The sequence below is a fragment of the Marinobacter sp. MMG032 genome, from assembly GCF_040112695.1.
Classification (GTDB): Bacteria; Pseudomonadota; Gammaproteobacteria; order Pseudomonadales; family Oleiphilaceae; genus Marinobacter; species Marinobacter salsuginis.
The window spans coordinates 4,007,437-4,065,107 of sequence record NZ_CP157802.1 but is presented as its reverse complement, the minus strand read 5'-3'; the positions used below and the strand labels follow the sequence as shown (position 1 = coordinate 4,065,107).

Sequence of the window (57,671 nt, the reverse complement as noted above, 5' to 3'; positions counted from 1 at the left end):
CCACCATGTCGAGGAAGAAATCGACCACATGGATGCCGCGATCAGCCGCCAGTTCAGCGAAGTTGCGACCAACCACGCTTTTATCCGGGCAGTCGAGAATCACGGCATCACCGAAATCCCTCTGCCACACCCGGGGCGACAGCTTTTCCTTGTAGAATTTCCTGAACTTCCGTCGGTACTGTTCGTCTTTCAGGAGCTCGTTGCGCTCGAGTTGATCGCGAATATCTAGGGCCATCTCACCGGCACCGAATTCCTCGAACAACACGATATCCATACCGTCGGCATAAACGGTGAACGGCGTGGGCAACAGCTGCCAGCGAAAGTTGCCGCCAAAGCTGTTGGCCAGCCACCCCACCAGGCTTGCCATCGGTTTTACCGTGGGATTGCCTTTCAAATCAATCATGGCAATCAGGGTGGTTTTCAGGGGCTTTCTCAACCAACCCAGGGTCTCTTTCAAATACTGGGTAACCTGAAGAGGATTCGCCGCATTGGGTGCGCCCTGGTGCACCCGCCCGTAACGGCGCAGAAGGGCATTCAGACGGCTGACCTCCCGCCATCGGGCATAAGTGCTCGGCAGGCTCTTGGACCACTCACGGTCACCATCTACCTTGTCCCATTTCAGGCACATGGTGGAAAGCCCAAGAAAGCCTTCCTGCAGGGCTTCCTCAAGCAGACGTTCCATTTTTCGCTGCTCCTCTGCTGTCGGAGTCACGCCTCGGTCGGTAGCCCGATGCAGCCCCATGACTGCCGTCCGCAGATCACTGTGACCGAGAAAGCTGATGACATTGGGCCCCAGTGGGTGCTGGTCCATGAACTCCACCCACTCTTTGGGTGTCTTCCAGGACTTGTGCTGTCGCAGTATGGGCAGCACCTTTTCCCTCGGCACGGTCTCCACCCGGGTAAAAATATCCGAGGCGTCTTCCGGATCGGCACAGACCATGCTCAGCGAACAGCTGCCGATAAGCACTGTGGTGACACCGTGACGCACAGATTCAGACAGAGAGGGCGCTACCAGCAACTCAGCATCGTAGTGGGTATGGGTATCGAGAAATCCCGGCGTTACCCAGCAACCGCTGGCGTCGATCGTGCGAGTGGCCAGACCGGTGTCAGGCTGTTCATCAAATATCCGGGCAATCCGGCCTTCTTTTATGCCCACGTGGGCTATGCGGGAGGGACCGCCGGTACCATCGAAATAACGACCACCGACAATCAGAGTATCGAACTGGTTCACCTCGCCAGGCTCCTTTTTGTTGTTTTATGTCGTCAGTCTAGCCAGCAGAACGTGATATGTCCTCTCATTTTAGTGGGCGGGCCCTGCAATATGGGCCATTAACGAACCCTGATCCTGCTGCCGTCTTCAAGTTGGCGATCAGGGTGGCGCACCACTCTATCCGAGTCTGCCAGCCCCTCCTGAATCACCGTTTGAAATCCATTGGTACGCCCTACCGACACGTTGGTCAGGACCGCCCTGTCATCGACCACGCGGAACACCTGATGCTGCCCGTCACCGATGAAGATCGCGGATTCCGGAAGCTGCAGGACATTGTCTGACTGCCATAGCAGAAATTCGGCATCCACACGGTAACCGTCACCGAGGCTCTGCCAGGCTTCGGGGGAACTGGTAATGTCCGCAACCACCTGAACCCGCCTTTCCTCGACCCCCAGGGCCGACACGTCTTCAAAGCCCACCGGCTCAACCCGCCGGACTCTGGCATCAAGACTGCCCCCGCCCCACCCAGTCAATCGCACACTTACCCCAGGGCTAAGCTTGACCGCATCGAAACTGAGCACGTCCACGACCACTTCCAGTGCGCCGGGATCACCCAACTCAAGGATGGGCTCACCCGCCTGGATGACGCCTTCACTCTTGCGGGCAACGCCCAGCACAGAACCATTGACCGGCGACCGGACAGGCACTCTCTCCACGTTGCCATTGCCGGTCTCCCGGGCCGCCGATACCTCCAGACGAGTCCTTGCTGCGGCCAGCTCATGGGCCATCACCTCCTCATCAAAACGGGCCGACCGAAGGATTGCCTGGGCCCGGTCTGCGGCCGCCCGGGCCTGCTGTAACCGTTCATCGGACACGAAGTGGTCATCGCTGAGAGCCTTCAATCGCGACAGCTCGCGGATTGCCAGATCGGCTTCCGCCTCGGCTGCCGCCACTTTCTGGCGCGTTGAATTCAGAGCGGAACGAGCTGATTGCACTTTTGCTTCCGCTTCAGCCCGACTTCTGGCATCCAGGGTACTTGCCGGCATCGGATCCACTTCGGTAAGCAGCTCGCCTGGTATAACGGCATCCCCCACTTCCAGAGGTACCCGATGCAGGTAGCCCGCCACCGGGGATGACACCACGTAACGATCGCGGACCCGTGTTCTGCCCTCTTCCTTGATGGTGATTTCCAGGGGACCACGGCTCACGGACGCCAGATCGACCCACACGGGCTCCGGACGGACCGTATACACCAGTGCCGCCAGGGCGAGCAGCGCAAATACGCCCCAGAACAGCCATTTTCCAGAAAACCCTTTTACCGTCATGATATTCACTCACCCCCTGCTTCCAGATGCTTTTATTCCCGGGTTTTCAGCACAGCAACCAGATCCAGCGCTTTCAGGCGCCACCACGCAATCACTCCGGACGCCATCGCTGACATCACCACGACCAGCGCTGAAATTGCCAGCGTCTGGCTGGTGATGGTCAGAGGTACCCGGTAGAGCTCTGTCTGCATGGCCGTAACAATGGCCAATGCCAGTCCCTGCCCGATCAACCAACCCAGCGGCACACTCAGCATGATCAGCAACGCCACCTCGCCGAGCAGTATGTGCGCAACTTCGTTATGGGTGTACCCCAGCACCCGGAGACTGGCCAGTTCTCTACCCTTTTCGGCCAGGGATATCCTGATGGTATTGTAAACAACACCGAATGCGATGATGCCGCCCATCAGGCTGTTGAAGAAAGTGAACGTCAGGAAGGTCTTGGCCAGGGTGTCATAGAAGCTGTCCAGCATGGCCTGGCGAATGCTGAGCCCCAGAACACCGGGCGTTTCCCTCAGACTGTCATAGATCTCGCCGGCTCTTTCCGGATCAAGGTTAATCATGGCCTGATTGATCAGGGGGCCGTCGCCCAGAGCCCGGTTGAGAGCATCCAGGTTCATGTAGGCACCCACACCGAGAAATTCACTCGTAATGCCTGCAACAGGGACCTGGATTGTCCGTCGGTCACCCTCCAGCACTTCCAGTTGGACAATCTCCCCGGGAGTAACGCCCAGCTCTTGGGCGAGAAAATCCGTCAGCAACAAGCCTTCCTTTGGCAACTGGACCCGCGCCAGATTGCTGTCCACAACGAACTGGAGTCTTGCATCCGAGGGGATGCCGGTTACGGCGCTGCGCCACTGACGGTGACCAAACGTGAGCCGCGCCGGCACCAGTCGTTTTCCCTCGACATAGAGAATACCGGGCTGTCGCTGAAGCGTGTAAATAGCGGAGCTGTTGACCGGATCTATGAACGCCGCCGCCAGATCCTGTTGCTGCACCCGCGCAAACTGGGTGTGAACCATCAGGGACACGGAATCAAACTGAAAATTGCCCACCATCACGATGGCGGTTGCCATCGCAATGCCACTTATTGAGAGCAGGGTTCGACCGGGACGTCGATCCAGCTGACGCACAATCATTCTCGACGGCTGAGAGAAGCGAATACCGGAGAGCAGCTTCTCGGCACCGGCAATCCGGTACCTTGCCGGCCCCTCCGGTCTCATGGCCTCGGCCGGGGGCAAGGCCGCGGCTTGACGAATTGCCCGCCAGGCCCCTGCCCAGGCCACCAGTATCGTCAACAGGCCAAGCAACACCAACCAACCCGGATGAATACGGAACAACAGCCCCGGAAACCGGTAGTAATCCATGTAGAGCTCCGCCAGCCCCCGACCTAGCCAAAATCCAAGAGCGAGCCCCACGGCCAGACCAATCACCGCAATCAGTATCACCAGTTTGCTGTAGTGCCAGGCAATCTGTCGGTTGCCGTATCCAAAGGCCTTGAGCACCGCGATGATATCCCGCTGGGTACTGATTAAACGGCTGATGACGACATGCAGAAGAAACATGGCGACCGACATGAAAATCAGGGGAAACACCGTCGCCATGGTCTTCAACTGGTCCAGTTCGTCACTGAGGAACCTGTGCGAGAACTGATGCTCCCTGCCATAGGCGCCTGTCGCCCCGTACCTGGCCAGGGACCGATCCAGATGATCAATCACTGTGGCATCCGACATGTTGGATCGCAGGGTCACCACAAGGCTGTTGAAAGCCCCGACCATATCAAACCCCGCAGCCAGCGCTTCCCTGTTCATCCACAGCACGCCATAACGCTCATAGTCCGGCAGCATCCCCCCCGGAGGAATCACATAAATAAACTCAGGCGATTCGACAATACCGGTCAGGACCAGCGACTGGCGCCTGCCATTGATGATGCCCGTAAACCGGTCACCGGGGGACAGATCGTGGGCTTCGGCAAAGCTTCCGATGGCCACGACCTCCTGGTTGCGTCCCGCCATCGGCAGTCGTCCCTCACGGATGAAAAGCCGGTTGATATCAGGTTGCGTGTTCGGTGGCAGTGACACCAGGCGGGCCGACACGGGATCCGTATATCCGGGCATCTCAAGCTTGGCGATGCCCTCAACCCGGCCTTCGGCGCGGGCCACCCCGGGGATCTTCGAAATCTCCTGCAGGACATGACGCGGGGCACGTTTGACGGCTGCAAACACTTCGGCAAACCGGTGCTGCTCGTAGTACTGCGCGCGCGTCTCCATAAGAGAGGAATAGTTCAGAACGGACATGACACACACGGCTACACCACCGGCGATCACCAGAGCGATGGCCACCACCTGGCCACGCAATTGCCAGAGTTCGCGCCGCAGTTTGATGTTGAGTGCGTTTCTGCCCATCAACTTACCTGCTCAGTCTTTTCACCATGACAGGGTCCGGGGATCCTGGCGCTCAGAATTGCGGTGTTCGCCGCTGATGTTGCCATCGGAAAGGGTTATGACCCTGTCGCCCATGGCCGCGATCGAAGCGTTGTGGGTGATAATAACCGTCGTGGTACCGGTTTCCCGGTTTGCCCTCGCCAGGGCCTCAAGGACCAGCACGCCAGTGGCTGAATCGAGCGCTCCCGTGGGTTCGTCACAAAGCAGCACAGCCGGACGCTTGGCGACAGCCCGGGCAATGGCAACTCGCTGCTGCTCACCACCCGACAACTGAGCGGGAAAGTGATCAATGCGCGCTTGCAGGCCCACCAGGGCAAGAGCCTCTTCGGGCGCCATGGGGTTGGATGCAATCTCGGTAACCGCCGCCACGTTTTCACGGGCAGTCAGGCTCGGAATCAGGTTGTAGAACTGAAATACAAAACCGACGTGTTCCCGACGGTAACGGGTCAGTTCCCGATCGCCGGCCTTGCTGAGGTCTATATCCCGGTAGTGGACCTCCCCGGAGGTGGGAACGTCCAGCCCACCCAGGATATTGAGAAGCGTGGATTTACCCGAACCGGAGGCGCCAAGCATGACGACAAGCTCGCCGCCAAAAAGATCCAGATCGACGCCACGTAGCGCATGCACCTGAACCTCGCCCTGATCGTAAGTCTTGGTCAGCCCTCGTGTATGAAACACTGGCAGTTCTGAACTGCCCGCCGTCCGTGGTTCCACTGTGTCAGTCAGTCTTCGGCACAGTCGACACAGACCGTGGTATAGGGCAACACCTGCAAACGGCGCGGGTCGATGGCTTCGCCGCAGGATTCACATTCGTCGCCCACACCGTTCTCAATGCGCGCAAGTGCGTGTTCAATCTGCACCAACTCTGCACGGGTTTCCGTTTCGAGCGAGTCGACCACCTCGTCATTCTGGGTCTGGGTAGCCTGTTCCTCGAAATCCTTGTCCAGCGCACCAGCCTCCCGGTGCTGATGGGCTTCATAGCGGGAAAGTCGGGCCGTCAGGTCTGCCTTCAAGGTTTCCAGTTCGGATTTCCGGTCAGTCATGTGGTGCCTCCTGCCTTGCCGGGAAAACATTCTCTTACAATAAAGCATAAGCTGAACCCGGGATTGATGCTTGTCAAAATTGCGTCACGCCGGCTGAGGCAGAATGGAACTCCATCGATTCTTCATGCAAAGGAGTTGTGACCATGAACACTGAGCTTTTTGAAAAGGCGACCCGACTGAACGAGACCCTGGTTGAGCAGTTCGGAAAGGCCGCGGAAATGCAGATGAACGCCTTCCGCCGCTATGCCGATGTCACCATGGAGCAGGCCAAAAAGGTGTCTGAAGTGCGTGATCTGGAAGGCCTGAAAAGCCTCACTGGCGATCAGGCGGAAACTTTGAAATCCCTGAGCGAGCAGTTCACAGCAGACTGGAAAGCCTGGCAGGACTACTTCAATGAAAGCCGGGAGCAGATTCAGAAGGTGTTCGACAAAGCGCCGGAAGAAGTCACCAAGGCCAGCCCGAAAGCTGCCAAATAGGGGATACCCATGTTCGGTCTGGATACGCTCGGGAAAGCGGTTGGTCAGCTCGTCAACGTTTTTGAAACGAACGTCCGCCAGGGGCAGCAGCAATTGGAGAAATTGCTGGGAGACGCTGGCGTCCTGGATGATGCAACCCTCTCCACGATCACGGAAATGTCCGACGCTTACCGGACAATGGCCGAGGATCTTCTTCTCCATCCGCTCCGGTTCGCCGGCGCGGAGCTGGATCTGGCCCGCAAACATGCCGCGCTGGGGTATTACACCCTCGCCCGGCTGATGGGTAAGGACAAGAAGCCCGTTGTGGAACCCGAACCCGATGACCGGCGTTTCCAGGCCGAAGACTGGCACAAGCATCTGCCGTTTGATGTGCTTCACCAGGCGTACCTGATCAATTCCCGCACGTTCCTGAACTGGGTCGCCGGCATGGAAGGGTTGCCCCAGGCCGGGCGGGATCAGATGCTGTTTTACGCCCGGCAACTGACCAGCGCGCTCTCACCCTCCAATTTCCCGGCCACCAATCCGGAAGTGCTTCGGATTACCTGGGAACGCAAGGGGATGAACCTGGTCGACGGTGGGCGTCAGCTCATCGAAGATCTGCGCCAGAACCCATCCCTGTTCAATGTTGGCATGACGGATCGCTCCGCCTTCGAAGTTGGGCGTAACCTGGCAACCACGCCGGGCAAGGTGGTCTTCCAGAACGAACTGATGCAGCTGATCCAGTACTCGCCAACAACCGAAACCGTCAGCAAACGCCCCCTGCTGATTGTGCCGCCGTGGATCAACAAGTATTACATCCTGGACCTGACGGCCAGGAACTCCTTTATCCAGTGGTTAGTGAACCAGGGGAAGACTGTTTTCATTATCTCGTGGCGCAATCCTGGCCCTTCCCTTCGGGACAAAGGCTGGGAAGACTATATGGAGCTCGGGCCGCTGGCTGCCATGGAGGCTGTAACCGAAGCCACCGGCGAAGAACAGATGAACGTGATCGGTTACTGTATCGGTGGCACCCTGCTGGGCTCAACACTGGCCTGGCTGAAGAAAAAAGGCCGCAATCCGGTAGCCAGCGCCACCTATCTGACCACCCTGCTGGACTTCTCGGACCCGGGTGGAATCGGGGTGTTTATCAACGATCACTCGATCCGGGGCATTGAGAGAATGCTTGAACGCAAGGGCTACCTCGACGGCCGTGCCATGGCGTTCACATTCAATCTGCTGCGGGAAAACGAGTTGTTCTGGTCGTTCTGGACCAATAACTACCTCAAAGGCGAGAAGCCTGCGGCGTTTGACCTGCTGTACTGGAACACCGATGGCACCAATCTGCCTGCACGCATGCACAGTTACTATCTGCGCCAGATGTACCTGAATAACCGGTTGGTGCAACCGGATTCCCTGAACCTGCTCGGGGAATCCATCAACCTGTCCGAGATCGAGGTGCCCTCGTTCTTCCTGTCTGCCCGGCAGGACCACATCGCCAAATGGAAAACAACTTATAAGGGAGCCCTGGCCCACGGCGGCGATGTCCGCTTTGTGCTCTCCGGCTCAGGCCATATCGCTGGCGTGATTAACCCGCCCTACAAGGAAAAGTACGGCTACTGGACCAACGACACACTGGTGCCGGACGCAGACGCCTGGTTCGAGCAATCCGAACACCATCCGGGCTCCTGGTGGCCCCACTGGCTTGAGTGGATCGGGCGCTTTTCCGATGGAGACGTACCGGCCCGAGTACCTGGAGAAGGCAAATTGCCCGCCATTGAAAATGCTCCGGGTAGCTATGTGAAGGTCAAGGCAGCCGATGCTGCTAAACAGTAACCCAAACGCTTTACCTCTAAAGGCAAGAACAAGACGCCCGACCCAAAAACGACAAAAACCAGGAGTGACCATGGGGCGACCGCTACCGATATCCCGCATCATGCACAGCGGTCTTCTGTTGCGTTGCCCTCCGCAAACGTCAATCGCGGAGGCGGCCGCGCGTATGGCTGAAAACTCGGTCAGTTCGATTCTGATTTCTGATAATGACAAGGTTATCGGCATCTGGACCGAACGGGATGCCCTGACCGTCGATTTCTCCAGACCGGAAAGCTTTGAGCGACCGGTCAGTTCCGTTATGAGTGCCCCGGTGCTGACACTCCCCTGCGACATGGATGCTGGCGAAGCCGCACTGCGTTTCCGGGAAACCGGCAAACGCCATTTTCTGATCGTCGATGAGTCCGGCACCCCGTCCGGCATTCTTTCCCAGACTGACCTAGCCCTGAATCAGGGGCTGGAACCCTACCTGCGCTTGCGGGAAGTAAGTACTGCGATTACCCACCCCCCGCTCGTCACTGATGGCAAGCTGCCACTCTCCGAAGTGGCTGCGATCATGCACCGTCAGCAGGCAGATGCCATCGTGGTGGATTGCCACGACGGCGGTCTCGGGATCCTGACTGAGCGGGATATTGTGCGCCTGATTGCACGTAATACCGGTAACGCATTGGCTTCTGACCTCGCCACCCGGCCGCTGTTAACCGTTGGCGAGTCGGACCCGTTGATTCACGCCAGGGACCTTCTGATCAACCACCGGATTCGCCATCTGGCAGTGATCAATAGCCAGGGAGAGGTGACCGGTCTGATTGGCTACAACGATATGCTCGCTGGCGCCGAACAGATGTATCTGGACGATTTGCGAGACGCTCTTGAGCAGAGAGACCGCGCCATTGCCCAGTCCCGAAAGACTCTCCAGTTGGCAGAGCGAGTCATCGAGTCTTCTTTCGAGGGCATCATGGTGACGGACAGGAACGTGAACATTGAGTTCGTTAACCCTGCATTCACACACCTGACCGGCTACAGCCAGGACGAAGTTATCGGCAAAACACCGCAGATTCTCTCGTCAGGACGACACGACACCGAGTTCTACCAGCGGATGTGGAACTCTCTGGTTACCCATGGCTATTGGCGGGGTGAAATCTGGAACCGGCGCAAAACCGGAGAACTCTACCTCGAGCTGCTGACAATCACCGCCATTACCGACAACGAGGGTAACACCACCCACTACGCCGGCCTGTTCACCGATATCACCCAGAACAGGAAAAATGAGGATCAGATTCGCCAGCTGGCTTATTACGACGCGCTTACCGGCATTCCGAACCGACGCTTGCTTGAAGACCGACTGGAGCACGCTATTCGGCATGCCCACCGACGATCCTCACTGCTTGCCGTCATGTTTATGGACCTGGATCATTTCAAAAACGTGAACGACCAACTTGGTCACGCCGCAGGCGACGAACTGCTGCTTCAGTTCACGAGTCGGGTCCAGAGCTGTCTGCGTGAGGACGATACCCTTGCCCGATTGGGTGGGGACGAATTTATTGTCCTGCTGCCCGATCTGGAGCATGTTGAAGATGCCTATCGGGTTGCGGAACGCCTGATTGCCCAGAACCAGGAACCCTATCGCATAGATGGCACGACTCAGCGTGTAGGTTCGAGCATTGGCATCAGCCTTTACCCCCAGGATGGCTCGACGGCATCCGAGCTGCTGCAAGGTGCGGACATCGCCATGTACCGGGCCAAGCAGGACGGTCGCAATCTGTTCCGGCTGTTCACCCCCGAGGTTGCTGCGGGCGCGTGATCTCGCCCCGCCTTTGCCATTGTGGCACTATAGCCCGCTCGACGAATGGCGGAGAATCCCCCGATGTTTTATACCACCCTTGCGGCGATTGCGGTTGCCATGATCCTTTTTGCCTGGCTGGGACTCAGGGCCCGACTTGCAGACGGCGGCCTGGATGATTACGTAACAGCGCGGAACAGCCAGGGGGCCAGGGCCCTGGGACTCTCTTTTCTTGCCTCCGGCATGGGTGGCTGGATTCTATTTGCACCGCCTGAGGTAGGTGCACTGGTCGGGCCTTTGGCGCTGGCAGGCTATGCCCTGGGTGCCGCCCTGCCGTTCATTGTGTTCGCCTTCTGTGGCCCAGCCATCCGCCGATTCCTGCCCGAGGGACGCAGTATCGGCGAGTTCGCCAACGCCTGCTATGGCAATGGCGTGCGCCGCTATGTCTCAATGATCTCGGTACTCTACATGCTCTGCTTCCTGACCGCGGAGCTCACCGCCATCGGTGCCATTACCGCGCTGCTCTCCGGCATAGACGGTGGCATTGTGGTTATTGGCGTGGCGGTCACCACACTGATATACACGGCCGTCGGCGGCCTCCGGGCAAGCATCGTCACCGATCAGTGGCAGGCATTATTACTGATCGGCTTGCTCGCCATTGTCAGTTTCGTCGCCCTGGGCAAACTCCCGGACGCAACACCCGCCGCCCTGCCGGACATACCAACCTCTGCATCTCTGAGCGTGGCGCTGACGTTGGTAATCGCGGTAACCGCCGCCAACCTGTTCCACCAGGGATACTGGCAACGATTGTGGTCAGCCCGTGACACCGGTGCCCTCAGTCGTGGGGCTCTGCTAGGCGGCGCAGTCACCATCGGCGTTGTCGCCGTAGTGGGCGGGCTCGGAATCCTGGCCGCCATGAGTGGCGCCGACCTGGGCAGCCCTCCAATTCCGTTCTTTGCCTTGCTCGCTGATGCTCCGGCATGGCTTGCTTTACCGGCTCTTATTTTGGCCATCACCCTGGTCGCTTCGTCGGTGGATACCCTGCAGAACGCGCTTGCTTCCCTGGCGGTTACCGAGAAACAGGGCCTGTCCATAATCAGCGCCCGTTGGTTCACTGTGCTGCTGATGATTCCGGTCGTTCTGGTAGCGCTTCAGGGCATTTCCGTACTGCGGCTGTTTCTGATCGCCGACCTGCTGTGCGCCACGGCGGTGTTGCCGGTTCTGATGGGGCTTTGGAGAAAGATGACCACTCGGGCGGCGATTCTGGGCTGCCTGGCAGGGCTTTTCGGAGCGATTCTGCCAGGCTGGATTTCCGGTGGCAGCCTGATGGCAGGTCTGGAAGCTGCGAGTTTTCCGGGCAGCATTCCGACCCTTATGCCATTCGTTGGAGCCCTTGCAGGCTCCGGTCTGGTGAGTCTCGCGATTGCGGTTGTGACCCCGAAACGCTAGGCGGAGGTTATGCTGTCCAGTCGGTTAACTGGACAGCAATTCAATCGGGTACCTGATCTTGGTCTGGTCGACGCCCGGCCGCGCCCCGAAATCCACCAGCCTCAACCGGTTACAGATCTTGTTCTCGAGCGCCGGCTCATTCAGCGTTGATTCAACCACTGAGCAACTGGACACCGCACCGTTAGGTTCGATGACCAATTCCGGTGTGATACTCCCCTGGAGCGAAGGCTTCCGTCGCAGCTCCCGGTTGTAGATGCTGTATATTGCCGATTTGTTGGCGTCCATGGTTCGACGCAACTCTTCCTTGCTTCGGGTTCGGGCGGCGGTCTCCTGCTTTTCCTTTCGGGCAGCTTCTTTCACTGCGGCAACCCGCTCTGTCTCCGCAACCTCTGCGCGCTCGCGCTCAGCAAGCGCAACCTGACGAGCCTCCCGGTTCAGAGCCTCTTCGTTGACACCACTGCTCCGGGTATTTTCCGTAGCACGGGTTGCGAGCGTATCGCCGGTTTTCCGCGCAATTGGTTCAGCAGTCTTCGCTACCGGCCCATCAAGCTTGACCGACTCTGCCAGGGAGCTGAGTTTTGACAGCTCGTTCCCCATCGCGAGAATACCGGTGTTCTTGGCCTTTTCCCGGGCTTTGGCCACCTCTTCAGGTTTCGGTTCCGGCTTGGGCTCAGGTTCTTCTGCTACCTGTGGTTCCGGCTCAGGTTCCGGAACCACCGGTTTGGGAATGGGCTCCGGTTCGGGCTCAGGCTTCGCCTGCTCCACGGGCTTTTCCTCGGGTTTCGGTGGTTCTGGCTCAGGCTCGGGCACAACCGGTTTTGGCGGTTCCTTTTTCTCGATGATCAGTTTGGCGAGTTGGGGTGGCAAGGCCTCCTGTTCCTCACGGTCCCGCTCTGGCAGTTCTATCCAACTGACATAGCCTGCAAAAGCCAGGAACAAAGGCACCACAACAACGGCTGCGGCAAGCAGCCGCTTTCGCTCACCGCGTTCCTGATTCCAGGGCAATCCATACCGGTAATCCATAAGGCTCAGGCTCCCTGTTCCGTACGCTGATTAACCGCCAGGGAAATGCTGGCATAACCGGCGTCCACACAGGTGGACATGATTTTCTTGAGCAGCTCGTAAGGAAGTTCCCGGTCCGCAAGAATGGTAATCGGACGCCCTGCATCCGGCGCTGGCGCCGACGACCGGCTGGCCTGGTAGTCGAGCTCCTGCTTCAGGGATGGCTCAACCTGCCCGTCGAAGGTCTGGAAGGCGTCGCGTTTTACCACCAGTCGACCATTGACCAGAATATCCCTGTCGGTCACCGTTAATGCCAATACATCACCCGGGGGTTGTTGGGCAGTCGAATCGGGCAATTTGATGGTGCTGTTCTGGTTGAGTACCTGCACGTCAGACGAAGAGTTCACCATCAGGAAGAACACGAGGATGGTAAAAATATCCATCAGCGACACCAGGTTCATTTTTCCCTGGCTTTTGTTGCGGCGGTAATGACGCTTCAGACGACGGGCTTTCGCGGATTCTTTCACGAGCTCACCTCCGCGGAGCCCGAGGCCTGGGCAGGCGCATCTCCGAGGGAGATTTCGGGGAACAGTTCCGCCTCTACAACACTCCCAGCCACTACGGCTTCATAGGAGCGCACCGTATCCATCACGGAAACCAGGGACTGATAGGAGGTCTGGCGGGACGGCATGATGATCACATCCTTCTTGTCCGGCACCCGACTCTTGATCTCTTTCATGACATCCTTGAGCAGAGCAAAATCATACTCGCCCTCACGTCGGGGTATGTCTTTGATAACGCCGCCCTGGTTATCTGCAACAACCAGCCGATCTTCATAGATCACAACCTGGATCTGCAGTTCTTCGGCCTGCTCTGCCGACAGGCTCTCGCCGGTCGGGAAGTTCAGTTCCAGAACGCTGGTGTGGGCAAACACCATGTTCAGCAGCAGTACCGGCACCAGCACAATCATGAGATTCATGAAGGGCGTGATGTCGAGATCTGCCTCACTTTGTAGGCGACGATGCTTCCGTCTCATGGCCTGACATCCTTCTGGCTGGTTATCAGGCCGGGCTACCGGCCGGTGTCGCTACCTGTGCCGGCGCAGCGGCAGTCTGACCCTGAGTTTGTGCACCGGACTTATTGCCGGAGCCATCGCTGAGAAGGTTCAGAACCTTGATGCCGGCCATCTCGAAGCTATCAACAATCTCGTTGGTCTTGGTCTGCAGCAGCGAATGGATCAGGAGCATCGGAATGGCTGACATCAGGCCAAACGCCGTGGTGTTCATGGCGACCGAGATACTCTGGGACAAGAGGCTTGCTTTCTGGGCCGGATCCGCTGCGGCTACTGCGGTAAAGGCGGCAATCAGACCGATGATGGTACCAAGCAGGCCCAGCAGCGTGGCAATGTTGGCCAGCGTTGCCAAATACTGTGTGCGCTTTTCCAGCCGGGGCATAACATCCAGCAGCCCCTCTTCCATGGCGTATTCGATCTCTTCGCGACCCTGGCGGCGGGCCAGACGCTGGAGGCCGAAGCCGATCATCGTGGACATGGCACTACCGGACTCCTGAGTGTAATTCAGTGCACCCTTGAGATCGCGCTTTGCAATCATCTGGTGGAGGCGGTTGAAATCCCGACGGTTGGTCAGTTTCTGGGCGGAAAGGTAGACGTAACGTTCAATGGCAACAATGAGTCCGATGATCAGCACAACGGCGATCGGAAACATAAAAAAGCCACCTTCCTGGAAGAAGCGAACGGCGGTATCGATCATTTTCTGGGCACTCCATGGTCCGGTTTTCAGATCAGTCTATGCGCGTCCTGCCCCTGTGCGGGTAAGTTCGCGAAAGTCTGTGTGAGGGTTTGTTTAATCTTGCGCAGGTACACACACAGGATGTGACAGGCATCACATCCTATTCCCCGGTTTCTGCCTGATTCTGTTTGATAAACGCCTGGTGGTAGCTGATGAACCGCTGAAATTCATAGCGCTCCAGCGGCGTGAGGCCCTGGTCGACCATCAGGCGTTCTTCCGGCGCTCGCAACTCGTCGACTTGCGGTGGCTGCCAGGGCACCAGATACATCACAGTAGGCACTTCCTGGTCACCACGGATGCGGGTGCCTTCAATGGTTACAACACCCGGGGCGTCCTGGGCATACAGCATAGGCGCTGCAGGCAGCAGCGCGGACGCAGCCAGAGTGAGCAATACGAGACGTTTCATATCACCTTCTCCCCATCAGATTCGGTTTTTCGCATCGAAGATCCAGTCTTCCAGTCTCGGGTGCGGCTCGCTGGCAACCGATTGATAGCGCTCGTAAAGCTCAACGGCATCAGCAGGATTCCCCAGGTAGATATCGAGCAGAAAGGCGAGATTAAGGATCGCCGGGGCGTATTTCGGATCCGAGGACAGTGCGGCGCGATAAAACTGCTCCGCTTGGTCGAATTCTCCGGCATTCCGGGCAATCACGCCCAGATGATTCAGCGCCTGGACATGGTCGGGATTTACCGCCAGCGCCGCCTCAAACCATTTCGTGGCGGTCTCGGTGTCGCCTTCGTTGAAAGCAATGATTCCCAGGTTGACCATGGGCCCTGCCTTTTCCGGGTAGTCGCTGGCCAATTGCTCGAATCGGGACCGGGCTTCGGCAACGTCTCCCCGCTCCATAGCTTTTACTGCTTCGCTGAATGACGCCTCAAGAACCGCCTGCTCGGCTTGTTCGTCTGACTCCGGCTGCGGCGGGGCGGTCACACATCCAGACAGCACGGATATCACGACAAGACAGATTCCGAAGGTCTTAATCGAGCTCATAGACAATCCCCGAGGTTACTTCTTCTTTCCGGTAGCGCCCCGGCAACAGCACTTTCAAGGCCTCGTAACTGCGCCTGACCCACTCATCGAAAATGCCCTCCCGGGCCCGCCGGATATTCTGCTCGTGAATATCAATGGCGTTGTCTTCGAATGGATAGGCCTGCTCTTCCAGCAACAGCTCGTACTGGGCCAGTTCAAGCTCGCTCAATCCGGTAGGCCGCTCAGAATCCATCAGATCTGCGCCGAGGCGTCCATAGATATGGGCAATCTGATAGCCCGCCTCGGTCGAGAACGAGGAGAGTCCGTAACTGGCGGTTTTCTGATAGGCATTCACCGCCCTCTCCAGCGCATCGGTTTTCGCAGTCATGCTCTCGTTCAGAGGGAGCGTCAGGCGAATGCTGTCATACCGGGCAAGAGCCTCCCGGGCAAGGGTCGCCGAGGCTGATGCCGCAAGGTAACGCATGCGGTCGTCCGCCTCCTCAGGGGCGTCGTCCACCGTTTCCATCTGCTTGCGCAGCCAATAATCCCGTCTTTCTGTGTCCCCCTCTTCCTGATAGAGCTCGGACAGTCGATTGGCCGCTTCCATATAGACATCCGCCGGCTCGGGATGGCTGTTGGCATAGTCGCGCCAGGTGTCGATCGCCTTTTCCCGGTTGCCCGCCTGATCGTAGAGTTCTGCTGCAATCAGCAGATTTTCCCGACGCTCTTCGGGCGTTGTCGCCAGGGCTACCATTTGCTGAAGTTCGTCTGCGGCTCGCTCCCATTGCTCCGTTTCGCGATAGGCCAGCGCCAGTTTTGCCGGGACAGTGTCAATCAGTTCGTGATCCGGGAAAGCCCTCCGGAAACTGGTCAGCACACTGATAGCCTGATCCCACAGATTGGCGGTGATCAGAAGTGAGGCAGCATCGTATTCCGCATTTGCCCTCAAAACGGACTCGGGGACGGCACTACCGACTCGCAGGAATTCGCTGACTGCCGCCTCCACATTGCCGGCATCTGCCAGCTGCTCGGCCTGCCGATAGACTGCTGCGGCGAGATTCTCGCGCACACTACCTCTGCGTTCATCGTTTTCAGCCATGGTGGCGAGGGCATCACGATAGGCCTGCTCCGCCTCCGCGTATCGCGCTAGTTCAGACAGACTGTGGCCAGACAGTAACAGGGCTTCGGTGGTCAGGTCAGACGGAGGTGCCGGCTGCCAGGTAACAAGACGGGCTGCCATGTTGACCGTTTCTTCCCAGTTGTTCTGATCAAACTCCCGTTGCAGCGCAATGTAATACACGGCCGGAGCCCGGGGATCATCCGGGAACGCGTTGGCAAATCGCAGCCGATTCAATTGCTGCAACTCCTGATAGGCCCTCTGGTCCGATACGGGCTGGTTGTCCCATGTCTTTGCGTACTCCCGGAAGGCCAGCACAGAGGCATAGCCTGCTTCAGCGGCGCGCTCGGGCACCCTGTCCCCGGGGTAGTCATAAGCAACCCGCTCAAACGCTGCTATGGCTGCCGGCCAGTCTTCCAGTTCCAGATAGGTCTCTCCGAGGAGGAAAAGACGCTCAGGTGTCCGGGGGTGATCGGGGAATGTGGCTGCAAATTCTGCGTAATAACGGGCGGCATTGCGGTAGTGACCATCCGCCTGCTGATCATCTGTGGCCTCCCCTGCCAGCAGATACTGACGGTCTGCCAACTCTGGCAAGAGCTGTTCCAGTTGCTGTTCGATGAAGGCGATCGCATCGGGGTCTGCTGACTGCCAGTAATCACTGTAGATACCGTAAAGGCTGACAAAGCCGGCCTTTCTATCAGGAATAGTCCGGGTGAAGCCGGCGAGCTCCAGGGTATCGATGATCCGTATGTGGTAGCGTGGCGCCCAGGGGCTTGCCGGATGGTCTTCTATATAAGCTTCATAGACATCGATCGCGTCAGTGTACTGCTCCCTTTCCAGCAGGAGCTCACTGTAGCGGTCGTAGACCAGAATTTCGTAGGGACGCCCACCAGTCTGGCGAAACAGCGCCTGAAGGGTTTCCGCTCCGTCCAGGTACGACAGTGACAGACCCACTACCCTGAACAGGTCCTCGATCAGGGTCTGGCTCCGCTGGTCCACATCTTCAACCGGTTGCCCATCGGGCATCACCAGGTCGAGTACTTCAACGTAGCTGAACAGGGCCTCCTGATATTGCGCTTGCTTGAACAGGCTCCAGCCTTTCATGTAATGCGCGTTCACAAGAAACGAGGCATCGGCCATGCGTTCCTGGCTGGCAAGGGTAACCTCGTCGAAGGCCTGCTCAGCATCCCGGTACCGGCCATCGATGAACAGCAGATCGCCCCGACGGAACTGGGCTTCAATCCAGTATTCCGAATCCGGATAACGGCGGACCAGCGTATTCAGCGCCTCCAGCTGCTGGGGCGTCGCACCCCGAAGTTCCCAGGCCCTGGCAAGCTGATAGTAGATCTGGTCATTGCCCTCGCGTTCTGGATATTCAGACAAAAGACGCTGATAGGCATCAATCGCACCGGAGAGCTCATCGACGGCTGTATCCGCCATTTTCCGCTCCGCTCGCTGGAACTCCAGATCGGCCAATCGATGCCGTATCGTGACCTGTTTACGGGGATCGTCCAAGAGCGGCAACAGCGCGTTGTAGCTTTCCATCACCGTCTCGATGGAGACATCGCTCGCTGGCCCACTGTCAGCTTCTAGACCTTCAGGGGATTGCCGAATGTCGGTTGCCGGCAGTGCTGCCAGGGTGCCCTCACGCACCCGGGGCATTTCCTCGTTGCCGACGGGCATTATCGACTGCCACATCTGGCAGCCACTGACCATGACAAGGGCGCCGGCAATAACAAGCCCTCTAACGATGTTTCCAGGCGCCCAGTTATTCATCTGCAACACCTGCACTCTGCGATGCACGGAACAGCTGATCCGCCAGCCTCGCCTGGGCATGGCGGGAAGCCACCAAATACCCGTTCAGTTCTTCCTGCTGGGCTGCAAGCATGTTGTCTACCTGGCGCACGAGAGCTCGCCGGGCATTCCCCAGTGCATCGGCTACCTCTGCCCCAAGGTTCGCGAGTTCCCGCTCACTGGCAGCGATACGTCGAGCCAGTTCGGCATGGCGGCTGTCGTCGGCCATCAGAGCTTCAACCGGCTGCCGTTGGACCTGGAAGCGTTCCATTTCACTATCCAGCTCACGCAGCTGCTTTTGCGCCGCCCAACGGTTCACCCCGTAATCATCAGCAATCCACCAGTCGAAGTAGGCACGCATCCTCTGATAGGTCGCGCGCTGGCTGGCGGTGGTCGCGTCGTCAGGCAAGCCCGCCAGGGTTTCTTCAACCTCATCGAGCTTGTCCCTCAGTGCTTTCTGTTTTGTAGTCATGAAGAAACCGGCGTCTTCCTCGGACACCGCAGCAGATATCTTGTCTCTGAACGCCTGATGTAGCTTTTGCCACTGGTCAGCTTGCTGGTTTTCCAGCTCCCGACGGGTCTGGGCAATGCGAACCTGACGTTGCTGTTCGCGGGTCTGAAGCATGATCCGGAAGGATTCGAACCGGGACTGCCGTTCAGCAATGAAGGACTGCATCCGGTAGAGTTCGTTCAGTTCAGCAAGGGCCTGCTGGAACGTCTCCGATGCCAGCACTTCCGCCATGCCGAAATCGGTCGGCTCCACACGCAGTCGCCCGTAGGAATCCGTAAGAATCCCGTCGCTATCACGGCTGAAATCCAGCTGCGCCATCAGGCTCTCTTCACTGAGTCTATCCCGGATTCCGTCGAGCTCCTCGATCCGGGCCTGGTAATGATCGGCTGCCTTTTGAAAAGCGGGCAATGCACTCTTCGGCCGGTTCATCTGCTCTAGAACGTAGGCCCTGGCAAACGGCACCTGTTGGCGCCAGGGGAGAAACAGATCGCGATTCGCGAGGGTATCGAGAGCATCCAGTGCCCGCTCCGGCCTGCCCTGCCCGGCGGCAGCTACCGCGTAGTCAAAGAGGGCCTGATCGGCAAATACCCCGTCCAGGGGTATGTTCCCAAGAACCTCCAGGGCCATGTCGAACCGATTGTCCCTGAGATACAGCCTGGCCAGTGACAAGCGGGCCCGGCCCAATAGTCCCTCGCGCTCGTCCTCTGGTTCGGCAACATCGATAGACTGTTCGATGATGGCAATGAGTTTCTGCAGTTCCGACTCGGCCGCGACTGCTTCTCCCGCAGCCAGAGCCGAAACCGCCGAATTGTAGCGGAGGTAAAGGGACCAGATATCAGTGTCTTCCAGTTGCGCGCGAAGCGACGCAAGTCCCGATTCATCTCCGAACCTCGAAGACATCATGGCCAGCCGGGCTTGCAGATAAATCCACTCGCGGAACAGGTCATGGTTGGCCTCAGCCAGAGTGTCGCCATCCACGCGACCCAGATTCTCGCTGGCCAGCTCGTAATCACCTTCCAGGTAGAACACCTTGCCCAGGTAGAACCAGGCTTGATTGCGGACATCGGGCGAGAGCGTGCTGCCCGAACCTTCATCGCCCAGCAGCTGCGTGAACAAACGGCTGGCCTCACGAGTCATTCCCCAGGAGAGCATCAGCCCGCCCTCTACCAGAGCCGGGTGGTCACCGTGACCCTCAATGCCACCCTGTTCCCGGGCAACCGCCAGCTGAGTCAGTGCCTCGAAGGCGTTGCCCTGATGGTATTCATAGAGTACCCAACCGTAACGAAGGTCCTTCGCACGCTCTGGTTGAACATCTTCGGCCTGGGCCGGAGAAACCATCGTCAGCCAGAGCAAAGCACCGGTGAAAAAAACCGGAAGCGCTCGAAACGACGTGATCACGATCAATCCCACGACGCGATTTACTCCCACTCCACGATGGATACGGAAGGCTGATAGTTGGAAGAGCGATCCTCAACGCGGATCTCCAGAGCGGCCGTACCGGTGCCCTTTTCAAATTCCAGGGACGCGGCCTGCTTGTAGGGACGCTCATCCGGACCGATTCCCTCGATGAACGCCGTCATCTGGTGAACTCCGGTTTTCAGGTTACCCACGTACAGCCGCTGCATGCCGCCGCGTTCAAGAGCCGTGACCTGGCGCTGCGTGTAGAGATGAGAGGCGACGATCTCGTCATTGACCTTCAGCTTCACTGCATCGAGCTTCAGGAACTTTCCGGCATCCACGCTGAGAAACACCGCAACCTGGGTGTTGGCCGGAAACAACAGATCCTCTTCAAGGATGAACAAGTCCCGGTTCAGCCGGATCACCTTCTTTTTCAACGCCTCCACCTGTTCGGCGACGGCCGTATCATCGTCATCTGCTCCGGTATCTGTCTGGGCGAACACAGGCCCTGTCAGTGCAAGTGTCAGTGCTGCCAAAAGAGCCGGAAATCGATGGTTCAAGCAAGTGGCCATGGTCGTTCTTCCTGCATGTTCAGTATTCAAGAATCAACGACGCCCGGGTGACCAGCGCGTCGAAGGAATAAAGGGGTTCTTCTCCGGGGAGATAGTCGCCGGGTGCGGTTACATCCCGGAAGTTGTCATAATCAAAATTCAGCCAGTCCAGCAGAAGGCTGAACTGCAGGCGATCAATGCCGGGAAGCGACGTCTGCTTCCATTCATAGACGGCGCCCGCTGCCAGGGTTGTCCCCGAGAGAGAGCTGAGCTCCTTGTCCCGTGCAAGATGAGTCTGGGAGTTCTCGAACGGAAAAAGATCGCTGTAAAAATCCGCCTCATTCTGGCTGTAAAAGCGGATTGAGCCCTCAAGGGTCCAGTGCTGGTTCAATCCGTGAACGTATCCGAGTTCGACAGTATGGGCATTGATGCCCCAGGTATCGGAAAAATAGCGGTATTCCCCTCGGATCGAGGCCCGGTACGGTAGATAGTACAACGCTCGCAAAGCCACGGAAGTACTGGTTCGGGTTTCCGGATAACGCTCCGGCTGGTACAGGAACGCAGTGGAATCGTTGGGATCAATGTAGCGATTCTGACGATAGGGGTTCTGCAGAAAGCCCTCATCCGTGACCACTTCGAGATCGACACCTACCAGGCTATTGCGAGTAACAACCTGGCTAAGGCCCAGCTGATAGTTGCGACGATCGGCCTCTTCGCTGAAGGAATCGTTGCCAACCCGGCCCACTTCGTCCCAGCCACTGGCATAGCCCATGGTAACCGTGGACATGCCCCCGAAGAATTCCTGGCTCACCGAGAAATAGACGGTATTGGCTTCGTAATCGTTTTCCGTGCTGTTGGTAAAGCCCAGACTCAGAATGGATTTATCGTGCAGATAATCGACGCCAAAGGTGTATTCGTTGCGCTCTTCCTCATAAGGGCTGGCCGTTGCCAGAACGTCTACCGAGGCCGCTGAAACGGAATCGACATAGTACTGGCCTGACAGGGAAACCTGGGAACCGATACCCTTTCGAACCAACACCGATGGGCCATCGATGACCATGCCCCCGCCGTCATAGCGGTGATACAGAACGTCAACGTTGTCGACAGGAAGGGTGGCTGCAATCGCAGAATGCCCAAACAGTGCCAGTGCAAGCAGGAGGCACCCTGACCGCACCAACTGTCTTCTGTCAGTTGCAGCCACAACCACCTCCCGAACCGCCTTCAGCCCCCCGGGCAGATTCCCGAGCCTGATAGACGTGGTGCATGTAGGAATCCGCTTTGCCATGACGACTCAGGCTCATGAACGGGTCCGCCAGATTATCCCGCTCGTAAGGTTTCACCCATGGCTTGACTGAGCTGCATCCGGAAACCGCGAACGTGGCGGCCAGAAGAGCGGAGACAGTGAAGATCGACAAACTACGCATAAACGTCCCGTCCGAAAATTACTCGCGCACCAGTTCGCGAATCTGCTGTTCGTACTCGTCTTCGTAACCCGGCTGGTATCCGTAATGGAGATACCGCGCATTACCATCACGATCAATCATCACCGTGGTGGGCATGGCCTGCACTTCGTACAGTTCGCTAACCGAGCTCTCCGGATCGTAGAGGATCGGATAATTCACGGGCACCTTGTCCAGAAAACGATGTGCCTCCTCCCGATTCTCATCCACATTCACTGCCAGAATCGTGAAGCCAAGATCCTTGTACTGGCTATACAACTCATCCATCAGTGGCATCTCCTGGCGGCAGGGCCCACACCAGGAAGCCCAGAAGTTCAGCATCACCACTTCCCCACGGTGATCTTCCAGCCTCAGGTTCTCTCCGGAACGGCTTTCAAGAGTGAAATCCGGAGCCGGAACATTGATTGCCTCGGCGCCCGCCAACGGGCTCAGGCAGGCCAGAATGCCTGCGACTGCGAGTGATTGAATGGATGCTTTCATAACCATTGCTCCTGTATTCAGAAAAAGACGGACAGGCCAGTGCTGACCTCGGTGTTCATGGAGGTTTTCTCGGCCCCCAGAACGTCGATTCGGTAGTAGTGCTGTCGCACGCCAATGTGAACGGCAACGCTGTCCGTCAACAGCACCTGGTAGCCCGCACCGGCGTTCAGGGTAAAGCGGGTATCACCGGCAAAATCGGTGGCTCCTACCCCTGCAATCAGATAGAAATTGGTGTTGAACGCGTAGTTTTCGGTGAGGAAGGCCTCCCCCGGCAGCACGTTGTAGCCCAGATTGATGTTGTAATAGCTGTAATCCCGCTCACTATCTGTGAGGACTTCAACGTTACCCGCCAACTTTTCGAAACTGGTTTCTCCGCCCTCCGCGAAGCCGATTCCGGCCTCGAAGAAGAAAGACTCACTGAGGTGATAGGTGAGCTTGCCACCATAGAGCAGTGACGACTCGAAGTCCTCGATGTTCAGGACACCCACAAACGCGCCGATTTCAAAGTTCTCGGTGTCGATCATTGCCTCGGTAACCGGTACCGGGGTTACGTCAGGCTCGATCAGCGGCCGATCATCCTGGGCCTGGGCAACACCCGCTACACATAGCCCTGCCGCGAGGCACGCTGGTTTCAGAAAAAGATGCTTAGTCCGATTTTCCATTCTGTCGCTTCTTCGTTGGTGGACCGGGTAGTGAACACTTTGTAGTCCTTCACTTCGGCACGGATGAAATATCGATCGGTGATGTAGGCCCGGATGCCAAGGCCGGCATGGCCGATAGCGTTGTCCCGCTCTTCCGGCTCAGCCAGGGTGGCCTTGGGATCCACCCAGATATGCCCGACCCCGAGGGTAAAGAAGGGGGATACCCGCCAGTGTGGAAATGGCTGATGCACCAGATTGGCATCGACCTTCCGAATCTCCGACGCACTGCCCAGAATCTGGGAGGCCCACAGCTCGGCAGACAGGTTCCGAGTCATCCAGAAACCACCGTAACCGGCGGTGACGGCGGCACCATCAAATTCGCCCATCATTAAACCGGCCTCGAACCTCCGATCACTGAAAGAATCAAAATCCGGGACCTGAAGATCCACCCGGTTACCCGTGGCGTCCACTGTCTGTGCGATATCGGCAACAGCTACCCAGCCTTCCCGGCCCCGGGAGTCAGTAACTTTGAGCCAGCTTGTCTTGCGCTGAAGAATGGTCAGCCACTCTCCTTGCTCGCTGGTGTGAAAAACCGGATAGCCAGTTGCCGGGCCGGTTCGCCATTCAATGTAAGGTTCGGTCACCTGCACTTGCGCGACGTCCTCGTCACCCTGACCCCACAGCCAGCCAGCCCAGCTATGGGCCGGAAAAAACAACAGAAACACGAGAATGGCAATGGGCATGGCGCGAATGTCAGTCCTTGGATCAGTCTTCCGGGGCATCGAACGGGTTGTTGAAATACTGGCCGCCAACATCCAGCCATTCCGCGATCAGTCTGAGCTCCGACGGTGTCAGGAAATCGTGGTGCGCTCCCCCCTCGGCAAACACATCAAAGAAATTACTGGCACGGGCGCCGTTGACGGACATTGAAGCCTGAACTGGGACCGTCACCATGATCGGCTGCACATTTCCTTCAGCATCCAGAATCGGGTTACCTTCTTCGTCCTCCAGAACTTCTCCGGAATCCACGAGTACATCAACCAAAGCATCGTTGACCAATTCCTGCTCGTTGTCCGGGAACAGCAGTTCGCGGTAAGCGTTGAAATGCAAAGGTTCGTCTGGCGAGGGTCCATCGCCAAGATCCAGTTGACCCGCCGGCAATTGGGGCATATCCGCGGCATCGCTGTTGCTATGGCAACTGGTACACGTGTAGTCATCCACGACTTCCAAGGTGTTCGGATCAAGTACCTCCCGATTCAGGCTCCAGAGCGGATGAATATGCTGCTCGTAGTTAATGACAATCCGACAATTCGGCGCCCAGTCGCTGGCGCAAACGCCGGATATGGGCTGCGGGGTCTGCAGCTCGCCATAGGCATAGGAAAAGCTGTCAGGCTTTGGATCCACCGCATCACCGGACCACTCATCGGCATAGATCACATCCGGCGTCGGTCGGCGAATATCGTTGATGCGAGCAAACACCTCGGCCATGGTTTCACCCATATCGGCGAACAGGCCCGGGTCGGTATTCGGAAACGGAATACCGGTGGTTGCTGCCCCACCCCATACGGGATCAGGTCCGGCATCCGGCCTGCCATGGGGTGTAGGACTGTTCGGGTTGTGGCAGCCTGCGCACTCGAGGGTTTCACCGGGACGCACCGTCAGCCAGTTCTGGTGCCGCGCACCGATTCGCTGGCCTTGCTCATCCAGCACACTGATGGCGAACGCGACATTGGCCGGCACTGCCACCTTCACGGAGCCGTCCGGCTCGATCGGCACGTAACCCAGGATTTCCCGCATCAATTGAGCGCGGCTCCGGCCAAACGCGCTGTTATCAAAATCCCGGACGTTTTCATCGGGGATGGCGACGGGTTTTTCCAGACGCAAAAATCTGGCGGGACGATCTTCGGGCGGTGTCTGCAGCGGATCGGCCATAACATCGATGCCTGCAGGAGTGGTATCGACACCATCGATATCATACACACTGCGGATGTGCAGAACGCCGTAACCGGCATCCTTCAGCGCGCCTTCTGGACCAGCAAACTGCGATTCAGGAATGAAGCCTTCCAGGGGCCGTTCTTTCATCAGGACCGCTTCATCAAACTGGACACCTTCCACCGGTGGAACCACCGGCCGCTGCGTTTCGCTGTTGATATCAAGAAGCCAGAGACCGTAGACGGGCTCAGCGGGCAGATACGCTTCCGACTCCAGGCGATCATCCGTGCAATTCACAATCCGGTCGGTTGCTACCTCCCGCAAACGGCAGGGAGTCCAGCTCACAAGATAACGGTTGGTCCCGTCCAGCAAGGGAGAAACCGATGCGTAGCTGCCCTTCAACGATAGCTGCCCGTCCAGACCCACTCCGGGAACCAGAGGTTGTTGACCCGTTCCCTCGGCTCCGTCGATGCGCAGATTCGCCTCGACAAACTGTTCAACGTCTACCTCCGCCAGCACCGAGGCATAATCATTGCTCTCAAAGGGTCTTAGCTGAACCAACAGATTGCCGCTGTCCGACTTGCGAGGCTGAAGATACTGAATACCGTTAGCTTCAGGCACTGAGTCGTGGGAATGGCGGCCGTAAAGATAGCTCAGACCGGTTCCGTCGGGATTGACACGGTAGAGATTTAGACCGTTGTTACGGGTCTGGCCAGCATTGTCCCAGCGGCTGAACACAATGGTGCCATCATCCGACACCATGGGGTCCAGATCATGGCTCTGGTTAAACGTGATCTGCTCAATGTTCTGGCCATCATCATCCATCACATGCAGAACAAAGGCTTCTGTATCGAGTTCCTCATCCAGTCCTGAATACTGGGGTTTACCCTCGTCAAGCAGTATGGCCTTGGAAATGCGCTGCCGGGTGGAGGAGAAAACGATTCTTCCATCGGGCAGATAGGCAGGCGCAACGTCCTGGCCGGCCCGGGCAGTAACATCCGAATCAATGATCCGGCGCAGGCCGTCGGTAGTGGCGTCGTATTCCCAGATATTCCAGGTTGGTTGATCCTCGTCGTCTGCGTCCTCAATTTCCGGCGCCCGCATGGCGAACAGCAGCCGGGAGCCATCGTGGGAAACGTGCAGATCTTTCACGTCGTAACGCAGCTGGCCGTTGTCATCGAGAAATTGCGGGCCGGCGAACGCCCTGGCAGTAATATCACGTGTTTCGGCATCGGGGCTCGCGCTCGCCTGCAGAAGCAACCTCGCACCGGGACGGAAGGCCGAAGGGTCCGCCAGGTTGTCCTCCACCAGGGTACCGGTGTTCTCTTCAAACAACAGGGCCCGCTCAACATAAGCTACAGGGTTTTCGACGACGACCGGGTCCGCCTGCTGGCTGTCGCTGCTAGACAGACAGCCAGAAAGCAGCGCCGCAGAACCGAGCGCAACCGCAAAGCGAGCAGTGAGACTGGCCGGGAGACCTGATGACTTAATTTCCAACGCGACAAACCCTGTTTCGGATGACATTCCATGACATAAATTAAGTCGGTTCCGAGGGCAGGCTCCAAGGCTTTTACGTAACCTAATGTAATAACGTGGCCTACAACTCAAAACGGAGGATATAGCAAGCCGTAAACTTTTAACAAATGTCAAAAGGCATTAATGTGCGATTGCTAACGATCACCGAGGAAAAGGACATGACCGGCCGGAACAGGATCAGAAGCCTCATTATCAAGGCTTGCAGTACCGCAGTTCTCGTAGCGCTGGTGTCTGGACAGGCAGGCTTTGCCCAGGCTGGCCCGAGGGAGCAGGCCAAGCGAATCCATGACCGGATTGCCGGCGTCCCTCCCTCCTCGAGTGTCTTGGACTCCATGGCCAGTCTGATTCCATCGGACCCAGAAGCGGCTGCGTTCATTGCCATGAATGACCCCGCTTTCTACAACGTGACCCTCAAGAACTTTGCCGCCCCCTGGACCAACGAGGCCATGTCAAAATTCGTTCCGCTCAATGATTACATAGCCACAGTGATCGGCCTGGTGCGGGACCGGGAAGACTTCCGCAAAGTCCTGTATGACGATGTGCTGTATATCGGCGATCCTTCCCTCAATCTGCCGAACTACTCCACCAGCAACAACGATCACTACGAATCCCTGGAGAACAGCGGAGTCAGCCTCAAGGACAACCTGGAGCGGGTAAACCAGTCCACCTATACAGGCCTCCCCACCTCGGCCACCGCTGGCGTGATTACATCAAGAGCCTCAGCCCGGGCGTTCTTCAGCGCCGGTACCAACCGTGCCATGTTCCGTTTCACATTGATCAACCACATGTGCAACGACCTTGAGCAGGTAGCGGACGTTACTCTGCCGCCAGATCGCATTCGCCAGGACGTGTCCCGCAGCCCGGGAGGGGACAGCCGGGTATTCCTGAACAACTGCGTTGGCTGCCACAGCGGCATGGACCCGATGGCCCAGGCGTTTGCCTATTACGATTACGAATACAACGCCAATACTGATCCTGATGGCGAGCTGGGCCGCTTGGTCTACAACGCCATGGGCGAAACGGATCCTGAGACCGGCTCCCGGGTTCAGGCCAAGTACCATATCAATTCTGCAACTTTCGAGCAGGGCTATGTAACGCCTGACGACAGCTGGGATAACTACTGGCGCCAGGGCGCCAATCGCCGGCTGGGATGGGATCCCTCGTTGCCGGGTTCCGGCAGCGGTGCCAAGAGCCTGGGCAGGGAATTCGCCCATTCAGACGCCTTTGCAGAGTGCCAGGTCAAGAAGGTGTTCGAGAATGTTTGTCTCCGACCGCCATCAGACAGCGCGGACCGTTCACAGGTAAGCAGTATGGTTGCCAGCTTCGCAAGCCAGGGATATGACCTGAAGCAGGTATTCGCAGAATCCGCTGTGTATTGCATGGGGGAGTGAGGACGCTATGAACACATTTAAAGGAATTTCCATGAGCTCCCTCGAATCGGTCCTTGCTGTCACTGGCCTGGCGCTTCTGCTTTCAGCCTGTGGTGGCGAATCCACGGAGCAGTTGCCAAATACCTCCCAGAATTCCGGTACGGTTACCTACAACGGGCCTGCTCCTGCGACGGATGATGTAGCCAACTTCAAACGCACCGTCTGGGACAACCTGGTTACCCAGGATAAATGCGGCGCGTGCCATGGCTCCAGTGGTCAGGCACCTACGTTCGTCAACGAGCAGGACGTCAACCTTGCCTATGCCCAGGCAAACTCGATTGTTAATCTTTCAGATCCATCCCAGTCTACAATGGTGACCAAGGTGGCTGGTGGCCATAATTGCTGGCTGCAGAGCACTTCGGCGTGTGTGGACATTCTTACCACCTATATTTCCAACTGGGCCGGCGGCTCTGAAGGCTCTGCAAAAACTGTCGAACTCCGCGCTCCGGCCCTCAAAGAGCCGGGTGCCACGGTTGCCCTGCCCAGCGACCCTGGCCTGTTCTCCAGCACCGTATACCCGGTACTCACACAGTATTGCAGTGACTGCCACGGGGACGGAGGTCAGACCCCCTACATCGCCAGTGCCGATGTCACCACCGCCTACGATCAGGCGAAAAGCCGCATTGATCCGATGAACCCGGGCGCATCCCGCCTGGTTGAGCGCCTGCGCTATGACTTCCATAACTGCTGGGGCGACGACTGTGAAGCTTCCGCCGATTTGATGGAGCTGAAGATTCTTGAAATGGTCCAGGACCTGAGCGCCCAGCCCGTGGACCCGGCGATGGTAGCGAGCAAGGCACTCAACCTCGAGGCAGACGGCCTGCTTGCCAACTCCGGAGGCCGCTTTGAGGACAACGTGATTGCCCTCTACGAATTCAAGTTTGGCGAAGGCCAGACAGCCTTTGACACCAGCGGCGTATCGCCGGCGCTGGACCTGACCCTCAGCGGAAATGTCGACTGGGTTGGCGGCTGGGGCATCGACCTTGGCCCGGCCGGCGAAAACGAACAGGGCTTTATGGTCCCGGCCGGTAAGGCCCAGGGCAGCACCACCGCGAGTCGCAAGCTCCACACTTTGCTGACCGGCTCCGGTGAATACAGCATCGAAGCTTGGGTCGCCCCGGGAAATATTACTCAGGAAGATGCCCGCATCGTGACCTACTCGGGTTCATCCACCACGCGCAACGTTACCCTGAGCCAGTCGCTCCAGCGTTACGAGGTACTGCACCGCAGCACCACCAGTGACGAAAATACGCCTTTCGCGACCCAGGACGCCGACATGCTTCTGCAGGCAACCCTGCAGCACGTTGTGGTGAACTACACCCCGGCGACCGGGCGTCAGATCTTCGTGAATGGCGTTCCAACCGGCGATGTTGATCCGGACGACGGTGGACTGTTGACAGAATGGGACGACAGCTTCGCCCTGGTGCTGGGCAACGAAACTGATGGCAATTCCCCCTGGCAGGGCGCGATCCGGATGGTTGCCATCCATAATCGTGCGCTGACACCGGAGCAGGTCCAGGCCAACTTCGAAGTCGGCGTGGGCCAGAAGTTCTACCTGTTGTTCGGCGTCTCTCACCTGATCGACGTGCCCGAGAGTTTCATTGTGTTCGAAGTCAGCCAGTTCGACAGTTACGCGTACCGGTTCACCAGTCCTTTCTTCATCAGCCTGGATGACACCGCCGAACCGTCAAACATCGCGCTGCGAGGCATGCGACTGGGCATCAATGGCAAAGAAGCGACCGTAGGACAGGCCTGGGCGAATCTGGACGTTGTCCTTGACAGTGACAGCTATGAGCCCGGCACCGGGCAACCGCTGTCGCCCCTGGGCACCATCATTGCTCTGGAAAACGGTCCGGGTAACGACGAGTTCTTCCTGACGTTCGACCAACTGGGTGGCAACCCCTTTGCCCGCTCTGAACCGTCCCTGCCGCCTCAACCCGAACCCGCTGATCTGCCTCCGTCATCGGAGATCGGCCTGAAGACCTTTGACGAGATCAACGAGTCCATGTCGCGAATGACCGGTGTTCCCACGACCAATCAGGCCGTATTCAACACGTACACCACCGTAAAGCAGCAATTGCCCACGGTGGAGACTATCCAGGGTTTCCTGTCCTCTCATCAGATGGCGGTTACTCAGATGGCCATTCAGTATTGCGATGCCCTGGTCTCCAATGCGCAGCTTCGGGACCAGATGTTCCCCGGGTTCGATTTCTCCGCCCCGGCCAGCACGGCATTCGACCACGGCGGCAAGAGCCTCGTAACCGGGCCGCTGCTGTCCCGGTTCGTGGGCAGCAACCTGGCATCACAGCCTGGTGATAGCACAATCGAAACTGAGCTCAGTTCGCTCATGGATAGACTGACCAGCTGTGGCTCGGGTTGCGAGCCTGACCGCACAGAAACGGTCGTAAAGGCAAGCTGCGCAGCAGTGCTTGGCAGTGCCACCACCCTGGTTCAGTAGAGGAAGCCGATCATGTTTATACGCAAGTCACGTAAAAAGCCTTTGGCCAACGGCAGCCCACTGCTCCACGACGACCACGGCAAGCCAAGAACACGTCGCGAGTTTATCGCGCAGGGCCTTATGGCAGGCTCGGCAACCGTGTTTGGGGCGTCTTTGTTCAGCCTCTTCGGTAATCCCAGAATGGCGTCCGCAGCGCTCTCTTCCGACCTGGAAACCTTGAAGCAAAGCTGTGGCATAGCGGTTCAGGGCGCAGGCAAGATCCCGTTCATCTGTTTCGACCTGGCGGGCGGCGCCAATATTGCCGGTTCTAACGTGCTGATGGGCAAATCCGGGGGGCAGATGGACTTCCTGAGCACCGCGGGTTACAACAAACTCGGCCTTCCGGGAGACATGCTGCCCAACGACCCAGCATTCGTGAACACCGAGCTGGGTCTTGCTTTCCATTCGGACAGCGGCTTCCTGCGAGGCATCCTGCAGAGCACCAGTGCCGGAACCCGCGCAGCAACTGACGGCGCCATTATTGCGGCTCGCTCGGAAAACGACACTGGCAACAACCCCCACAACCCGATGTATGGTATCCATCGCGCAGGTGCCGACGGCTCCCTGCTCTCTCTGGTGGGTTCCCAAAGCTCTGAATCCGGCGGTAACTCGTTGGCGCCCATGAATCTGATTAATCCGGAGGTTCGCCCCACCAAGATTGACCGGCCGTCAGACGTCACTGGGCTGGTGGACGTGGGGGACCTGATCGGCATTCTGGATCAGCAAGATGCTGTTGCAGTCATGGAGTCTATCCAGCGGATCAGTGACGCCAAGATGAATCAGGTCAACACGAGTATCTCCACGGATGAAGTCGTCAAGGACCTGGTCCGCTGTGGTTACGTAAAGAGCGCCGATCTCGCCGACCGATTCGGCAACCCGGCGGACCTGGATCCGGAGCTGGACCTCGAAATCGTTGGCCCCACCGGCATCTTCAGCCGCGATGAGTTCAACAGTAACCGCGAATTCCGTAAAACTGCCTCTGTCATGAAGCTGGTTCTGAGCGGCTACGCCGGTGCCGGCACAATCACGATGGGCGGCTACGACTACCACACGGGAGAGCGCGGAACCGGCGAACGTCGTGACGAGCAGGCCGGCCGCTGTATGGGCGCCTGCCTGGAATACGCAGCCCGGGTGGGTATGCCGTTGATGCTCTACGTATTCAGTGACGGTTCGGTATCGAGCAACGGCCGGATTGATGATTCCATGGACGGTCGCGGCAAAGGCGAATGGACCGGCGACAACCAGCAGACGGCTGCCTCCTTCTTCTTGGTTTACAACCCGGCCGGCCGCCCCACCCCGATTCGCAGGCAGATCGGTTTCATGCGCTCTGATGCATCGGTGGAAACCGCTTCCAGTCCGGCGGCCAACAACGTCAATCAGCTGGTTCAGACCGTGTTGCTCAACTACATGGCATTACATGGGGAACAGGCTGACTTCGGCAGCCGTTTCAGCGGCCACGGGCTGGGCAATGGCACCTCCCAGGACAGCCTGATAGCCTTCTCGAATGTTGTAAACGGTACGATCGGGAACTAGCCGAAACCGCTCGTTCCACCCCTAGTCTGACTGGGGTGGAACGAGGCCTTCTGACACGTGCATCATGCGCTGATCATCGATAACAACTACATCGATACCCTTCAAACGCTCGATCATCTCCAGCCCCTTTTGGGGGCCGAGTACGAAGACCGCCGTGGAAAGGCCGTCGGTTGTCAACGCATCCTCGCCAATGATGGTCACGCTCTGAACACCCTGAACGGATTTGCCGGTTTCGGGAGACAGAATGTGATGGACCCGCTCGCCCGCTTCATCCACGAAAAAACGCTCATAGTCGCCGGAGGTGGACACCGCCACGTCCTCCAGTGGCAGAACCACCGCGTTACGCCCCTCTGAGCGGGGATCCCGGATGCCCACGTACCAGGGGCGGCCCCGCTTGTCTCCGAGTAACCGCATATCGCCGCCGGCACTCAGCCGGGCATGGCGGATACCAGAGCTGACCAGGCGCTCGATGCCCAGATCAACGGCATAGCCCTTGGCAATACCGCCCAGATCCACCAGGATCCCCTCCTGGCGAAATTCAACGGTTTGCGCATCCTGGTCAAGAATCACATCCCGGAAATTCACCCGGGGCAAACTGGATCGAAGCTCGTCCTCCGTTGGCTTCTTACCGGCTCTGAAGTCGTACAGGTAACCGACTGAACCAAAGGTGATGTCGAAGGCGCCATCACTGAGAATCGACACCTCCCGTGCCTTTTCAATAACTTCGAAAAGACCGTCACTGACGGCAACCGGACCATTGGCGGCGTTGCGGTTAAGTCGGGAAACTTCCGAGTCCTCCCGGTAGCGACTCATCTGCTCATCAACCTGATGAAAAACCGCCAGCACCTCTTCCCCGACCTGGTCGGCCAGCACTTTATCCTCTGCCCAGAACTCCAGTTCGATGGGCGTCGTCATGGCGGTGTCGGAAAACCGGTACCACTCGGCGCTGGCCGCGCCCGCAAAGCCAGCAAGCCAAAGGCAGGTTGACACTGCCAGGGTGCGCCGAAACCACTTTCGGAATCCTTCATCCATCATTCTTGGTTCACCATGTCTGTTATCCACTCCTCACCGCCATCGGTGGCTCCCCCCTCCTACTCCCCCCTCATCCCCCCGTCTACGCCAATAAAAAGTGGCGCAGGAGGATGAATGGAGTGCGAGCCAGCCGCAGTATGGATCGAGTCTATTTGGGTGGAATGCGATTACCACTTTCAACAATAACAACTTCTCACCGCCAGAAGTACAAGCGAGGCTACATGATCAAGAACCCGGACTGGTGGCGTGGCGCCGTCATTTACCAAGTTTATCCGCGAAGTTTTTACGACTCCAATGGCGATGGTATCGGGGACCTGCCCGGGGTCACCGCCAAGCTGGACTACATTGCCAGCCTGAACGTGGACGCTATCTGGCTGTCTCCGTTCTTTACCTCACCGATGAAAGACTTTGGCTATGATGTCTCGGACTACCGCAATGTGGACCCGATTTTCGGCACGCTCGAGGATCTTGACGAGCTGATCGCCGAGGCCCACAAGCGGGACCTGAAAATCATGATCGATCAGGTGCTGAGCCATTCCTCGGATCAACACCCCTGGTTCGTGGAGAGTCGTGCCAGCCGTGACAACCCCAAGGCTGATTGGTACGTATGGGCCAACCCGAAATCCGATGGTACGCCGCCAAACAACTGGCTGTCTGTCTTTGGTGGCTCGGCGTGGGCCTGGGACAGCCGCCGAAAGCAGTATTACCTGCACAACTTCCTGACCAGCCAACCGGACCTGAACTTCCACAACCCCGAGGTTCAGATGCAGGTTCTGTCGGACGTCAAATTCTGGCTCGACCGGGGTGTGGACGGGTTCCGCCTGGATGCCATCAACTTCTGCTTCCACGACCCCAAGCTGCGGGACAACCCTGCCAGCAAGGCGGTGGCAGAAGGCTCAATTGGCGTGCGCAAAGAAAACCCCTACGCCTACCAGTTCCACAAGTTCGACAAGACCCAACCGGAGAACATCGACTTCCTCAAGCGCCTTCGTGCCCTGCTGGACCAGTACCCGGGCACCACGACTGTGGGCGAAATCGGCGACGACAATTCCCTACAGACCATGGCCGACTACACCAGCGGTGGCGACAAGCTGCACATGGCGTATTCCTTCGATCTGCTGACAGAACAGCACGGTGCGGATTTCTTCCACAAGACCGTGAACACCATTGAGGGCAAACTGACCGACGGCTGGCCCTGCTGGGCCATCGGCAACCACGATGTCGCCCGAGTGGCCACTCGCTGGAACGCAACCTCGGAGCAGCAGCTCAAGGCCTACATGGCCATGTTGCTGACCCTGCGCGGCAGCGTTTGCATCTACCAGGGTGAAGAACTGGGCCTGACGGAAGCCGAGTTGCAATACGAAGATCTTGTCGATCCCTACGGCATTACCTTCTGGCCGGAATACAAGGGCCGGGATGGTTGCCGCACGCCCATGGTATGGCATCACGAGGAGTCCCATGCGGGATTCTCCGATGCGCGTCCCTGGCTGCCGGTTTATGATGATCATTACAACGCCGCTGTCGCTGTCCAGCACGCCGAGGACAATTCCGTGCTCGCCGCTTACCGGGCGTTCCTGGGCTGGAGAAAAGACCACCCCATCCTGCTCAAAGGGGACATCGAGTTCAGCAAGAGCCCGAAGAATACCCTGGTTTACACCCGCAGTCTGGGTGATGAAACCGTGATGGTGGCACTGAATTTGAGCGAGAGCGCCGTCACCATTCCAATGCCCGGCGCCGGCACGCCTGAACCGGATACTCCGGATTTCGTGGGCGGCCAGTGGCACGGCAAGGATCTGACACTCGGGCCCTGGGGCATCGACATCGCCCGGCTCTGACATTATTCAATGACCAAACAAGAAGACACGAGATATGGCCAGCGTCACTTTACGCAATATCTGCAAGAGCTATGACGAAGTCCAGGTTACCCGAGACGTAAACCTGGACATTCAGGACGGAGAATTCGTGGTCTTTGTCGGGCCCTCTGGCTGCGGCAAGTCCACCCTGCTGCGCATGATCGCAGGCCTGGAAGACATTACCTCCGGCGACATGTACATCGGCAACGACCGGGTTAACAACCTGCCACCCAAGGAACGGGAAGTGGGCATGGTGTTCCAGTCTTATGCCCTCTATCCCCACATGGACGTGGCAGAGAACATGGCGTTTGGCCTCAAACTGGCCAAGACCAACAAAACCGAAATCAACCGTCGGGTCCAGGACGCCGCCAACCTGCTGCAACTGGACAAGCTCCTGGAGCGCAAGCCCAAGGACCTCTCCGGCGGCCAGCGCCAGCGCGTGGCAATTGGCCGGACCATCGTCCGGGAACCGGAGGTCTTCCTGTTTGACGAGCCGCTGTCAAACCTCGACGCTTCCCTGCGGGTCCAGATGCGCATCGAAATTTCCCGCCTGCACAAACGCCTCGGCGCCACCATGGTGTACGTAACCCACGACCAGGTAGAAGCCATGACCATGGCCGACAAAATCGTTGCCCTGGACAATGGTTCCATCGCGCAGGTGGGCAAGCCCATGGAGCTGTACCACTATCCGGCCACCCGTTTTGTCGCCGGCTTTATCGGCTCACCCAAGATGAACTTCATTGACTGCACCGTTGCTTCCGCCAGCAGCCAGTCCGTCACCATCGTCATGCCGGGTGACCACCGACTGGAACTGCCGGTAAACGGTGCCGAGCTCTCCGAGGGCGAATCCGTCACCCTTGGCATTCGCCCGGAACACCTGAGCGAAGATCAGGAAGCCGACATGTATCTGGAAGGGGAAGTGCACGTGGTTGAACGCCTGGGCTACCAGACCCTGGTGCACCTGGACGTCAATAACGTTGAAGGCGTTATCACCATGCGCACCGACGGCTCCAACCCGATTCAGGAAGGCGCCCGAATGACCCTGGGCATGAACGCCAACAAATGCCACCTGTTCCGCCAAGACGGTAACGCCTGCCCCCGTCTCTACCGAGAGCCCTGCATCGATTTCTGATTCCCACTGACTCCCTCAGGGGCCTAGACGGGCCCCTTTTCTCCACCTCGTTAGCAAACACCACAACTCTGTCGATCACTAACATTCCAAGCTTCTTTGCTTGAGAACAATCTCCCGAGAGAGTGCATCGGCCGGGATCGTATTGGCAAAACCGTGCGGAGCCATGGATGGCGGAGCCGAGCTTACATGGACGTATTAACAGCGTGTTTTGCCAATACGATCCCGGCCGATGTGCGGCAAATCATGCATCCAGGTCTTGGCAACATCAGGATCGACAGACAAAAAAAGCCCGGTCAGCAGGGGGGAATTAACCTGACCGGGTCGCGAAAGCTAACGCTGGAAGACGCTGGGATCGCGTAAAGAGAAGTCGCCTACCCTTTCACACCACCGGCGGTGAGTCCGCCGACAATCCACTTCTGGCAGTACAGGAAGATCACGGTAATCGGCAGACCGGAGAGAACCGCCGCTGCCGCGAAATCGCCCCACAGGTAGTTCTGTTCATACAGATATTGCTGGGCACCTACCGCCAGGGTCAGCTTATCGGTGTCCACCAGAAGCACCGACGCCATGGGGTACTCCATGATGGTCATGATGAACGCCAGGATGAACACCACCACCAGAATCGGCACCGAAAGTGGCAGCAGGATGTAGCGGAAGGCCTGCCAGGTGGTGGCGCCATCCACGATAGCGGCCTCCTCCAGGGAGCGGTCAATGGAGTCGAAGTAGCCCTTGATGGTCCAGATATGCAACGCCATGCCACCCAGGGAGGCCACGATGACCGCACCGTGGGTATTCAACCCGAGCCAGCTCACGTGATTGCCGATCTGATCGAACAGAGCGTACAAAGCCACCAGGGAAAGCACCGGCGGGAACATCTGGAAAATCAGCATCGATTTCAGGACAAATCCCTTGCCGGCGAAACGCATGCGCGCAAAGGCGTAAGCACTGGTTGTAGAAAGTGCGAGGATCAGCACCGCCGAAACAACGGCGATCTTGATCGAATTCCACAACCATAGAAGTACCGGAAACGGCGGCTGAGTGGTCACACCATCTTCTCCGGTGTAGGGAATACCCAGCGCCAGGTACCAGTGTTCGAGGGAAGGGTTCTCCGGCAGCAGGCTGCCGGATGCAAAATTACCGCTGCGGAACGAGATGGAAATGACCATCAACAACGGGAACAGAATGATCGCGATGAACGCCAGCATCCCCAGGTGGGATGCCAGCACGCGGTATTTGGTGGAGCGGGGTTCAACCATGGCCATAAGAAGCTCCTTACACCTTGATCTTGGACAGTTTGAGATTGATCAGGGACAACGCGCCCACCACCAGGAAAATTGCAGTGGCAATAGCGGCGGCCAGACCAAAGTTCTGTCCGGAGTCCTGAAACGCAATGCGGTAGGTGTAGCTCACCAGAAGATCGGTGGTACCTGCCGGCGTGCTCGCGCCGATGATGTCCGGGGCGCCCCCGGTCAGCAGTGCAATCAGGACAAAGTTGTTGAAGTTGAATGCGAAGCTGGCAATCAGCAGCGGCATCAGCGGCTTGATGATCAACGGCAGGGTGATATTGAACAGATTGTTCACCGGCCCTGCTCCGTCCATGGCCGAGGCTTCATACAGGTCCCGGGGGATAGCCTGCAGAAGCCCCATGCACAGCAGCATCATATAGGGATAGCCAAGCCAGGTATTCACGATCAGAATCATGGTTCTGGCCAGCGCCGGGTCACTGAACCAGTCCGGACGAATACCGAACAGGCCCTCGAGAACCAGGTTGATCTCACCGAAGTTCTGATTGAACAAGCCTTTGAACACCAGAATCGAGATAAAGGCCGGCACCGCATAAGGCAGGATCAGCATGGTGCGGTAAAAGCCCTTGCCCCGAATCTGGTCCCACTGCAGGAGGTTGGCCAGCAGCAGCCCCAGAGCCAGGGTAAAGACAACCGTGGCAACTGCGAACGAAAGCGTCCAGACGAAGATCTCAAAGAATGGCCCGCGTATGGAAGGATCGGTGACCACCTTGAGATAGTTATCCCAGCCGATATTGACCGTCCAGCCAGGCGACAAGGCATTACCATCGGCGTCCCGGTAGAAGCCGGTTTCCTGGTCCGGGAAATAAGTGACGCCGGTCTGGTTATTGGTCAGGCTCCCATTGTCATGCAGCGTAAACTGGGGATGGATCGCCGCGAATGAACGCAGGCTGGCCTGGCTCAGCTCGCGCCCGTCTTCGGTGATCAGGGTCAGTTCCGAGAGTTGCCCCCTGAGCTGGATGATCTCGCGAATGGACAAAGGTTCACCTTGCGGCTTGCCCGACACCGGCAAGACCGGTGCCGAGCGCTCGCCCTCATCCAGGTTTACCGGTGTTGAAGTCAGGTTCTGGTGTTCTCCCTCAAGCCAGAACACATAGCCTTCGTCGGTTTTGTAGAGCTGATAGTCATAGCGAACCGCTTCTGACTGATAGGTCCGGCTCAGGAGGTTTTCCTGCACCTGCTCGAAACTCAGCAGATTGCTGGCACTGTAATTGGTAAAGCCGATACCAACGGTATACATCAGGGGGAAAATGACGAATAGCCCCATGCCGGCGATGGCCGGAAAAATGTAACGGTGCGCGTACAGCTTTTTGCTCACGAACACCGCAACAGCCGACGCGGTGAGCACCAGAAACAGCATAGCGAAGACAAACTCACGCTGGGCGTAGAGTGCCAGAATGAGGTAGAGCGCGGCACCGACCAACGCCGCCAGCGCGCCCCATTTTAGAAATACTCGGGTCATGGAGTGTCTGCTTTCAATACCGGGAGAGGACAGGGTTTCCGTTATCATTGTAGTCAGCCCGTTGATTACCGTCGCACGTCGGCAACGGCGAATGTTCATGCACGTCCAGGCGGCCCGGTGTCGGAGGGAGGACCCCCCTCCGACACCGGTTTACCCTTTGGTTACCGGGTAATTCGCTGTGCTGCCGCGTTCAGGGCATCTTCAACGGACTGGCGTCCGGAGGTGATGTTTTGCAGGGCAGGCCCCATGGACGACCAGAAGGCACCCATAGCCGGTACGTTCGGCATGGGTTCACCCAGCTGGGCATTCTCGAAGGTCGCCTTGATATTGGGATCGGAGGAGAGTTCATCCATGAATTCCTTGTTGGCCACAGCACCCAGGGGAACGTCGTTGTTCACCATTTTCAGGCCCTTGACGGAGAGCGCGTAGTTCTCCAGGAATTCAACCGCCAGATCCTTGTTGGGACTGGCAGAGTTCAGGGTCGCGGCCATAACACCCACCATCGGTTTGCTGGGCTGGCCATCCACTGTCGGGATGGTGGTTACACCGAAGTTGATGCCGCTTTTCTCAAGGTTGCCCCAGGCCCAGGGTCCGTTGATCATCATGGCCGTCTCGCCCTTGTTGAAGCTGGACTCCATGGCGCTGTAGTCGGCTCCGCGGGGCATAACGCCCTCCTCGATCAGCCGGGTCAATGCTTTGGCACCTTTGATGGCTCCTTCGGTATTCACGCCAGTGTCCTTCACATCCACGGAACCATCGGCGTTTTCACCAAAAATGTATCCGCCAGCTGCCGCCAGCATCGGCCAGGTAAAGTAGGTGTTGTTGTAATCCCACAGAATGGCGCGCTTGCCGTCTTCCGCCAGCTTTTGGTGAACCGCAGGAATGTCCTCGAAGGCGCTGGGGGGCTCTGGCAACAGATCCTTGTTGTAGATCAGGCCAATAGACTCGACCGCCATCGGGTAGCCGTACATCTTGCCGCCCACCGTAACCGCATCCCAGGTAAAGTCATAGTTGGCGTCAATCACACTCTGGGACGGCTTGATCTCGGAAATGATGCCGCTCTGGGCCCATTCGCCGAAACGGTCGTGGGCCCAGATGAAGATATCCGGGCCATTGCCGGTTGCGGCAGATTGCTGGAACTTGTCGGTGGCGCTGTCCGGGTGGGCGACTTCAACCGGGATACCGGTTTCTTGAGTGAACCAGTCCCCCACTTCCTGCAGGCCGTCATAGCCCTTGTCACCGTTGATCCAGACCAGAAGCTTGCCCTCTTCGATCTCGGCATGGGCCGGCGCGGAGACGCCGAAGGTAGCGGCAACAATGGAGGCTGCGAGAGTGCTGCGGATAAAAGTTCGACGATTCATCAGGTGATTCCTCTGTATGTTCTTGCCTTATTCTTGTTTTCCGGCCATTCACGAGGTTGTCGGGCCGGACTCAACGCAAACTTTCTTTTGCGAGTATTGGCACTGTGTGGCAATTCCAGGTAATAAGCATCACCCCTTATTTCATTCCCCGAGGCGTAGTAGAGGGGAGTAGGCGGGCGTAGAAAATTCCTTCTACCACCCCGGGGTGGAGTCTGGTTTGATGGCATCCACAAGAATGAAAACCGTAACGGAGCATTTGCCATGAGCCCTCGCGCCAGACACCTGAAACTCTCAGCTTGCATCGCCTCAGCCCTGATTACAGCCGGTTGTGCTTCCGGCCCGGGTAAGCCCGCAGTTGTGGCCGGGCCACCCTCAGCCAATGATACCAATGTCTTTTGCGAAGCGGCGTCAGCCGAAATGACGATTCCGGTCGGTTCCGCATTCCCGGACGGGACACTGGTCCGGGATTTCTACACAGGTAACACGGCCCGGGTTATCGACGGTGAGGTAACCATGGCGCCGGGTGCCAACGCCGAGGGGCTGGTGTTACTGGAATCAGTCGACGCCAAGGCGGGCCAGTTCACCTGGGCAGGGGCGACCGTCTATTTCGCCGTAACAGACCGGTTTGCCAATGGCCGGACAGACAACGACCTGAATTACGGTCGCCAATCCGACGGCAAGGACGAAATCGGCACCTTCCATGGCGGAGATTTTGTCGGCCTGACCCGAAAACTGGATTACCTGTCGGAGCTGGGTGTCAGCGCGCTATGGATTACCCCTCCGTTCGAACAGATGCACGGCTGGGTCGGCGGTGGCGACCGGGGCGATTTCCAGCACTACGGCTACCATGGCTATTACGCCCTGGACTTCACCGTCCCGGATGCCAACTTCGGTACCCGGGAGGAATTCCGTACCCTGGTTCAGGAAGCCCATAAGCGAGGCATCCGGGTGGTCATGGATGTGGTCATGAACCATCCGGGCTACAGTACCCTGCAGGATATGCAAACCTTCCGGTTCGGTTCGCTGTTCGAGGGATTCGAAAAGCATCTGCCCGAGCGCTGGGGCAACTGGCAGCCGGAATCCTGGGAAAACTTCCACGCCTACCATGCCCTCATTGATTACGACCATCCGGATTGGCGCAACTGGTGGGGCAAAGACTGGGTCCGGGCTGGAATCGCCGACTATGACACGCCACCGAATGCCTCCGTGGATGCCCAGCGTGGCTCTCTCGCGTTTCTGCCGGATTTCAAGACCGAGGCCGACCAGCCTGTGGATCTTCCGGTTTTTCTGAGGAACAAAGCCAGCTCCAGAAGCCAGCAACTGGACAATGCCTCGGTAAGGGATTACCTGATCACCTGGTTAACCGACTGGGTCCGGGAATTCGGCGTGGACGGCTTCCGGGTGGATACCGCCAAGCATGTAGAGCCGGAGGCCTGGCTGGCGCTCAAACAGGAGGCCCAGGCCGCCCTGGATGATTACCGCAGCCGCAATCCCGACGCCGACCTGCCGGCCGAGGAGTTCTGGATGGTTGCAGAGGTATTCCCCCATTCGGTTCGCAGGACCGCCTATTTTGATGCCGGCTTCGATGCGGTGATCAACTTCGACCTGCAGGAAGAAGCCCGGGCCGGCGCGCAATGCCTGCCCGCCATGGAACCCATCTACAGTGATTACGCCAGCAAACTGCACGGCGAAGAAAACTTCAATGTGATGAGCTACATCTCTTCCCATGACACCAAACTCTTCAGCCAGATTGCCGGCAATGATCCCGCGCTACAGAGGCGCGCTGCGGCGGCTCTCATGCTTACGCCTGGCGCAGTTCAAGTGTTCTACGGTGATGAGTCCGGCCGTCCATTTGGTGCAACCGGATCGGATCCGCATCAGGGCACCCGCTCAGACATGAACTGGAATGCCATTGAGAATGGGGAGGTGTCCGGTATCCTTGCACACTGGCAGAAGCTGGGTCAGTTCCGCGAGCGTCATCCCGCGATCGGCGCAGGCGAGCACCGGTTGATCAGCCAGCAACCCTATGTATTCTCAAGAACCAACGGCGATGACCGGGTGGTGATTGCGTTCGGAAGAAAGTGACCTGACCATGAGTTATTCGAGATTTCTGGAAGACACCCCTCTTGTTCCCGGCATGATGCGTCTGCTCGACCATGCCGATCTCTGCCAGCCGGCACGGCTGGCAGACTGGATCCATGGAAGGCTGGATGAAGGACTGACTGTCTTCGATCATGCCGACATCTACGGCGATGGCGAGTGTGAGCGTATTTTCGGCGAGGCACTGATGGCCTCACCGGAACTGCGTCAGAAAGTACAGGTTATTTCCAAAGCCGGCATTGTGCCTGCCCATCAGGACACCAGCCAGTGGACCACTAAACACTATCGGGCCAAAGCAGACTATTTTTCCGGGGCTATCGACAGGTCTCTCAGCCGGCTGCGGGTTGAGCAAATCCACACGTTCCTGATTCACCGGCCGGATCCGCTGCTGGACGCGGAAACCCTGGCGAGAACCCTGGAGCAGGCCGTCAGCGCTGGCAAGATTCGGCACATTGGGGTATCCAATTTCCTGCCGGAGCAGTGGCGCTGGCTTCAGAAAAATACCCGCCTGCCCCTGGTGTGTAATCAGAGCGAGCTGTCACTCAACCATGCATCACCGTTGTTCGATGGCACCTTTGAGGCCCACCTTAGCGATGGCCTGCGCTGGCTTGCCTGGTCACCACTGGCTGGTGGTGCCCTGCCCGGCTCGGTTCCAGAAAGCCTGCTGCAAACCGCCAAAGAAGAAACCGGACTGTGCGCGACGGGGCTGGCCATCGCGTGGTTGCGGCAGCTTCCGGGTGCCCCTGTTCCGGTTCTTGGCTCCATGCGTGAGGCGAGAATTGAGGCAGCGCTCAAGGGCGCCCGCACAACTCTCCCCAGACCGCTCTGGTTCGCCCTGCTGGAGGCAATGCGTCAAACCGCGGTGCCCTGAGGGGCATCGTAAAGTTGATAGAAGTCACTGACCTACAATTTGTTACCGAAAATTCCACTTTGGTCCCATTGTTGACTCCATAATCAGCGCTGACACTAGCTCTGCTTAACAAATAATCAAAAAAAGATTCGCAGCCCTCTCCCTCCATTGGCGCTGCAACTCCGGAGGCCAACCTGAATGAATATCAGAAAAGTACTCTTTTCTGCTTGCCTGCTGTTGCTGGCGAGCTCCACTGTCTATGCCGAGACCCTGAAAATCGGCCTGAACTACCCGCAAACCGGTCGCTACAAGGATCAGGGCCTGCAACAGCGTCTGGGCGCGTTCCTGGCCGTTGACGAAATCAACAAGGCCGGCGGTGTCATGGGTCGCCAGCTGGAGCTGGTGATCAGAAATACCCGTGGCGAACCTGCTCAGGGCGCAAAAAACACCGCAGAGCTTATCGACCGTGAGGGCGTCCAGATGGTGTTCGGCGGCGTGTCCAGCGCCGTTGCCATTGCCTCGGGCAAAGCCGCCCGGGATCGCGACCGGATTTACTTCGGTACCCTCACCTACTCGAACGCCACCACCGGGGCCGAGGGTCACTCGCACATGTTCCGGGAGCCCTACAACGCCTGGATGACGGCCAAGGCGCTTAGCCAATATCTCACCACGAATCACGCCAACGACGACTACTTCTACATCACCGCTGACTACACCTGGGGCTGGTCCGTTGAAGAGTCGGTACGCAAGTTTTCGGGAACCGAGGACACCCAGCGCCACCAGGGCGTGAAAACGCCTTTCCCCCGAGCACTGATTACCGACTTCCGTGAAGCGCTGGAGCAGGCGGAAGCGAGCGATGCCAAGGTTCTGATGATGGTTCTTTTCGGTGACGACATGGTGCGAGCCCTGAATGTCGCCTATGAAATGGGCCTCACCAAGAAAATGCAGATAGTTGTACCCAATCTCACCCTCGGAATGGCGCGCCAGGTGGGCCCCACCATTATGGAAGGCGTTATCGGCGGCTCGCCCTGGGTATGGAACGCACCCTACGAGCTGAACTACCCGCGAGGCAAGGAATTTGTAGAGGCCTTCTCAGCGCGATATGAAATGCGGCCATCCACCGCTGCGGCCTCTGCCTACAGCATCGTTTACCAATACAAGGATGCTGTGGAGCGTACCGGAACCACCGATACCGCCCGCCTCATACGGGCCCTGGAGGGACACAGATACACGTTCCTGAAGGACGAGCAGTACTGGCGGGACTTCGATCACCAGAATATCCAGACTGTGTACGTGGTGAAAGTGAAACCACGCAACACCATCATCGCTGACGAATACAGTTCCGATTATTTCAGCATCATCGATTCGATGCCCGGCGATCAGGCAGCCCAGACCCGGGAAGAATGGGAAGAGCGGCGCCGGGAGGCTGGCAAGCCTCTGAGCCTTTAGATCGAATCACGCGTTGCGAGCCCCGCCCTGAATGGCGGGGCTTTTTTTTGAATTTTCCAAGGGTTTGCGTAAACTTTCGATTCCGAACATAACAACAAGGCTCCAGGATGTCCCAGAAACACCGTCTTGAACAGATCATGGACTTGATACAAGCATCCGGATTCTTAACGACAGAGCAACTCGTCGAAGAGTTTGGCGTAACGCCACAAACTATCAGGAGAGACCTCAACGAGCTGGCGAGGCAAAATCGGCTTCGCCGGCACCATGGCGGCGCGGGCGTCGACTCTAGCACGGCCAATACTGCTTACCAGCAGCGCAAAATCATGAACCTGGAAGCCAAGGAACGGATTGCAAACGCACTTGTGCAGCACATACCGGACAATGCATCCATGTTCATCAATATTGGCACTACCACTGAAACCATTGCCAAAGCACTACTACAAAAGCGCGGCCTGAGCATCGTCACCAACAACCTCCATGTTGCTTCCATCCTCTCGGCGAAGGAAGACTTCCACATCATCATTGCTGGCGGTGAGGTTCGTAATCGCGATGGCGGCATCGTTGGGGAGGCCGCCGTGGATTTTATCAATCAGTTCAAAATGGATTATGGAATCATAGGCATCAGCGGCATTCACCACGACGGTTCCCTACTGGATTTCGACTACCGGGAAGTTCGTGTTGCCCAATCGATCATTGCCAACTCTACTGAAGTGCTCCTGGCCGCTGACCACTCCAAGTTTGGTCGAAATGCCATGGTGCGCCTGGGGAACATTGGCCAGGCAGACCATCTGTTCACCGATGCTCGGCCACCAGAGAAGATTCGCAAACTGCTTGAAGTAAATGGAGTAGAGGTTCACATCACCGGCGATTAGTTTCGTTTTTCTTCGCGTTTTTCCTTTACGAACACCGCACCATTCCCCATAATCAGTTCCATCAACCAATGCTCGTTCAGGGACTGTGAAAAGTGGCACAAGATCAGGATGTCTACGATGTACTTGTAGTTGGCGGCGGGGTGAATGGTTCTGGCATCGCGCTGGATGCAGCAGGACGAGGCCTAAAGGTCCTGCTTTGTGAAATGGATGACCTCGCATCTGCCACTTCCTCCAGTAGCAGCAAACTGATTCACGGCGGCCTCCGTTATCTCGAACACTATGAGTTCCGCCTGGTCCGGGAAGCCCTTGCAGAGCGCGAAGCGCTGTTACGAAACGCTCCGCACATCATGTGGCCCATGCGGTTCAGGCTTCCTCACCGCTCTCATCTACGGCCAGCCTGGATGATTCGTACCGGTTTGTTTTTGTACGACCACCTTGCAAAACGGGAAATCCTCCCCGGCTCCCGATCAATTTCTTTTGAAGAGGACTCTCCCCTCAAACCCGAAATAACCAAGGGTTTCGAGTACTCGGACGGCTGGGTAGACGATGCCAGGCTGGTCGTTCTGACTGCTAAAAAAGCAGAACAGAAAGGGGCACAAATCCTGACGCGTACGAAATGCGTGAAAGCAGAGCGCGGCCAGGACCGATGGATCGCCACACTGAAAGACGTGCTCTCCGATTCAGAAAAAACCATATCGGCAAAAGTCATTATCAACGCCACCGGGCCATGGGTGAGCCGTCTCTTCGGCGAGAGCCTCAGCATGAAGGCGCCGAAACAGATCAGGATGGTCAAAGGTAGCCACATTGTTGTGCCCCGCCTGAACCAGGGTACGGAAGCCTACATCCTGCAGAATGAGGACGACAGGATTGTCTTTGTGATCCCGTACGAAGACCATTTCTCACTCATCGGCACCACCGATGTTGAATACGACGGAGACCCGAAAGCCGCCAGCATATCCCCCGAGGAGACTCACTATCTCCTGGATATTGTGAACACCTATTTTAAACGGCAGCTCGACACCTCTGATGTGATCTGGTCTTACTCAGGTGTTCGGCCACTCATGGACGATGAGGAGGAGCCGGCCCAGAAGGCTTCAAGGGACTATTCTTTCGAGGTCAGCGAGGGCGCTGCCCTTGCCCCCCTGATTTCAGTCTTCGGTGGCAAAATCACCACCTTCCGCAAGCTCGCAGAAGCCGTTACGAACAGGCTTTGCGACTATTTTCCTGATGCCGGGCAACCGTGGACCCGAAGCGCGGTTTTGCCAGGAGGCGACTTCGTGAATCAGCAGGGACTCGGAGCGCAGATTAAAACACGATTCCCGTGGCTGCCCGATGCGGCCATATCACGTTATGTGCGAACCTACGGCTCCAGCACCTTCGATTTTCTTGAGGGGAACCATTCTCTGGCTGACATTGGAACGGCTTTCACACCAACTCTCTTCCAGAGCGAAGTGGATTATCTGGTTGCCAATGAATGGGCCATTACCGCCGACGATGTACTTTGGAGACGAACCAAGCAAGGCCTCTACATCTCTAATGAGAATAGGGAACTACTGCGAGACTACCTGAAGGAGACAGCACTACCCCGTCACTGATCATTCGATTCCAGAACGACCATCCGCGTCCAGCATTTTATTGACCAGGAGCTGCAAACCCGGGACCACCTCATTCTCGAACCAGGGATTCTTTCGTAACCAGCCATTGTTCCTGGGACTCGGGTGCGGCAAGGGCACCAGATCTGGCCAATAATTCCGCCACCGCCTGACATTTTCCGTAACGGATTTGCCGGTACCCGGAAGATGCCAGGCGTGAGCATACTGCCCGATGACCAGCGTCAGCCCTATGTGTGGCAGACGATCCAGCAACAGGTTGCGCCAGGCCGGCGCGCACTCCGGTCGCGGTGGAAGATCCCCGGATTTGCCGGTACCCGGATAGCAAAACCCCATGGGCAGGATGGCGAGCTTTTGCTCGTCGTAAAAGGTATCCCGGGTTATTCCCATCCATTGTCGAAGCCGATCGCCGCTGGGATCATTGAAGGGCAACCCGGTTTCATGCACCCGCCTGCCCGGCGCCTGCCCGACCACCAGAATGCGGGCGCTTTCCGATATCTGGATGACCGGCCTTGGGCCACGTGGAAGAACGTCCGCACAAATCGTACACGCCCGCACGCGCCGAACCAGGTCGTCGAAGGGAAGCAGGGAGAGATCCTCTTTCATGAACGTTCCATTGTCAGGGTGATTGCATAAACGGGCATTTCCCGTAACGATAGAGGCACAATCACGACACAACAAGTCTCGAAGGACACACCATGAATGCCAAAGCAGGCCCTCTTCCTCTGCCGGAAATTGATGTCGAGGAGTTCCGAAAAGTCGTTCGCACCCGCCGCTCCATCAGGCGCTTCACCGATGAGCCTATTCCGGAGAAGGTGCTTGAGGATTGCCTCGAGCTGGCAACACTTGCCCCAAACTCCAGCAACCTTCAGCCCTGGGAATTTTTCGTTGTCCGCACTCCGGAGCTTAAGGCGAAACTTGCCCACGCCTGCCTTGGCCAGAATGCCGCGAAAACCGCCGCCGCGCTGGTCGTGGTGGTGGCCCGACCGGATAGCTGGCGAGCTCATGCCCGGCAAGCCCTGGAAGACTGGCCAGAAGAAAAACTGCCGCCGATCGTTGAAAAGTACTACCGCAAAGTCGCCCCCATTCACTACAACCAGGGCCCCTTCGGGATTCTGGGGTTAGCGAAGAAAGCGGCAGGCCTTGCCGTGGGAATCACCCGGCCTGTCCCCCGGGGCCCCTACTCAACCTGCGAGATGAAAATCTGGGCCACCAAATCCACCGCCCTGGCGGCCCAAAACCTGATGCTCGCGCTCCGGGCCCATGGCTATGATTCCTGCCCCATGGAGGGTTTCGACGAGCATAGGGTGAAGAAGTTGCTCAACCTGCCCGGAAAAGGACTGGTGACCATGGTACTGGCCGCCGGCCGCCGGGCGGAAAACGGTGTGTATAACCGCCAGTACCGTTTCGATCAGAGCCAGCTGGTCCACTACCTCTAAACCAGCAAAGGCAATCCGGCATCAAACCTCCGGATTGCCCAGTGCCTCGGCAGCGCCCAGCAGCCCGGTGTACGGCTCAGTAACCACATAGACCGGCGTGAACTCGAGCAGCGGGCGCATTCTGCCTTTATCCTCAAAGCCGTTCCGGAAGGGACTTTCCAGAAAGAAATCGAGGAAACGGGGCAGGATTCCACCGCAGAGATAAACACCGCCGGTGCTACCCAGGGTCAGAACCCCATTGCCGGCTACCCGACCGAGGATTTCACAGAAGTGGCGAAGCGTGTGTCGAGCCAGGCTGTCGGTGTTTTCCACCGCAGCCGCGGTGATTTTTTCCGGCGCATCCAGCGGTGCGGCCACGCCCTGGATCTCGGCATGGGCCTGATACAGATTCAGCAGGCCCTGACCACAAAGAATACGCTCTACCGACACCCGCCCAAATCGGGCCTTGAGAATCCGCAGCACCGCCATTTCGGTATCGTCGGTGGGGGCGAAATCCACGTGGCCGCCTTCGGTCATCAACGGTACCCAGCCATGCTCAATGGGCACCAGGCCCGAAACACCGAGCCCGGTTCCAGGCCCCATAACCAGTCGAGGGCGACGGCTGTCGCCCGGCCCACCACACACATGCACAAGGTGTTCGTCCGGAACATGGGGAACGCCGAGCGCCATGGCGGTAAAGTCATTGATCACCTTGAACCTGGACCAGCCAAACTGCGCCCGGACCTCTTCGATATCAAAGCGCCAGTGATTGTTGGTCATGCGAACCTGGGTGCCTCGAACCGGTGAGGCAACAGCCAGACAGGCTCCATCCACCTCTGAAACTCCGACCCGGGCCAGGTAATCCCGCACGGCGTCATCGAGATTGGCGTATTCCCCGCAGGGCAGAATCTCGATAGCCCCGGGCTGCACACTGCCCTTCTCTACCAGTGCGAAACGCGCATTGGTGCCGCCGATGTCACCGACCAGTGAGTAATGTGTTTCTGTCATGCCTCATGATTCCAGAAAAAGCTGGCGCCTTCCTCGGGATTGCTGGCCGCACGTCGCATCCAGCCAAACAATTCCCGACCATAGCCGTGATGATACCCGGTCAGGTCCGCATTTTCAGAATCCCGGCCGGCAAACTCCTGCTCATCCACGCGGACGGCAAGAATCCCCTTTTCGGCATCCAGACAAACCTGGTCACCATTTTTGACCTTGGCCAGCGGCCCGCCATCCAGCGCCTCCGGGTAGACATGGATCGCCGCGGGCACCTTGCCCGACGCGCCGGACATACGGCCATCCGTCACCAGTCCGACCTTGAACCCGCGATCCTGCAACACGCCCAGGTAAGGGGTAAGCTTGTGCAGCTCTGGCATGCCATTGCTCTTGGGTCCCTGGAACCGCACGATCACAATGCAATCCCGATCCAGGTCGCCGGCCTCGAAAGCTGCCTTTAGTTCGTTCTGGTCGTTGAACACCACGGCCGGCGCTTCAACTATCCGGTGTTCCGGAGCAACGGCAGAAACCTTGATCACGCCCCGGCCCAGATTGCCATCGAGCACCCGTAGCCCACCATCGGGTGCAAACGGCTCCGCAACCGGGCTCAGCACATCCGGGCGAAGGCTTTTTTCCGGCGCCGGCTTCCACACCAGCCTCTCATCCTCCAGCTCCGGCATCTCGGTATAGCGCTCAAGGCCATAGCCCACGACCGTGTTCACGTCATTGTGCAGGTACCCGCCGCTCAGCAGCTCCCGGATCAGGAACGGGGTACCTCCCGCCTCGTGAAACGCGTTCACGTCTTCCTGGCCATTGGGGTAGATGCGGGTCATGGAGGGGACTACGGAAGAAAGCTCGGCGTAGTCGTTCCAGTCGATGATGATACCGGCAGCCCGGGCAATGGCGATCCAGTGAATGGTGTGATTGGTGGAGCCACCGGTAACCAGCAGCGCTACCAGCGCATTGACGATGCTCTTCTCATCCACCATATCGCCAAGACCAAGCTCGCCTCCGTGAGGCTTCGACAATTTGATCACCTGCTCGGTTGCGGCACGGGTGAGCTCTTCGCGCAGCGGGGTATTGGGATTTACAAAAGCCGATCCCGGCAAATGCAGCCCCATGACTTCGACCAACAGCTGGTTGCTGTTGGCGGTGCCGTAAAACGTGCAGGTGCCGGGGCTGTGATAGGACTTGCTCTCGGCCTCCAGCAATTCTTCCTTGCCAACCTTACCCTCGGCGTAAAGCTGTCGAATCCGCTGTTTTTCCTTGTTCGGCAGCCCTGAAGGCATCGGGCCTGCCGGAACCAGAATGGTAGGGAGATAGCCGAAGCTCAGCGAGCCGATCAGCAGGCCCGGAACAATCTTGTCGCAGATGCCCAATAGCAGCGTGGCATCAAACATGTTGTGGCTCAGGGCCACGGCCGTACTCATGGCGATGGTGTCCCGGGAAAACAGGCTCAGCTCCATACCCGGCTGGCCCTGGGTTACGCCATCACACATGGCAGGCGTGCCTCCGGCCACCTGGGCCACGGACCCCATCCCCCGGGCCGCCTCCCGAATAACATCGGGGAACTTTTCGTAAGGTTGGTGGGCCGAAAGCATATCGTTATAGGCCGTTACCATGGCCACATTGGCCTTGTTCATGAACTTCAGGGTGTCTTTGTCGCCCTGACTACAGGCCGCAAAACCGTGGGCCAGATTGCCGCAGGACAGAGAACTCCGGTGCGGGGATTGGGCTTTGAGAGCGTTCATGCGGTTCAGGTAATCCTGCCGCGTTGAGCGACTGCGCTCAATAATTCTCTGGGTAACCTTGTCTACGGTCGGGTGCATGGTGGGCTCCATTGCATAATCTATTAGAGTGGTCGTTTTTAGATGTAATTTTACTTTCTTTTTTTAGCATTACCACCGTTTAATCGTTCATTTATTCTTTTTTTGTTGTTATATTTACTACATTGCTGAGGTTAAACGAACAAAAAACGACCACCCAAGGAGTCAGACGATGACAATCCGTATCGCAATCAACGGTTTTGGCCGCATCGGTCGCAATGTTCTCAGAGCATTGTATGAAAATAACTACCGGAGCCAGCTCCAGGTTGTTGCCATCAACGACCTTGGCGACGCCGAAACCAACGCTCATTTGCTCAAGTATGACAGCGTTCATGGCCGATTTAACGCCGACGTCAGTCACGACGCAGAATCCCTGACCGTTAACGGGGACCGGATTGCCATTACCGCTCTCCGCAACCCCGAAGAACTGCCCTGGAAAGACCACCGTGTTGATGTCGTTTTCGAGTGTACCGGCCTCTTCACCAAACGCGACAAGGCGGCTGCACACCTGACGGCCGGCGCCCGCAAGGTTATCATCTCGGCACCCAGCCCTGATGCGGATGCCATGGTGGTATACGGCGTGAACCACGAAACACTGACCGCCGACCACGACATCATCTCCAATGCGTCCTGCACCACAAACTGCCTGGCTCCGGTGGTTGAAGCCCTGCACAAGACCATTGGTATCGAGAGTGGCCTGATGACCACCATCCACTCCTACACTAACGATCAGAAGCTGAGCGACGTCTACCATTCCGACCTCTATCGGGCACGCTCAGCCACCCAGTCAATGATCCCAACCAAGACCGGCGCCGCTGCCGCCATTGGCAAGGTCATTCCGGAGTTGGACGGCAAACTCGATGGCCTGGCCGTTCGCGTTCCCACCATCAATGTGTCACTGGTGGATTTCGGCTTCATTGCCAGCCGGGAGACAACCGCAGAGGAAGTCAATGAAGCGGTGAAAGCGGCGGCCGAGCAGAACCCGGTTCTTGGCTATAATATCGAGAAGCTGGTCAGCGTGGACTTCAATCACAACGCGCTCTCCAGCATCTTTGACGCCAACCACACCCGCGTTCTGGGCCGTCACGTAAAGGTCATGGCCTGGTACGATAATGAATGGGGGTTCTCGAACCGCATGCTGGATAATGCACTCGCCCTGATCAAGGCCGGCCAGTAAAACTGGTCGGCCCAGCTGATTCCGCTACCCTGTTCGAGACCATTTTGAAGAACCAAAGGACACAAACCATGCTCAGGCGTACCAAGATCGTCGCCACCCTCGGCCCCGCCACTGACTCGCCGGAATCCCTCGCAGCTATAATTGCCGCCGGAGTAGACGTTACCCGACTGAACTTTTCCCACGGCAGCGCCGAGGAGCACATCGGGCGAGCCCGCCGTGTCCGCGAAGCGGCTGCAGCCCAGGGCCGGTTCGTCGCGCTGCTCGCCGATCTGCAGGGCCCCAAGCTTCGCATCGCCCGCTTTGCGGAGAACAAGGTCACCCTTCAGGCCGGCCAGACGTTTATCCTTGACGCTGCCATGGACAAGGAGGCCGGTACCGAAGAAAGAGTCGGGATCGATTACGAGCAACTCATCGAAGATGTGGAACCGGGCGACATACTGGTTCTCGATGACGGCCGCATAGAGATGGAAGTTCAGTCGGTGAGCGACCATAGCATCACCTCGACGGTTCTGATTGGCGGCCCGCTCTCCAATAACAAGGGCCTGAACAAGCGTGGCGGCGGCTTGTCCGCTGAAGCACTGACAGAAAAGGACAAGCAGGACATCGTCACAGCCGCCAAACTCGGCGCGGATTACGTGGCGGTTTCGTTTGTGCGTACTGCCGAAGACATGCACATCGCGCGGCGCCTGCTGAAAGAGGCAGGCTCTGACGCCGGCCTGGTCGCGAAAATAGAACGGGCGGAACTTGCCGACGATGTGGAAGCCCTGGACGCGGTCATCGAAGCCTCCGATGCGGTGATGGTTGCCCGCGGCGATCTGGCCGTGGAAATCGGCGACGCCCAGCTTGTTGGCGTACAGAAGCACATCATCTCCCGCGCCCGGGTTCTTAACCGCGCGGTGATCACGGCCACGCAGATGATGGAGTCGATGATCACCAGCCCGATGCCAACACGAGCCGAAGTTTCAGACGTTGCCAACGCGGTGATGGACTACACCGATGCGGTGATGCTGTCTGCCGAGACCGCGGTGGGTGATTATCCAAAAGAAGCCGTGGAAGCCATGGTGCGCATCTGCCTGGGTGCCGAGAAGCATCCATCCATGCATCAGTCCAAGCACCGGATTCACGAGAGCATGGAGGAAGTTGATGAAGCTATCGCTCTTTCCGCCATGTACGCAGCGAACCACCTCGAAGGCGTCTCAGCAATCATCTGTATGACCGAAACCGGCGCCACACCGAGGTTGATGTCGCGCATAAAGTCGAGCCTGCCGATCTTTGCGTTTTCGCGCCACCACTCCACGCAGCATCGGGTCGTTTTGTTCCGGGGCGTTCAGACGGTGCCTTTCGATTCTGCCAAGATCCCGAACGAGCGGACGAATGCGTTGGCGGTGTCGGAGCTGGTGAACCGGGGGGCAGTCAAGGATGGTGATCTGGTGGTGATTACCAAGGGTGATTATGTGAATGCCCAGGGTGGGACCAATACCATGAAGATTGTTCGGGTTGGTTCTGATATTCGCTGAATGTAAGCCTTCTTTCCAGCCCTTAGTCGATTGGTGTATGGCCTTGTAGCCTGCGGCAATGTGCGAATCGGCAGCGGGGCTCCCCTTTCCAAAAACCGCTACGAGCACATCCATGTGCGCTTGGCTGTGGCCATCCTTGGCCACAGACATTTTTGGAAAGGGGAACCCCACTCCCTCTCCCGAAGTTTTTCAGTTATCGGTGTGTAACAGCTTTTCTAGCATTGAGAGCATAATGTAGGTCGGACGAGCCGCAGGCGTAATCCGACGGATCTCGCTTGGGTTTCCGAGCTTAAAGATCGATTGTCGGATTACGCCTTTGTCTAATCCGACCTACTAAACTACGAGACAACGAAATCACGTTGCCTACCGGCGTTATCGAAAAGTTTGGCAAGCCCTTTGGGGCGGGGTTCCCGGGAATGTCGCTGGCCATGGATGGCCAGCGCCAAGCGCACATGGATGTGCTCGTAGCGTTTCCCGGGAGCCCCGCCCCAAAGGGCGAAACCTCCCAGGAAGCAGGCTAAACGGGAAATAACCACAGTCAGAGATCAGCTAGACTTCCTCGAGCGATCTCGGTGATCTGTGCCCAGTCCTTGGCCGCCACCACATCCGCAGGGGTCAACCAGGTGCCGCCAACGGCCTGGACGTTGCCGAGGGCCAGGTAGTCGGCTGCGGTGTTTCGGCGGATGCCGCCGGTTGGGCAGAAGGTGACATCCGGGAAGGGGCCGCTGAAGGCTTTTAGGGCCGGGATGCCGCCGGCGACTTCGGCAGGGAAGAATTTGAATTCGCGGTAGCCGAGGTTATAGCCCACCATCATCTCGGAGATGGTAGCGATGCCGGGCAACAAAGGCGCTTCAGAGGTCACGCCGAATTCCAGGATGGCTTCGGTCACGCCCGGAGTGATCACGAACTGGGCGCCAGCGGCTTCCACCTGCCGATACTGCGCAATGCTGGTCACGGTACCTGCGCCCACCCAGGCGTCCGGGATGGCTTTGCGGACTTCTTCGATGGCTTTGAGGCCGTGTTCGGTGCGCAGGGTGATTTCCAGGACGTTGATGCCGCCATCAACCAGTGCCTGACAAAGCGGCACGGCGTCTTCGAGCTCTTGGATAGCGATAACTGGCACCAGGGGTGAGGATTGCAGTACTGCCCTGACGCGCTCGCGATGGTAGTCGGAAAGTTGATTCATTGTTTTCTCCATAACAAAGGTCGGGCGTTTCAGGGGCTCCAGAACAGCTGGAGGCTAGGCTTGAGGAAAGCTCTGATGGGCATCTCGAGAACCTTATCCGGTTCTGACAGGGCACGCTTCAGTGTCTGCAGCTTGTCCTCGCCCTTCAGATGCAGCGCCTTGAAGCGGGCATCTCTCAGAGTCGGCCAGGTCAGTGTAATGCGCTTTTGGGGTTGCGACTCGGGTGTAGCAGCAGCGACGATGTCCCGACACTCGGGATCCATGGCACCCTTCAGCTCCGGTGCGTCCGGGAACAGCGATGCCGTGTGGCCGTCGTTGCCCATGCCGAGAATCAGCACGTCGATGGGCAGGGCCAGATCCGCCAGCTCGGCCTTGACCCGTTCCAGGCTTTCGGCAGGTGTGGCACCGGGCTGTTTGAGCGAAAGGAATCGGGCCGACGCCGCCTGGTTCTGCAGCAGATTCTCCCGAACAAGACGGGTGTTGCTGGCGTCATCGCTTTCGTCCACCCAACGCTCATCCGCCAGCAGGACGTCTACCCTGCCCCATTCTAGATTCTTGCTGGAAAGCGCCTTGAAAAATGGCAGCGGCGTGGAGCCGCCGGATACCACCAGGCTCGCCCTGGGCGCTTCTCTCAGGCGGGCAGCCAGAAACTCTGCAACCGCATCCGCAAGATTCAGGGCCACAGCCTCAGGCGTTTCACCTGAACAGTCGAGAACACCCTGGGGCAAGCGCAGATCAGACATCTTCATACCAGCTCCTCCCATCCCGGGTGATCATGGCGATGGAGGCAACCGGCCCCCAGGTTCCAGCGGCATAACGCTTGGGCGGTTCGCCGCTGTCTTTCCAGTTCTGGATAACCTGGTCTACCCAGCGCCAGGCGAACTCCACCTCGTCACGGCGGACAAAGAGGTACTGGTTGCCTTTCATCACCTCCCAAAGCAGACGCTCGTAGGCGTCGGGTATCCGGTCGGTGGCAAAGGTCTCCGAGAATGTCAGCTCCAGCGGGCCCTGGCGCAGGCGCATGCCTTTGTCCAGACCCTGGTCTTTGGTGAGGATCTTCAGGGCCATGCCCTCATCGGGCTGCAGTCGGATGATCAGCTTGTTGTTGGCCAGGTGTTTCTGGTCGGGATCAAAGATGTAGTGCGGGGCCGGTTTGAAGTGGATGATTATCTGAGACAGCTTCTCCGGCAGGCGCTTGCCCGTGCGAATGTAAAAAGGCACGCCGGACCAGCGCCAGTTATCGATTTCAGCTTTCAGGGCCACAAAGGTTTCAGTAGCACTGCCCTTGTTCGCACCTTCCTCTTCCAGATAGCCGGGCACCGGTTTGCCGTTGCTGGTGCCGGCGGTGTATTGCCCGCGCACCACATAGCTGTCCATCATGTTCGGCGTTATCTGCTTCAACGCCTTGAGCACTTTTACCTTTTCATCCCGGATACTGTCCGCGGACAGATCGGAAGGCGGATCCATGGCAATCAGACACAGCAGCTGCAACAGGTGATTCTGGATCATGTCCCGTATCTGGCCGGCTTTGTCAAAATAGCCCCACCGACCCTCGATGCCCACGCTCTCGGCCACCGTGATTTCCACATGGGATATATGATTCTGGTCCCATTGCGAGGCAAACAGATTGTTGGCAAATCGCAGGGCGATCAGGTTTTGGACGGTTTCCTTGCCCAGGTAATGATCAATCCGGAACAGCTGATTCTCGTTATAGACCTCGCCCAGCTCATCGTTGATCACCTTTGAGGACTCCAGGTCGTGGCCGATCGGCTTCTCTACCACCACCCTGGTCTTCTCGGTACAGCAACTGGCGGAGCGCAAGTTTCGGGCTATAACACCATACATGGACGGCGGGGTGGCCATGTATACGATGAGCTCATTGTTGGCGTCATCCCGCCAATCGTTGAGCACACCAAAGGCCTCCGGTTCGTTAAAATCCAGAATCTGGTAATCAACCCGTTTCAGAAAAGACTTGGCCAGTTCACCGTCGAACTCCTCCGGCTTTACATGCTGCTTCAGCTTGTCAAACAACTGCTGGCGCACGGTCTCGGTATCCGCCTCTGTGCGGGCAATGGCCAGCACCCGGCTACCGTCGGCCAGGAGGTTGGCTCGCTCCAGCTGGTACAGCGCCGGAAACAGTTTTCGCTGGGCGAGGTCCCCCAACGCTCCGAATAGCATGAGGTCACAACGGGTATTGATCTTGTTGACCATTGGTTCCTTCTCTCTGGTGGGCAGTCCGTCGCAAAAAATCGACGACCGGACTCAATGTAGTAATTTTAAACAAATAATGACATTCAAAAATCAATATTCCAAGAAAAAACTGCTTTTCGTGATAC

48 protein-coding genes (1 of these 48 running past the window's edge) are annotated in these 57,671 nt (G+C 57.8%); 18 read left to right on the top strand and 30 right to left on the bottom strand.

Annotation, left to right across the window (positions count from 1 at the left end):
* The 5 genes from ABNF92_RS18660 to ABNF92_RS18640 all read right to left on the bottom strand — a co-directional run.
* Positions 1–1,231, bottom strand: the 5' portion of a protein-coding gene (locus tag ABNF92_RS18660; RefSeq protein ID WP_349342977.1) for an amidohydrolase family protein. It extends 518 nt beyond the left edge of the window; the window shows 1,231 of its 1,749 coding nt (coding positions 1–1,231); the start codon lies at positions 1,229–1,231; its stop codon lies off the left edge, out of view.
* A gap of 98 nt (positions 1,232–1,329) precedes the next feature.
* Complete coding sequence (locus ABNF92_RS18655; protein WP_153634392.1) at positions 1,330–2,535, bottom strand: HlyD family efflux transporter periplasmic adaptor subunit; 1,206 nt, start codon at positions 2,533–2,535, stop codon at positions 1,330–1,332.
* A 32-nt stretch (positions 2,536–2,567) separates the two neighbouring features.
* The gene (locus ABNF92_RS18650) at positions 2,568–4,937 is read right to left on the bottom strand and encodes an FtsX-like permease family protein (RefSeq protein WP_349342976.1); all 2,370 of its coding nucleotides are present in this window, start codon (positions 4,935–4,937) and stop codon (positions 2,568–2,570) included.
* A gap of 21 nt (positions 4,938–4,958) precedes the next feature.
* On the bottom strand, positions 4,959–5,660 hold the full coding sequence (locus tag ABNF92_RS18645; protein ID WP_349344113.1) for an ABC transporter ATP-binding protein: 702 nt from the start codon (positions 5,658–5,660) through the stop codon (positions 4,959–4,961).
* 38 nt (positions 5,661–5,698) lie between these two features.
* The gene (locus ABNF92_RS18640) at positions 5,699–6,019 is read right to left on the bottom strand and encodes a TraR/DksA family transcriptional regulator (RefSeq protein ID WP_069183342.1); all 321 of its coding nucleotides are present in this window, start codon (positions 6,017–6,019) and stop codon (positions 5,699–5,701) included.
* A gap of 143 nt (positions 6,020–6,162) precedes the next feature.
* Here ABNF92_RS18640 and ABNF92_RS18635 point away from each other — a divergent pair, with 143 nt between their 5' ends.
* The 4 genes from ABNF92_RS18635 (at position 6,163) to ABNF92_RS18620 (ending at position 11,530) form a co-directional block, all read left to right on the top strand.
* On the top strand, positions 6,163–6,495 hold the full coding sequence (locus ABNF92_RS18635) for a phasin family protein (protein WP_136631831.1): 333 nt from the start codon (positions 6,163–6,165) through the stop codon (positions 6,493–6,495).
* Positions 6,496–6,504: 9 nt separating this feature from the next.
* Positions 6,505–8,307: a class I poly(R)-hydroxyalkanoic acid synthase gene (gene phaC / locus ABNF92_RS18630; RefSeq protein WP_136631832.1), complete on the top strand. Its 1,803-nt coding sequence runs from the start codon at positions 6,505–6,507 to the stop codon at positions 8,305–8,307.
* Between the two features lie 70 nt (positions 8,308–8,377).
* The gene (locus ABNF92_RS18625) at positions 8,378–10,102 is read left to right on the top strand and encodes a diguanylate cyclase (protein ID WP_349342975.1); all 1,725 of its coding nucleotides are present in this window, start codon (positions 8,378–8,380) and stop codon (positions 10,100–10,102) included.
* Positions 10,103–10,165: 63 nt separating this feature from the next.
* Positions 10,166–11,530 (top strand): sodium:solute symporter, encoded by a 1,365-nt coding sequence (locus ABNF92_RS18620; protein ID WP_349342974.1) that lies wholly within the window; start codon positions 10,166–10,168, stop codon positions 11,528–11,530.
* 24 nt (positions 11,531–11,554) lie between these two features.
* Here the strand turns inward: ABNF92_RS18620 and ABNF92_RS18615 are convergent, their stop codons facing one another.
* The 15 genes from ABNF92_RS18615 to ABNF92_RS18545 all read right to left on the bottom strand — a co-directional run bounded on the left by ABNF92_RS18615 (position 11,555) and on the right by ABNF92_RS18545 (position 26,718).
* Positions 11,555–12,553, bottom strand: a complete 999-nt coding sequence (locus ABNF92_RS18615; protein ID WP_069183337.1) for an AgmX/PglI C-terminal domain-containing protein — start codon at positions 12,551–12,553, stop codon at positions 11,555–11,557.
* A 5-nt stretch (positions 12,554–12,558) separates the two neighbouring features.
* Positions 12,559–13,059 (bottom strand): biopolymer transporter ExbD, encoded by a 501-nt coding sequence (locus ABNF92_RS18610; protein WP_064228964.1) that lies wholly within the window; start codon positions 13,057–13,059, stop codon positions 12,559–12,561.
* The gene (locus tag ABNF92_RS18605) at positions 13,056–13,568 is read right to left on the bottom strand and encodes a biopolymer transporter ExbD (RefSeq protein WP_023009970.1); all 513 of its coding nucleotides are present in this window, start codon (positions 13,566–13,568) and stop codon (positions 13,056–13,058) included. The genes ABNF92_RS18610 and ABNF92_RS18605 overlap by 4 nt, the downstream gene beginning before the upstream one ends.
* Before the next feature lie 25 nt (positions 13,569–13,593).
* Entirely contained in the window at positions 13,594–14,301 is a 708-nt protein-coding gene (locus ABNF92_RS18600) for a MotA/TolQ/ExbB proton channel family protein (protein WP_069183336.1), read from the bottom strand.
* A 139-nt stretch (positions 14,302–14,440) separates the two neighbouring features.
* Positions 14,441–14,746: a hypothetical protein gene (locus tag ABNF92_RS18595; protein WP_136631835.1), complete on the bottom strand. Its 306-nt coding sequence runs from the start codon at positions 14,744–14,746 to the stop codon at positions 14,441–14,443.
* A gap of 15 nt (positions 14,747–14,761) precedes the next feature.
* Positions 14,762–15,331: a tetratricopeptide repeat protein gene (locus ABNF92_RS18590; RefSeq protein ID WP_136631836.1), complete on the bottom strand. Its 570-nt coding sequence runs from the start codon at positions 15,329–15,331 to the stop codon at positions 14,762–14,764.
* A complete protein-coding gene (locus tag ABNF92_RS18585; RefSeq protein ID WP_349342973.1) occupies positions 15,318–18,203 on the bottom strand; it encodes a tetratricopeptide repeat protein in 2,886 nt (961 codons plus the stop codon). The genes ABNF92_RS18590 and ABNF92_RS18585 overlap by 14 nt, the downstream gene beginning before the upstream one ends.
* Complete coding sequence (locus ABNF92_RS18580; protein ID WP_349342972.1) at positions 18,196–20,130, bottom strand: hypothetical protein; 1,935 nt, start codon at positions 20,128–20,130, stop codon at positions 18,196–18,198. Before ABNF92_RS18580 ends, ABNF92_RS18585 begins: the two co-directional genes overlap by 8 nt.
* 20 nt (positions 20,131–20,150) lie before the next feature.
* Complete coding sequence (locus ABNF92_RS18575; protein WP_069183333.1) at positions 20,151–20,702, bottom strand: AraC family transcriptional regulator; 552 nt, start codon at positions 20,700–20,702, stop codon at positions 20,151–20,153.
* 19 nt (positions 20,703–20,721) lie between these two features.
* Positions 20,722–21,858, bottom strand: a complete 1,137-nt coding sequence (locus ABNF92_RS18570; protein WP_228715180.1) for a DUF3570 domain-containing protein — start codon at positions 21,856–21,858, stop codon at positions 20,722–20,724.
* A 10-nt stretch (positions 21,859–21,868) separates the two neighbouring features.
* Positions 21,869–22,105, bottom strand: a complete 237-nt coding sequence (locus ABNF92_RS18565) for a DUF4266 domain-containing protein (protein WP_349342971.1) — start codon at positions 22,103–22,105, stop codon at positions 21,869–21,871.
* 18 nt (positions 22,106–22,123) lie between these two features.
* Positions 22,124–22,627, bottom strand: a complete 504-nt coding sequence (locus ABNF92_RS18560; RefSeq protein WP_136631838.1) for a TlpA disulfide reductase family protein — start codon at positions 22,625–22,627, stop codon at positions 22,124–22,126.
* An 11-nt stretch (positions 22,628–22,638) separates the two neighbouring features.
* Entirely contained in the window at positions 22,639–23,283 is a 645-nt protein-coding gene (locus ABNF92_RS18555) for an outer membrane beta-barrel domain-containing protein (protein WP_349342970.1), read from the bottom strand.
* Entirely contained in the window at positions 23,253–24,005 is a 753-nt protein-coding gene (locus tag ABNF92_RS18550; protein WP_349342969.1) for an SH3 domain-containing protein, read from the bottom strand. Before ABNF92_RS18550 ends, ABNF92_RS18555 begins: the two co-directional genes overlap by 31 nt.
* A 22-nt stretch (positions 24,006–24,027) precedes the next feature.
* Positions 24,028–26,718: a hypothetical protein gene (locus ABNF92_RS18545; protein WP_349342968.1), complete on the bottom strand. Its 2,691-nt coding sequence runs from the start codon at positions 26,716–26,718 to the stop codon at positions 24,028–24,030.
* Between the two features lie 170 nt (positions 26,719–26,888).
* Between ABNF92_RS18545 and ABNF92_RS18540 the strand changes: the two genes are divergently transcribed.
* Genes ABNF92_RS18540 through ABNF92_RS18530 form a run of 3 tightly spaced genes read left to right on the top strand, consistent with a single transcriptional unit; the run spans position 26,889 to position 32,190 of the window.
* Positions 26,889–28,121 carry a hypothetical protein gene (locus tag ABNF92_RS18540; RefSeq protein ID WP_349342967.1) on the top strand — a complete coding sequence of 411 codons (1,233 nt, stop codon included), beginning with the start codon at positions 26,889–26,891 and terminating at the stop codon, positions 28,119–28,121.
* A 31-nt stretch (positions 28,122–28,152) separates the two neighbouring features.
* Entirely contained in the window at positions 28,153–30,618 is a 2,466-nt protein-coding gene (locus ABNF92_RS18535) for a LamG domain-containing protein (protein ID WP_349342966.1), read from the top strand.
* A gap of 12 nt (positions 30,619–30,630) precedes the next feature.
* A complete protein-coding gene (locus ABNF92_RS18530; RefSeq protein ID WP_349342965.1) occupies positions 30,631–32,190 on the top strand; it encodes a hypothetical protein in 1,560 nt (519 codons plus the stop codon).
* 21 nt (positions 32,191–32,211) lie between these two features.
* On the opposite strand, the gene ABNF92_RS18525 is transcribed toward ABNF92_RS18530, so the two are convergent.
* Positions 32,212–33,252: an FAD:protein FMN transferase gene (locus ABNF92_RS18525; protein ID WP_349342964.1), complete on the bottom strand. Its 1,041-nt coding sequence runs from the start codon at positions 33,250–33,252 to the stop codon at positions 32,212–32,214.
* 191 nt (positions 33,253–33,443) lie between these two features.
* Between ABNF92_RS18525 and ABNF92_RS18520 the strand changes: the two genes are divergently transcribed.
* The 3 genes from ABNF92_RS18520 to ABNF92_RS18510 all read left to right on the top strand — a co-directional run bounded on the left by ABNF92_RS18520 (position 33,444) and on the right by ABNF92_RS18510 (position 36,567).
* The gene (locus ABNF92_RS18520) at positions 33,444–35,057 is read left to right on the top strand and encodes an alpha-glucosidase family protein (RefSeq protein WP_349342963.1); all 1,614 of its coding nucleotides are present in this window, start codon (positions 33,444–33,446) and stop codon (positions 35,055–35,057) included.
* A 34-nt stretch (positions 35,058–35,091) separates the two neighbouring features.
* Positions 35,092–36,207, top strand: coding sequence for a maltose/maltodextrin ABC transporter ATP-binding protein MalK (gene malK, locus ABNF92_RS18515; protein WP_291907121.1), 1,116 nt, complete (start codon positions 35,092–35,094; stop codon positions 36,205–36,207).
* Between the two features lie 186 nt (positions 36,208–36,393).
* On the top strand, positions 36,394–36,567 hold the full coding sequence (locus ABNF92_RS18510) for a hypothetical protein (RefSeq protein WP_349342962.1): 174 nt from the start codon (positions 36,394–36,396) through the stop codon (positions 36,565–36,567).
* Positions 36,568–36,578: 11 nt separating this feature from the next.
* On the opposite strand, the gene malG is transcribed toward ABNF92_RS18510, so the two are convergent.
* The 3 genes from malG to malE all read right to left on the bottom strand — a co-directional run bounded on the left by malG (position 36,579) and on the right by malE (position 40,334).
* Positions 36,579–37,469 carry a maltose ABC transporter permease MalG gene (gene malG / locus ABNF92_RS18505; RefSeq protein ID WP_069183322.1) on the bottom strand — a complete coding sequence of 297 codons (891 nt, stop codon included), beginning with the start codon at positions 37,467–37,469 and terminating at the stop codon, positions 36,579–36,581.
* A gap of 10 nt (positions 37,470–37,479) precedes the next feature.
* On the bottom strand, positions 37,480–39,021 hold the full coding sequence (gene malF / locus ABNF92_RS18500; RefSeq protein ID WP_136631844.1) for a maltose ABC transporter permease MalF: 1,542 nt from the start codon (positions 39,019–39,021) through the stop codon (positions 37,480–37,482).
* Between the two features lie 113 nt (positions 39,022–39,134).
* Positions 39,135–40,334: a maltose/maltodextrin ABC transporter substrate-binding protein MalE gene (gene malE / locus ABNF92_RS18495; RefSeq protein WP_291907115.1), complete on the bottom strand. Its 1,200-nt coding sequence runs from the start codon at positions 40,332–40,334 to the stop codon at positions 39,135–39,137.
* 261 nt (positions 40,335–40,595) lie between these two features.
* Here malE and ABNF92_RS18490 point away from each other — a divergent pair, with 261 nt between their 5' ends.
* The 5 genes from ABNF92_RS18490 (at position 40,596) to glpD (ending at position 47,200) form a co-directional block, all read left to right on the top strand.
* Positions 40,596–42,419 carry an alpha-amylase gene (locus tag ABNF92_RS18490; RefSeq protein WP_349342961.1) on the top strand — a complete coding sequence of 608 codons (1,824 nt, stop codon included), beginning with the start codon at positions 40,596–40,598 and terminating at the stop codon, positions 42,417–42,419.
* Positions 42,420–42,426: 7 nt separating this feature from the next.
* Entirely contained in the window at positions 42,427–43,305 is an 879-nt protein-coding gene (locus ABNF92_RS18485; protein ID WP_349342960.1) for an aldo/keto reductase, read from the top strand.
* Positions 43,306–43,482: 177 nt separating this feature from the next.
* Positions 43,483–44,733, top strand: coding sequence for a substrate-binding protein (locus ABNF92_RS18480; RefSeq protein WP_349342959.1), 1,251 nt, complete (start codon positions 43,483–43,485; stop codon positions 44,731–44,733).
* Between the two features lie 107 nt (positions 44,734–44,840).
* Positions 44,841–45,605 (top strand): DeoR/GlpR family transcriptional regulator, encoded by a 765-nt coding sequence (locus ABNF92_RS18475; RefSeq protein WP_349342958.1) that lies wholly within the window; start codon positions 44,841–44,843, stop codon positions 45,603–45,605.
* 92 nt (positions 45,606–45,697) lie between these two features.
* Positions 45,698–47,200 carry a glycerol-3-phosphate dehydrogenase gene (glpD, locus tag ABNF92_RS18470; RefSeq protein WP_349342957.1) on the top strand — a complete coding sequence of 501 codons (1,503 nt, stop codon included), beginning with the start codon at positions 45,698–45,700 and terminating at the stop codon, positions 47,198–47,200.
* Here glpD and ABNF92_RS18465 read toward each other — a convergent pair whose 3' ends face one another.
* On the bottom strand, positions 47,201–47,821 hold the full coding sequence (locus tag ABNF92_RS18465; RefSeq protein WP_349342956.1) for a uracil-DNA glycosylase family protein: 621 nt from the start codon (positions 47,819–47,821) through the stop codon (positions 47,201–47,203).
* A gap of 92 nt (positions 47,822–47,913) precedes the next feature.
* Here ABNF92_RS18465 and ABNF92_RS18460 point away from each other — a divergent pair, with 92 nt between their 5' ends.
* Positions 47,914–48,654, top strand: coding sequence for a nitroreductase family protein (locus ABNF92_RS18460; RefSeq protein WP_349342955.1), 741 nt, complete (start codon positions 47,914–47,916; stop codon positions 48,652–48,654).
* Positions 48,655–48,675: 21 nt separating this feature from the next.
* Here ABNF92_RS18460 and ABNF92_RS18455 read toward each other — a convergent pair whose 3' ends face one another.
* Both ABNF92_RS18455 and edd read right to left on the bottom strand, forming a co-directional pair.
* Entirely contained in the window at positions 48,676–49,641 is a 966-nt protein-coding gene (locus ABNF92_RS18455; RefSeq protein WP_349342954.1) for a glucokinase, read from the bottom strand.
* Positions 49,638–51,458 (bottom strand): phosphogluconate dehydratase, encoded by a 1,821-nt coding sequence (gene edd, locus ABNF92_RS18450; RefSeq protein ID WP_349342953.1) that lies wholly within the window; start codon positions 51,456–51,458, stop codon positions 49,638–49,640. The genes ABNF92_RS18455 and edd overlap by 4 nt, the downstream gene beginning before the upstream one ends.
* Before the next feature lie 169 nt (positions 51,459–51,627).
* Between edd and gap the strand changes: the two genes are divergently transcribed.
* Positions 51,628–52,632 carry a type I glyceraldehyde-3-phosphate dehydrogenase gene (gap, locus tag ABNF92_RS18445; RefSeq protein ID WP_349342952.1) on the top strand — a complete coding sequence of 335 codons (1,005 nt, stop codon included), beginning with the start codon at positions 51,628–51,630 and terminating at the stop codon, positions 52,630–52,632.
* A 68-nt stretch (positions 52,633–52,700) separates the two neighbouring features.
* Positions 52,701–54,149: a pyruvate kinase gene (gene pyk / locus ABNF92_RS18440; RefSeq protein WP_349342951.1), complete on the top strand. Its 1,449-nt coding sequence runs from the start codon at positions 52,701–52,703 to the stop codon at positions 54,147–54,149.
* Between the two features lie 538 nt (positions 54,150–54,687).
* Here the strand turns inward: pyk and ABNF92_RS18435 are convergent.
* From ABNF92_RS18435 to zwf, 3 genes are read right to left on the bottom strand one after another with little or no spacing between them, the layout of a single operon-like run.
* Positions 54,688–55,335, bottom strand: coding sequence for a bifunctional 4-hydroxy-2-oxoglutarate aldolase/2-dehydro-3-deoxy-phosphogluconate aldolase (locus ABNF92_RS18435; protein WP_069183684.1), 648 nt, complete (start codon positions 55,333–55,335; stop codon positions 54,688–54,690).
* 29 nt (positions 55,336–55,364) lie between these two features.
* Positions 55,365–56,078 carry a 6-phosphogluconolactonase gene (gene pgl / locus ABNF92_RS18430; protein ID WP_349344112.1) on the bottom strand — a complete coding sequence of 238 codons (714 nt, stop codon included), beginning with the start codon at positions 56,076–56,078 and terminating at the stop codon, positions 55,365–55,367.
* Positions 56,071–57,546, bottom strand: a complete 1,476-nt coding sequence (gene zwf, locus ABNF92_RS18425) for a glucose-6-phosphate dehydrogenase (protein ID WP_136630105.1) — start codon at positions 57,544–57,546, stop codon at positions 56,071–56,073. Before zwf ends, pgl begins: the two co-directional genes overlap by 8 nt.
* Positions 57,547–57,671 lie beyond the last annotated feature (125 nt).

Coding starts and splice junctions, on each gene's coding strand:
- ABNF92_RS18655 (WP_153634392.1), bottom strand. CDS start 2,535: ATGACGGTAAAAGGGTTTTCTGGAAAATGGCTGTTCTGGGGCGTATTT.
- ABNF92_RS18650 (WP_349342976.1), bottom strand. CDS start 4,937: ATGGGCAGAAACGCACTCAACATCAAACTGCGGCGCGAACTCTGGCAA.
- ABNF92_RS18640 (WP_069183342.1), bottom strand. CDS start 6,019: ATGACTGACCGGAAATCCGAACTGGAAACCTTGAAGGCAGACCTGACG.
- ABNF92_RS18635 (WP_136631831.1), top strand. CDS start 6,163: ATGAACACTGAGCTTTTTGAAAAGGCGACCCGACTGAACGAGACCCTG.
- phaC (WP_136631832.1), top strand. CDS start 6,505: ATGTTCGGTCTGGATACGCTCGGGAAAGCGGTTGGTCAGCTCGTCAAC.
- ABNF92_RS18625 (WP_349342975.1), top strand. CDS start 8,378: ATGGGGCGACCGCTACCGATATCCCGCATCATGCACAGCGGTCTTCTG.
- ABNF92_RS18620 (WP_349342974.1), top strand. CDS start 10,166: ATGTTTTATACCACCCTTGCGGCGATTGCGGTTGCCATGATCCTTTTT.
- ABNF92_RS18615 (WP_069183337.1), bottom strand. CDS start 12,553: ATGGATTACCGGTATGGATTGCCCTGGAATCAGGAACGCGGTGAGCGA.
- ABNF92_RS18605 (WP_023009970.1), bottom strand. CDS start 13,568: ATGAGACGGAAGCATCGTCGCCTACAAAGTGAGGCAGATCTCGACATC.
- ABNF92_RS18600 (WP_069183336.1), bottom strand. CDS start 14,301: ATGATCGATACCGCCGTTCGCTTCTTCCAGGAAGGTGGCTTTTTTATG.
- ABNF92_RS18595 (WP_136631835.1), bottom strand. CDS start 14,746: ATGAAACGTCTCGTATTGCTCACTCTGGCTGCGTCCGCGCTGCTGCCT.
- ABNF92_RS18590 (WP_136631836.1), bottom strand. CDS start 15,331: ATGAGCTCGATTAAGACCTTCGGAATCTGTCTTGTCGTGATATCCGTG.
- ABNF92_RS18585 (WP_349342973.1), bottom strand. CDS start 18,203: ATGAATAACTGGGCGCCTGGAAACATCGTTAGAGGGCTTGTTATTGCC.
- ABNF92_RS18575 (WP_069183333.1), bottom strand. CDS start 20,702: ATGGCCACTTGCTTGAACCATCGATTTCCGGCTCTTTTGGCAGCACTG.
- ABNF92_RS18565 (WP_349342971.1), bottom strand. CDS start 22,105: ATGCGTAGTTTGTCGATCTTCACTGTCTCCGCTCTTCTGGCCGCCACG.
- ABNF92_RS18560 (WP_136631838.1), bottom strand. CDS start 22,627: ATGGTTATGAAAGCATCCATTCAATCACTCGCAGTCGCAGGCATTCTG.
- ABNF92_RS18555 (WP_349342970.1), bottom strand. CDS start 23,283: ATGGAAAATCGGACTAAGCATCTTTTTCTGAAACCAGCGTGCCTCGCG.
- ABNF92_RS18550 (WP_349342969.1), bottom strand. CDS start 24,005: ATGCCCATTGCCATTCTCGTGTTTCTGTTGTTTTTTCCGGCCCATAGC.
- ABNF92_RS18545 (WP_349342968.1), bottom strand. CDS start 26,718: ATGTCATCCGAAACAGGGTTTGTCGCGTTGGAAATTAAGTCATCAGGT.
- ABNF92_RS18540 (WP_349342967.1), top strand. CDS start 26,889: ATGACCGGCCGGAACAGGATCAGAAGCCTCATTATCAAGGCTTGCAGT.
- ABNF92_RS18535 (WP_349342966.1), top strand. CDS start 28,153: ATGAGCTCCCTCGAATCGGTCCTTGCTGTCACTGGCCTGGCGCTTCTG.
- ABNF92_RS18530 (WP_349342965.1), top strand. CDS start 30,631: ATGTTTATACGCAAGTCACGTAAAAAGCCTTTGGCCAACGGCAGCCCA.
- ABNF92_RS18520 (WP_349342963.1), top strand. CDS start 33,444: ATGATCAAGAACCCGGACTGGTGGCGTGGCGCCGTCATTTACCAAGTT.
- malK (WP_291907121.1), top strand. CDS start 35,092: ATGGCCAGCGTCACTTTACGCAATATCTGCAAGAGCTATGACGAAGTC.
- ABNF92_RS18510 (WP_349342962.1), top strand. CDS start 36,394: ATGGACGTATTAACAGCGTGTTTTGCCAATACGATCCCGGCCGATGTG.
- malG (WP_069183322.1), bottom strand. CDS start 37,469: ATGGCCATGGTTGAACCCCGCTCCACCAAATACCGCGTGCTGGCATCC.
- malF (WP_136631844.1), bottom strand. CDS start 39,021: ATGATAACGGAAACCCTGTCCTCTCCCGGTATTGAAAGCAGACACTCC.
- malE (WP_291907115.1), bottom strand. CDS start 40,334: ATGAATCGTCGAACTTTTATCCGCAGCACTCTCGCAGCCTCCATTGTT.
- ABNF92_RS18490 (WP_349342961.1), top strand. CDS start 40,596: ATGAGCCCTCGCGCCAGACACCTGAAACTCTCAGCTTGCATCGCCTCA.
- ABNF92_RS18485 (WP_349342960.1), top strand. CDS start 42,427: ATGAGTTATTCGAGATTTCTGGAAGACACCCCTCTTGTTCCCGGCATG.
- ABNF92_RS18480 (WP_349342959.1), top strand. CDS start 43,483: ATGAATATCAGAAAAGTACTCTTTTCTGCTTGCCTGCTGTTGCTGGCG.
- ABNF92_RS18475 (WP_349342958.1), top strand. CDS start 44,841: ATGTCCCAGAAACACCGTCTTGAACAGATCATGGACTTGATACAAGCA.
- ABNF92_RS18465 (WP_349342956.1), bottom strand. CDS start 47,821: ATGAAAGAGGATCTCTCCCTGCTTCCCTTCGACGACCTGGTTCGGCGC.
- ABNF92_RS18460 (WP_349342955.1), top strand. CDS start 47,914: ATGAATGCCAAAGCAGGCCCTCTTCCTCTGCCGGAAATTGATGTCGAG.
- ABNF92_RS18455 (WP_349342954.1), bottom strand. CDS start 49,641: ATGACAGAAACACATTACTCACTGGTCGGTGACATCGGCGGCACCAAT.
- edd (WP_349342953.1), bottom strand. CDS start 51,458: ATGCACCCGACCGTAGACAAGGTTACCCAGAGAATTATTGAGCGCAGT.
- gap (WP_349342952.1), top strand. CDS start 51,628: ATGACAATCCGTATCGCAATCAACGGTTTTGGCCGCATCGGTCGCAAT.
- pyk (WP_349342951.1), top strand. CDS start 52,701: ATGCTCAGGCGTACCAAGATCGTCGCCACCCTCGGCCCCGCCACTGAC.
- ABNF92_RS18435 (WP_069183684.1), bottom strand. CDS start 55,335: ATGAATCAACTTTCCGACTACCATCGCGAGCGCGTCAGGGCAGTACTG.
- pgl (WP_349344112.1), bottom strand. CDS start 56,078: ATGTCTGATCTGCGCTTGCCCCAGGGTGTTCTCGACTGTTCAGGTGAA.
- zwf (WP_136630105.1), bottom strand. CDS start 57,546: ATGGTCAACAAGATCAATACCCGTTGTGACCTCATGCTATTCGGAGCG.